The organism is Myxococcus eversor (assembly GCF_010894455.1).
Classification (GTDB): domain Bacteria; phylum Myxococcota; class Myxococcia; order Myxococcales; family Myxococcaceae; genus Myxococcus; species Myxococcus eversor.
This window is the reverse complement of the sequence record NZ_JAAIXY010000034.1, coordinates 57,672-108,090: the sequence shown is the minus strand read 5'-3', so window position 1 is coordinate 108,090 and position 50,419 is coordinate 57,672. Positions and strand designations below refer to the sequence as shown.

General features: G+C 68.7%; 42 protein-coding genes (1 of these 42 running past the window's edge). 18 read left to right on the top strand and 24 right to left on the bottom strand.

Annotation, left to right across the window (positions count from 1 at the left end; all coding sequences use genetic code 11):
* Positions 1-802: 802 nt before the first annotated feature.
* A complete protein-coding gene (locus G4D83_RS43320; protein ID WP_163870819.1) occupies positions 803-1,270 on the top strand; it encodes a macro domain-containing protein in 468 nt (155 codons plus the stop codon).
* A gap of 13 nt (positions 1,271-1,283) precedes the next feature.
* On the opposite strand, the gene G4D83_RS43315 is transcribed toward G4D83_RS43320, so the two are convergent.
* The 3 genes from G4D83_RS43315 to G4D83_RS43305 all read right to left on the bottom strand — a co-directional run bounded on the left by G4D83_RS43315 (position 1,284) and on the right by G4D83_RS43305 (position 4,073).
* Positions 1,284-2,300 carry an ABC transporter substrate-binding protein gene (locus tag G4D83_RS43315; protein ID WP_163870818.1) on the bottom strand — a complete coding sequence of 339 codons (1,017 nt, stop codon included), beginning with the start codon at positions 2,298-2,300 and terminating at the stop codon, positions 1,284-1,286.
* Between the two features lie 81 nt (positions 2,301-2,381).
* On the bottom strand, positions 2,382-3,143 hold the full coding sequence (locus tag G4D83_RS43310; protein ID WP_163870827.1) for an ABC transporter permease: 762 nt from the start codon (positions 3,141-3,143) through the stop codon (positions 2,382-2,384).
* 21 nt (positions 3,144-3,164) lie between these two features.
* Positions 3,165-4,073 (bottom strand): ABC transporter ATP-binding protein, encoded by a 909-nt coding sequence (locus G4D83_RS43305; RefSeq protein WP_163870817.1) that lies wholly within the window; start codon positions 4,071-4,073, stop codon positions 3,165-3,167.
* Between the two features lie 256 nt (positions 4,074-4,329).
* On the opposite strand from G4D83_RS43305, the gene G4D83_RS43300 reads away from it, so the two are divergent.
* Entirely contained in the window at positions 4,330-6,126 is a 1,797-nt protein-coding gene (locus G4D83_RS43300; RefSeq protein ID WP_163870816.1) for a serine/threonine protein kinase, read from the top strand.
* Positions 6,127-6,135: 9 nt separating this feature from the next.
* On the opposite strand, the gene G4D83_RS43295 is transcribed toward G4D83_RS43300, so the two are convergent.
* Complete coding sequence (locus G4D83_RS43295; RefSeq protein ID WP_163870815.1) at positions 6,136-6,819, bottom strand: hypothetical protein; 684 nt, start codon at positions 6,817-6,819, stop codon at positions 6,136-6,138.
* 89 nt (positions 6,820-6,908) lie between these two features.
* Positions 6,909-7,478 carry a hypothetical protein gene (locus G4D83_RS43290; protein WP_163870814.1) on the bottom strand — a complete coding sequence of 190 codons (570 nt, stop codon included), beginning with the start codon at positions 7,476-7,478 and terminating at the stop codon, positions 6,909-6,911.
* Between the two features lie 179 nt (positions 7,479-7,657).
* Here G4D83_RS43290 and G4D83_RS43285 point away from each other — a divergent pair, with 179 nt between their 5' ends.
* Complete coding sequence (locus G4D83_RS43285; protein WP_163870813.1) at positions 7,658-8,746, top strand: glucose 1-dehydrogenase; 1,089 nt, start codon at positions 7,658-7,660, stop codon at positions 8,744-8,746.
* Between the two features lie 12 nt (positions 8,747-8,758).
* Positions 8,759-10,615, top strand: a complete 1,857-nt coding sequence (locus tag G4D83_RS43280) for a glycoside hydrolase family 15 protein (protein ID WP_163870812.1) — start codon at positions 8,759-8,761, stop codon at positions 10,613-10,615.
* 23 nt (positions 10,616-10,638) lie between these two features.
* Here the strand turns inward: G4D83_RS43280 and G4D83_RS43275 are convergent, their stop codons facing one another.
* The gene (locus G4D83_RS43275; protein ID WP_163870811.1) at positions 10,639-12,681 is read right to left on the bottom strand and encodes a hypothetical protein; all 2,043 of its coding nucleotides are present in this window, start codon (positions 12,679-12,681) and stop codon (positions 10,639-10,641) included.
* A 191-nt stretch (positions 12,682-12,872) separates the two neighbouring features.
* Here G4D83_RS43275 and G4D83_RS43270 point away from each other — a divergent pair, with 191 nt between their 5' ends.
* Positions 12,873-14,060 carry an L-dopachrome tautomerase-related protein gene (locus tag G4D83_RS43270; RefSeq protein ID WP_163870810.1) on the top strand — a complete coding sequence of 396 codons (1,188 nt, stop codon included), beginning with the start codon at positions 12,873-12,875 and terminating at the stop codon, positions 14,058-14,060.
* Positions 14,061-14,104: 44 nt separating this feature from the next.
* Here G4D83_RS43270 and G4D83_RS43265 read toward each other — a convergent pair whose 3' ends face one another.
* The gene (locus G4D83_RS43265) at positions 14,105-14,536 is read right to left on the bottom strand and encodes a DUF6209 family protein (protein ID WP_163870809.1); all 432 of its coding nucleotides are present in this window, start codon (positions 14,534-14,536) and stop codon (positions 14,105-14,107) included.
* 156 nt (positions 14,537-14,692) lie between these two features.
* Here G4D83_RS43265 and G4D83_RS43260 point away from each other — a divergent pair, with 156 nt between their 5' ends.
* The gene (locus G4D83_RS43260) at positions 14,693-15,826 is read left to right on the top strand and encodes an App1 family protein (protein ID WP_163870808.1); all 1,134 of its coding nucleotides are present in this window, start codon (positions 14,693-14,695) and stop codon (positions 15,824-15,826) included.
* Positions 15,827-16,182: 356 nt separating this feature from the next.
* Here G4D83_RS43260 and ppk1 read toward each other — a convergent pair whose 3' ends face one another.
* Positions 16,183-18,345, bottom strand: a complete 2,163-nt coding sequence (gene ppk1, locus G4D83_RS43255) for a polyphosphate kinase 1 (protein WP_163870807.1) — start codon at positions 18,343-18,345, stop codon at positions 16,183-16,185.
* Positions 18,346-18,527: 182 nt separating this feature from the next.
* Between ppk1 and G4D83_RS43250 the strand changes: the two genes are divergently transcribed.
* Both G4D83_RS43250 and G4D83_RS43245 read left to right on the top strand, forming a co-directional pair.
* The gene (locus tag G4D83_RS43250; RefSeq protein ID WP_163870806.1) at positions 18,528-19,073 is read left to right on the top strand and encodes a hypothetical protein; all 546 of its coding nucleotides are present in this window, start codon (positions 18,528-18,530) and stop codon (positions 19,071-19,073) included.
* Between the two features lie 131 nt (positions 19,074-19,204).
* Complete coding sequence (locus G4D83_RS43245; RefSeq protein WP_240357146.1) at positions 19,205-21,517, top strand: sensor histidine kinase; 2,313 nt, start codon at positions 19,205-19,207, stop codon at positions 21,515-21,517.
* On the opposite strand, the gene G4D83_RS43240 is transcribed toward G4D83_RS43245, so the two are convergent.
* The 3 genes from G4D83_RS43240 to G4D83_RS43230 all read right to left on the bottom strand — a co-directional run bounded on the left by G4D83_RS43240 (position 21,514) and on the right by G4D83_RS43230 (position 24,485).
* Positions 21,514-22,005 carry a cupin domain-containing protein gene (locus G4D83_RS43240; RefSeq protein ID WP_163870805.1) on the bottom strand — a complete coding sequence of 164 codons (492 nt, stop codon included), beginning with the start codon at positions 22,003-22,005 and terminating at the stop codon, positions 21,514-21,516. The genes G4D83_RS43245 and G4D83_RS43240 overlap by 4 nt on opposite strands.
* Before the next feature lie 149 nt (positions 22,006-22,154).
* Positions 22,155-23,063: a TIGR02266 family protein gene (locus G4D83_RS43235; RefSeq protein ID WP_163870804.1), complete on the bottom strand. Its 909-nt coding sequence runs from the start codon at positions 23,061-23,063 to the stop codon at positions 22,155-22,157.
* 69 nt (positions 23,064-23,132) lie between these two features.
* Positions 23,133-24,485, bottom strand: coding sequence for an RtcB family protein (locus tag G4D83_RS43230; RefSeq protein WP_163870803.1), 1,353 nt, complete (start codon positions 24,483-24,485; stop codon positions 23,133-23,135).
* 419 nt (positions 24,486-24,904) lie between these two features.
* On the opposite strand from G4D83_RS43230, the gene G4D83_RS45735 reads away from it, so the two are divergent.
* Positions 24,905-25,246: a hypothetical protein gene (locus G4D83_RS45735; RefSeq protein WP_205522855.1), complete on the top strand. Its 342-nt coding sequence runs from the start codon at positions 24,905-24,907 to the stop codon at positions 25,244-25,246.
* A 334-nt stretch (positions 25,247-25,580) separates the two neighbouring features.
* Here the strand turns inward: G4D83_RS45735 and G4D83_RS43220 are convergent, their stop codons facing one another.
* On the bottom strand, positions 25,581-26,663 hold the full coding sequence (locus tag G4D83_RS43220; protein WP_163870802.1) for a tetratricopeptide repeat protein: 1,083 nt from the start codon (positions 26,661-26,663) through the stop codon (positions 25,581-25,583).
* Positions 26,664-27,017: 354 nt separating this feature from the next.
* On the opposite strand from G4D83_RS43220, the gene G4D83_RS43215 reads away from it, so the two are divergent.
* Positions 27,018-27,314 (top strand): pilus assembly protein N-terminal domain-containing protein, encoded by a 297-nt coding sequence (locus G4D83_RS43215; RefSeq protein WP_163870801.1) that lies wholly within the window; start codon positions 27,018-27,020, stop codon positions 27,312-27,314.
* 72 nt (positions 27,315-27,386) lie between these two features.
* Here G4D83_RS43215 and G4D83_RS43210 read toward each other — a convergent pair whose 3' ends face one another.
* The 4 genes from G4D83_RS43210 to G4D83_RS43195 form a co-directional block, all read right to left on the bottom strand.
* Positions 27,387-29,333 (bottom strand): sulfatase-like hydrolase/transferase, encoded by a 1,947-nt coding sequence (locus G4D83_RS43210; protein WP_163870800.1) that lies wholly within the window; start codon positions 29,331-29,333, stop codon positions 27,387-27,389.
* Between the two features lie 161 nt (positions 29,334-29,494).
* Positions 29,495-30,268, bottom strand: coding sequence for a DUF4142 domain-containing protein (locus tag G4D83_RS43205; RefSeq protein WP_163870799.1), 774 nt, complete (start codon positions 30,266-30,268; stop codon positions 29,495-29,497).
* Positions 30,269-30,392: 124 nt separating this feature from the next.
* Entirely contained in the window at positions 30,393-30,851 is a 459-nt protein-coding gene (locus G4D83_RS43200; RefSeq protein WP_163870798.1) for a PaaI family thioesterase, read from the bottom strand.
* Between the two features lies 1 nt (position 30,852).
* Positions 30,853-31,302: a PaaI family thioesterase gene (locus G4D83_RS43195; protein WP_163870797.1), complete on the bottom strand. Its 450-nt coding sequence runs from the start codon at positions 31,300-31,302 to the stop codon at positions 30,853-30,855.
* Between the two features lie 189 nt (positions 31,303-31,491).
* Between G4D83_RS43195 and G4D83_RS43190 the strand changes: the two genes are divergently transcribed.
* The 3 genes from G4D83_RS43190 to G4D83_RS43180 all read left to right on the top strand — a co-directional run bounded on the left by G4D83_RS43190 (position 31,492) and on the right by G4D83_RS43180 (position 36,425).
* Positions 31,492-34,887, top strand: a complete 3,396-nt coding sequence (locus tag G4D83_RS43190; protein WP_163870796.1) for an amidohydrolase family protein — start codon at positions 31,492-31,494, stop codon at positions 34,885-34,887.
* A gap of 192 nt (positions 34,888-35,079) precedes the next feature.
* Positions 35,080-35,844, top strand: coding sequence for a hypothetical protein (locus tag G4D83_RS43185; protein WP_163870795.1), 765 nt, complete (start codon positions 35,080-35,082; stop codon positions 35,842-35,844).
* On the top strand, positions 35,841-36,425 hold the full coding sequence (locus G4D83_RS43180; RefSeq protein WP_163870794.1) for a hypothetical protein: 585 nt from the start codon (positions 35,841-35,843) through the stop codon (positions 36,423-36,425). Before G4D83_RS43185 ends, G4D83_RS43180 begins: the two co-directional genes overlap by 4 nt.
* 75 nt (positions 36,426-36,500) lie before the next feature.
* Here G4D83_RS43180 and G4D83_RS43175 read toward each other — a convergent pair whose 3' ends face one another.
* From G4D83_RS43175 to G4D83_RS43165, 3 genes are all read right to left on the bottom strand, one after another.
* Positions 36,501-37,088: a hypothetical protein gene (locus G4D83_RS43175; protein ID WP_163870793.1), complete on the bottom strand. Its 588-nt coding sequence runs from the start codon at positions 37,086-37,088 to the stop codon at positions 36,501-36,503.
* Positions 37,089-37,233: 145 nt separating this feature from the next.
* A complete protein-coding gene (locus tag G4D83_RS43170; protein WP_163870792.1) occupies positions 37,234-37,776 on the bottom strand; it encodes a DoxX family protein in 543 nt (180 codons plus the stop codon).
* Positions 37,773-38,378 (bottom strand): TetR/AcrR family transcriptional regulator, encoded by a 606-nt coding sequence (locus tag G4D83_RS43165; protein ID WP_163870791.1) that lies wholly within the window; start codon positions 38,376-38,378, stop codon positions 37,773-37,775. Before G4D83_RS43165 ends, G4D83_RS43170 begins: the two co-directional genes overlap by 4 nt.
* 162 nt (positions 38,379-38,540) lie before the next feature.
* Here G4D83_RS43165 and G4D83_RS43160 point away from each other — a divergent pair, with 162 nt between their 5' ends.
* Positions 38,541-39,224, top strand: a complete 684-nt coding sequence (locus G4D83_RS43160; protein ID WP_163870790.1) for a hypothetical protein — start codon at positions 38,541-38,543, stop codon at positions 39,222-39,224.
* A 304-nt stretch (positions 39,225-39,528) separates the two neighbouring features.
* On the opposite strand, the gene G4D83_RS43155 is transcribed toward G4D83_RS43160, so the two are convergent.
* Both G4D83_RS43155 and G4D83_RS43150 read right to left on the bottom strand, forming a co-directional pair.
* The gene (locus G4D83_RS43155; RefSeq protein WP_163870789.1) at positions 39,529-40,407 is read right to left on the bottom strand and encodes an SDR family oxidoreductase; all 879 of its coding nucleotides are present in this window, start codon (positions 40,405-40,407) and stop codon (positions 39,529-39,531) included.
* Between the two features lie 66 nt (positions 40,408-40,473).
* Entirely contained in the window at positions 40,474-41,106 is a 633-nt protein-coding gene (locus G4D83_RS43150; RefSeq protein WP_163870788.1) for a TetR/AcrR family transcriptional regulator, read from the bottom strand.
* Positions 41,107-41,206: 100 nt separating this feature from the next.
* On the opposite strand from G4D83_RS43150, the gene G4D83_RS43145 reads away from it, so the two are divergent.
* The 3 genes from G4D83_RS43145 to G4D83_RS43135 are packed head-to-tail and all read left to right on the top strand — an operon-like array spanning position 41,207 to position 46,561.
* The gene (locus G4D83_RS43145) at positions 41,207-42,916 is read left to right on the top strand and encodes an acyclic terpene utilization AtuA family protein (protein ID WP_163870787.1); all 1,710 of its coding nucleotides are present in this window, start codon (positions 41,207-41,209) and stop codon (positions 42,914-42,916) included.
* A gap of 4 nt (positions 42,917-42,920) precedes the next feature.
* A complete protein-coding gene (locus G4D83_RS43140) occupies positions 42,921-44,537 on the top strand; it encodes an acyl-CoA carboxylase subunit beta (protein ID WP_163870786.1) in 1,617 nt (538 codons plus the stop codon).
* Between the two features lie 14 nt (positions 44,538-44,551).
* Positions 44,552-46,561 carry an acetyl-CoA carboxylase biotin carboxylase subunit gene (locus tag G4D83_RS43135; RefSeq protein WP_163870785.1) on the top strand — a complete coding sequence of 670 codons (2,010 nt, stop codon included), beginning with the start codon at positions 44,552-44,554 and terminating at the stop codon, positions 46,559-46,561.
* A 60-nt stretch (positions 46,562-46,621) separates the two neighbouring features.
* On the opposite strand, the gene G4D83_RS43130 is transcribed toward G4D83_RS43135, so the two are convergent.
* The gene (locus tag G4D83_RS43130; protein ID WP_163870784.1) at positions 46,622-47,845 is read right to left on the bottom strand and encodes an MFS transporter; all 1,224 of its coding nucleotides are present in this window, start codon (positions 47,843-47,845) and stop codon (positions 46,622-46,624) included.
* Positions 47,846-48,168: 323 nt separating this feature from the next.
* Here G4D83_RS43130 and G4D83_RS43125 point away from each other — a divergent pair, with 323 nt between their 5' ends.
* A complete protein-coding gene (locus G4D83_RS43125; protein ID WP_163870783.1) occupies positions 48,169-49,191 on the top strand; it encodes an isopenicillin N synthase family dioxygenase in 1,023 nt (340 codons plus the stop codon).
* 1 nt (position 49,192) lies between these two features.
* Here the strand turns inward: G4D83_RS43125 and G4D83_RS43120 are convergent, their stop codons facing one another.
* Both G4D83_RS43120 and G4D83_RS43115 read right to left on the bottom strand, forming a co-directional pair.
* Positions 49,193-49,978 (bottom strand): immunity 52 family protein, encoded by a 786-nt coding sequence (locus tag G4D83_RS43120; protein WP_240357144.1) that lies wholly within the window; start codon positions 49,976-49,978, stop codon positions 49,193-49,195.
* A gap of 12 nt (positions 49,979-49,990) precedes the next feature.
* Positions 49,991-50,419: the final stretch of a Tox-REase-5 domain-containing protein gene (locus G4D83_RS43115; RefSeq protein ID WP_163870782.1), read on the bottom strand. The gene runs 1,056 nt beyond the window's last position; 429 of the gene's 1,485 nt are visible here — the last part of the coding sequence; the start codon falls outside the window, past its right edge — the gene reads right to left on this strand; it ends in the stop codon at positions 49,991-49,993.

Genomic DNA, 50,419 nt, shown 5'->3' with positions numbered 1-50,419 from the left:
CCTCACGCAGCGTGGCGCGCCAGAATCCGGCTCGCTGCTGGACTCCGCGCGACCTGCAACATCCCTTCCCGGCAACCAGCGCGCTCGTCGCGACCGCGATCTCCATCAACCACTTCGCTCAGCAACACCAGCACCACCGAAAAGCCCACCGCACCTCGCCGAGTTCCATCTGGTGCGGCGGGAGCGTTCGTGGAAGGGCGGAGCCGTCGCGTGTGCTTCCGCGCGCAAAGTAACTTAGCCATTGGCCTGCTGGAGAAGTTCCCAGTGACTAATGTCACGCAAACATCGGCGAAGGGGTCGGTTCGTTTGTGAGAAGAATGAGAGTCCGGTCGTGCGGGGGCTCGGCCCTATCAACTTCAAGGTCTTCTGGGAGCGATTGCTCCTTGATGCTGAAGCGTGTCGTCTCTTAGGAGCGCGGCTGGTGGCAGATAATGTCCCGCCCTCCCTGCACATCGACCTCAGTGTAGTGCAGTGGCCGCCCGCGAAGGGTGGGCGTGAAGTTCCTGGGAGGTCGGCTTCCTGTGGCCTGAAGGGCTGCTGGGCATGGAGTAGAAACAGGTCGCCCGTTACCTCTGGGTGGAAGGAAAGGTCTCTGTGTGGGTGAGCCCGATGGTCCGTAGCGTGGACGAGCACCACACGTGTATTGAAGTGCTCTTCAATGCCGACCGGCTCACCAACGACGACACACACCTGATGTGCCAGCAGGGAGGCTGCCCACCGTTCACCACGCGGGGACCGTCAGGGGCTACGCTCGAAAGAAAGGTGTCGCTTCCGCCACGTCAACTCATCAAGAGGAACACCGATGATTGAACTCGTCGAAGGCGATCTCCTCCAAGCGGATGTCGAGGCGCTCATCAACGCCGCCAACACGGAAGGCGTGATGGGCAAGGGTATCGCGCTTCAGTTCAAGCGAGCCTTCCCCGCGATGTTCAAGGAGTACAAACGCGAGGCGAAGGCGGGCCGCCTCGAGATGGGCCGCGTCCACGTCTTTGACGTGGGTTCATCGAAGGGCCCGCGGTGGGTCATCAACTTCCCGACGAAGCGGAGCTGGCGCCAGCCTTCGCTCCTGGAGTGGATTCGCACCGGCCTGGCGTCCCTCGTCGAGGAGGTTCAACGTCGAGGGATTCAGTCGCTGGCCGTTCCCGCCCTGGGCTGCGGAAATGGTGGCTTGGCGTGGGAGGAGGTCTTCCCCTTCATCGAAGAGTCCTTCGCGCGAATCCCGTCCGTTCGAGTGCTCGTCTACCCTCCGCCCGACGCACCCATTTCCTGAGTCGCGGCCCTGCTCAGTTCTTCGCCCCGCCCCCACGCGCCTCATTCAGCGCGCTCAAGTCCACCAGCCCGCTGATGTCCGAGGTAGGGATGAAGCCCAGTTCCTGCGCATGCTTCGCGGCGGTGCTCAGCGCGCCAGGCACCGGGTCCAGGCTTGGCTCCAGTCGTGAGAACGCACCCTGCAGAATCGCCGGCTGCAACGGCTTCTGCGTCAGCTTCCCGAACGCCGAGTTCACCGCCGCGGTGAAGCCCGCCGGGTCCTTCTCCCACCGCTCCGTCAGCTTCACGTGCGCGCGCAGCAACGCGACGATTCGCGGCCGCTGCGTCTCCAACACCTTGCGAGTCGTCACGATGACCGTGGTGGGAAACCTCCCCTCCGGCCACAGCGTCTTCTCGTCCACGAGAATCTGCCCGCCACCCTCCGGCTCCAGCAGCATCCGCGTGCCCCACGGCTCCGGCACCCACGCGCCCTCGATTCCCCCGCGCAGGTACTGCACCAGGATGTCCGAGTTCGTCAGCGGCACAATCTGCACGTCGCCCTGCCCATCCAGGTTCGTGCTCAACCCCTGCTGCTTCAGCCAGTAGCGCAGCGCGATGTCCTGCGTGTTGCCAAGCTGGGGCGTGGCAACCTTCTTCCCCTTCAGCTCCGCCGCCGACTTCGCCGTGCGAGTCACCAGCACCGCCCCGCCGTTCACCGCGCCCGCGATGATGCGCAAGTCGCGCCCCGCCTTGAGGTACGTGTTGATGGCGGGCCCCGTGCCCACGTACGACACGTCCAACGAGCCGCCCACCAGCGCCTCCATGGCCGCGGGCCCCGCGTTGAACTGCTTCACCTCCAGCTTGCCCACGCCAGGCTCCGCCCCGAACGTCCCTTCCCCGTTGCCCACCAGCGCCTGCGCATGCGTGATGTTGGGGAAGAACCCCAGCCTCAACGGAGCGTCGGCACCACCAGACGCGTCACGCTTGCAACCCACGCCCAGCCCCGCGAGGCCGGCGAGTACGAGGACAGCCAGGAACCGAAAGGCGCGCATAGGCACCCAGAAGAGGGACGGCGGGTCAGGTTGGCAACGGGTGTCGACACCCAAGCGTCGGGCGCTTCACGTCCCCGCCCGTCACATCGCGCCTTCCAGCCCCCACCGACGCCGCAGCCGGCCCTCCACCGTCTGGAAGAGGACACGGTCCACGGTGATTCCGATGATGATGATGGCCACCATCACCGCCATCACTTGCGGCACGTCCATCAGCTCGCGCCCCACCGTGAGCAACTGTCCCAAGCCTCCCGAGACGAACAGCAGCTCTCCAGCCAGCAGCGCGCGCCACGCGAAGCTCCACCCGAGCTTGAGCCCCGTGACGATGCCCGGCAGCGCCGCCGGCAGCAGCACGCCGAACTGGAAGCGCAGGCCGCGCACCCCCAATGTGCTGGCCACTCGCAACAACTGCGGGTCCACGCCCTGCACGCTGTCCTCGGTGGCGATGGCGATGCCCAGCACGCTGCCCATCACCACGACGAAGAGGATGGAGGTATCCGTCAGCCCGAACCACAGCAACGCCAAGGGCAGCCAGCAGATGGACGGCAGCGCTTGCAGTCCCATCACCACCGGCTTCACCGCGTTGCGGAAGAAGGCCAGCCGCGCCATCAACAGGCCCAGGGGCACACCGATGGCCACCGACACCACGTAGGCACGGCCCAGTCGCCCCAGCGAGCGCAGCGTGGCATCCAACAGGCGCCCGTCGGATGCCATGCTCCAGAGGCTCTTGGACACCGTCACCGGGCCGGGGAAGAGGTACGGAGACCAGATGCCCAGGCGGGACAGGCCCTCCCAGAGGCCCAGCAGCACCACCACCAGGCCCAGCTTCTGCGCGTAGTTCTTCAAGGGGGCGTCGCGCTTCATGGCTCACCTCGCGGGCCGGGGCAGTCCCGACGCGGGCAGCGGGGGGCTCGACGCGGCGGGCGCCGTGGCTCGCGGCGGCGTGGCTTCCGGCAGCGTGTTGCGCTCCACCTCGCGCAAGAGGCCCTGGACGTGGCGCACCATCTCCGTGAGCGCCGCGTCCTCCGGGTGGCGCGGCATGGGCAGGTGGACCTCCAAATCCCTCACGATGCGCCCCGGACGCGGCGCCATCAGGACGACGCGGGTGCCCAGCATCAGCGCCTCGTGCACGTCGTGCGTGACGAACACAATCGTCTTGTGGGTGCGCATCCAGATGGATTGAAGGAGCTCCTGCATGTGGATGCGCGTCTGCGCGTCCAGCGAGCCGAAGGGCTCGTCCATGAGCAGCACCGTCGGGTCCACCGCGAGCGCCCTCGCCAGGCTGGCGCGCATCTTCATGCCGCCGGAGAGCTGGTGCGGCAGCGTCTCCTCGAAGCCCTGGAGCTGCACGCGGCGGATGTACTGGTCCGCGCGCTCCTTGCGCTCGGAGCGAGGCACGCCTCGGGCCGCGAGGGCGAAGGTGATGTTTCCGCGCACCGTCAGCCACGGGAAGAGGGCGGCCTCCTGGAACATCAGGAGCCGGTCCGGCCCGGGTCCGGAGATGCGCTGTCCATCAATGGACACCGTGCCGCCGGTGGGCTGCACGTGGCCCGCCAGCGCGTAGAGGAGCGTGGACTTGCCACAGCCCGATGGGCCCAACAGACAGACGAGCTCTCCGGAGCGGACGTTCAGGTCCACGTCCTGGAGCGCCACGACCTTGTTGCCGTAGCGGTGGCCCAACTGGGTGACGGAGATTTTCGCGTGGTCGGCCTCCACGTGCGCTGGCCGGAGCAGGCGCAGCGAGCTTCGCCATCGGCCAAGGAGGGCACGCAGCATCGGCCACAAGCTAGGCATATGTGGGCAGAGTGGAAGGGGTGGCGGGCTCACAGCGAGAGCGCACGCCGTCCTGCTTCCTCGCCCGGCGAGCGGGGAGGCCCCGCCCTTGGACGGGGGTACAAGCACTTCGTGACCTTGGCCTCTGAAACGTAGGGACTCCGGAGGCGCTTGCTTCCGGTGCTCGCCCGTCCGTCCCGGACTGGAGGGCAGGCTCCGGGGTTCCCTTGGACACAGAGGTGAGGGAACCTCCCGGGCAATGCAATTGGGGAAATATCAGCTCGTCCGCAAGCTGGCGACGGGTGGCATGGCGGAGGTGTTCCTGGCGAAGGCGGCCGGGCCGGGGGGCTTCGAGAAGACGCTGGTGCTCAAGCGCATCCTCCCGCACCTCGCGGAGGACCCGTCCTTCGTGGAGATGTTCCTCGGTGAAGCGCGGCTCGTCGCCGGGCTCAACCATCCCCACATCGTCCAGATTTTCGACTTCGGTGAGGCGGAGGGCAGCTACTTCCTCGCGATGGAGCTCATCGACGGCCCCAACCTGCGGCGCTGGCAGCGACAGGCCGCGTCGAAGGGACAGCCCTTGGCGCCCAACATCTGCGCGAAGGTGGTGGCGCAGGCGGCGGAGGGCCTGGCCTTCGCGCATGACTTCGCGGACCCGACGACGGGGCAGCCGCTCGGGTTGATTCACCGTGACGTGAGCCCGGACAACATCCTCGTGTCCCGGCAGGGCGCGGTGAAGGTGGTGGACTTCGGCATCGCCAAGGTGGCGGGACAGAAGCACCGCACCCAGACGGGCATCGTGAAGGGCAAGGTCGCGTACATGCCGCCCGAGCAGGTGCGGGCGGACCCGTTGGACCGGCGCGTGGATGTGTATGCGTTGGGCGTGGTGCTGTACGAACTGCTCACGGGAAAGCTGCCCATCGATGGGGCATCGGAGTTGGTGTTGATGCAGGCCATCGTCTCGCGCGAGCCGATGCCGGTGAGCCGCTATCGTCAGGATGTCCCCGCCGCGCTCCAGGACATCATCACCCGAGCGCTGCGGAAGGACCGCGAGGACCGCTACCCGGACTGTCGCGCGCTGCAGGTGGACCTGGAGCGCTTCGTGCTGTCGGTGGGCGAGCCGGTGGGCGCGTACCAGGTGGCCCAGGCCGTGGAGCAGGTGGTGGAGGAGCGAATCGTTCCGACGCCCGCGCCGATGCTTTCGCGGCCCGAGGCCCGGGAGGCTCGAGAGGAGACACCCGAGCGCACCGTGCCCTCGGGGCCTTCGCGCAAGCCGCTCGCGCGGACGGGAGAACGTGCCGAGGCGCCGGCCGTGTTCGAGCAGGAGACCGAGACGCGTCCCCGCGTGGACCCGAGGAACGCGAAGCGGAAGATGCTCGTGCCGGCGGCAATCACGGGCGCGGTGTTGCTCGTGGCGGGTGGGGGTTATGCGTTGCTCGGCCGAGGAACTTCGGCCCCCGTGCCCGAGACTCCGACAGGTGCGTCCACGAACGTGGCCGGTGCTCCCGAGGCTCCGATGGGCGCGCCTGCGCAGGTGGCGGGTTCGCCCGAGGTTCCGATAGGAACGTCCGCAACGGTGGCGGGTTCACCCGAGACTCAGACGGGCACCGCCACCGCGGCGCAAGGAGCCACGAAGACTCCTCCTCCCGCACAGGACGCCGAGGACCCGCAAGGCGAAGCCGCGCTGGAGGCGCAGCTCGCTGCGAAGCGGGCGCAGGGAGAGTTGGTCGTCGGGGCGGATGAGGACAGCGGCCTGCTCAGCTACGTGGCCTCACCCGCCAGTGACACACAGGCCCCGAGCGCGGAGCCGAAGAAGCCCGCGTCACGAGCGGTGAAGGGCGCGCTGGGCTCGGTGGCGTTCCGGATTCGCCCCTACGCCGTCGTGTATCTCGATGGCAAGAAGCTGGGCGAGACACCGCTCGCCACCATCGACGTCCCCGAGGGCATCTATGCCGTGACGGCCGTCAACACGCGCTTGGGGAAGAAGGTGACGCGCAGCTTCGAGGTGAAGGCCGGTACCGCCAACGTCTTCAAGCTCAACCTGTCGCAGGACTGAACCCGGCCCTCACGGCTTCTCGTTCGCGGCGTCGGATGCTGGCGGAGTCGCGGGCTTGTTTTTCGGGCCGATGACCGTGTCCAGCGCGGAGCCCAGCGCCGAGCCGACATTCTTCCCCAGCGACGAACCCGCTTCACTCAGTCGCGAGCGCAAGCCCGGCTTCGTCTCGGACTGTGGCGCGGGAGTCGCCTCCGCCTGCTTCTCCTCGGGCGCGGGCACGAGGGCCTTCGGCTCCTCGACGACGGGAACAGGCGTCTCCACGGGCGCGGCCTTCGCGGACGCGGTGCCTTGCTTGAGCTGCACCTGCTTGCGCACCGACTCGAAGTCCCGCTCCACCTTGGGGGCCGCGGCGACGGGCAGCTTCGCCTCGGGCCGCAGCGTCAGGCCGGTGCGGAACTCCTCCAGCGCCTGCTTCCTGCGGCCCAGGTCGGCGAGCACCAGCCCTCGGTAGAGCGCCACCTCCGACTGCTCGTCGATGGTGGACGCCACCTGCTTCGCCTGGGTCAGCCAATTGAGGGACTTCTCGTACTCCAGCGCCTCGTACAGCGTCCCCGCGCGCTCGATGCGATGGCGGAAGAGCCCCGCCGACTCCTCGGAGTCGGGCGTGTTCGCCAGGGCCAGTCCCGGAGCCAGGCAGGCCCACAGCACGACCAGCCAGACCCCCCAGCCTCTCGGGTTGATAGAAGCTTCCATGCTTCGCGAAGCTAGCATGGAGCCCCGGGACAGGAATCCACCCCCCGGGTGCGGGCCAGAGGCCCGCTGTCCCGGGTGCGGAGTGACTGTCAGGCCCCTGAAGCGGAGCGTTCGGCGCGGCGATGGGACCTGGTGCGCCACGCCAGCCACACGCTGAAGAGGAGCAGCGCCACGCCCACGCCGGTGTACGCGCCGCCCACGCGCAGGGACGCGCGCCGGTCATCCCGAATCACCTCCAGCGGCCCCGTGCCTGGCGAGGCGAGGTAGCGCTCCACCTGCTCCTTCACGGCGGTGGCCTCGCTCTCCTCGGTGGCCCACTGCGCGAAGAGGGGCAGCTTGCCCTGCGTCGTCTCGAGCCGCGGTCGGTAGATGGGCACGGACGTGCGGCGGGCGCTGCGGCTGTGCTCCACCGTGACGGCCTGAATCGCGTCCAGCGGCAGCGTGGCCACCGGCTCGCGCGTGAGCCACCCGGAGCGAGTCAGTGTGCACGGCCCTCCCGGCTCGCAACGGAAGTCCATCCGCGACTTTCCGTCCAGCAGCCACAGGCCGAGCACCAGGAAGGGCAGGGCGAGGAGGAGGCAGGCCACGGTGCCGATGGCGGTGGAGCGACTGGCGCGGGGCGTGTCGTCGGTGGGGGCGGCGGGGAGGGGTTCGCTCACGGGCTCCACTCATAGACCGGTCGCCTCCGGCTGGCAGCGGTTTCGTGCACTCGTCGACATCCGCCGCTGGTCAGCGGGCGACCGGGCGCTGTGTACCCCCCAACCCTTGACCCTGGTGTCCCGCCCTCACGGTGAACACCTCAACCAGGATTCGGCACTCGCAAGGGCAGGAGCCGCGCATGAAGGCCGTCGCCGTCTTTCCCGTGAAGAGAGAGGTGCGCGTCATCGACGCACCCGAGCCATGGCTCCAGTCCCCCACGCAGGTGAAGGTGCGCACCCTCGAAACAGGCGTGTGCGGCACGGACAAGGACATCGTCTCGTTCTCCTACGGCACGCCGCCGCCCGGCTCGGACTTCCTCATCCTCGGCCACGAGTGTCTGGGCGAGGTGGTGGAGGTGGGCTCGGCGGTGAAGGGACTCCAGGTCGGAGACCTCGTGGTGCCGCGCGTGCGCAGGCCGTGTCCCCATGCCACGTGCCCCGCGTGTCGCGGCGGCCATCCGGACTTCTGCATCACCGGGGACTACACCGAGCGAGGCATCAAGGAGGCCCATGGCTTCTGCTCGGAGCGCTTCGTGGAGGACGTGGCGTACGTGCACCGAGTCCCCAGGGAGCTGCGCGAGGTCGCCGTGCTCACCGAGCCGCTGACCATCGCCGAGAAGGGCCTGCGCGAGTGGGAGCGAATCCAGGAGCGGCTGCCATGGCGTCCCGCGCCGGGGCGCGCGGTGGTGCTGGGCGCGGGGCCGGTGGGACAGCTCGCGGTGCTGACGCTGCTGCGGCGGGGCTTCGCCACGACCGTGTATTCGCACAGCAGCAAGCCCAACCCGAAGGCCGAGGCGGCGGAGGCCGCGGGCGCGCCCTACCTCTCCACGAAGGACGTGTCCCCGGACGAACTGGTGCGCAGCGTGGGGGAGCCGGACCTCATCTATGAGGCCACTGGCGTGGTGAAGGCGGCGTTCGATGCGCTCAAGACGCTGGCGAACAACGGCGTCTTCATCTTCACGGGGGTGCCGTCGGACCAGCAGCCGCTGTCGCTCGCGGGCGAGGAGTTCCTCAAGCAGGTGGTGCTGCGCAACCAGGTGCTGCTGGGCACGGTGAACGCGGCGGCCACGGACTTCGACGCGGCGCTGGAGGACCTGGCGCGCTTCAGGGCCCGCTGGCCGGGCGGGCTGGAGCGGCTCATCACCTCGCGCCATCCGCCGGAGGACTTCCTCGACGTGGTGACGGGCAAGGCGGGCAAGGGAATCAAGCAGGTCATCACCTTCAGCTAGGGCGAGGTGCGTATGCGGGACGGCAGACAGACGACGGCGGGGGGCTCGGTGCCCATCGAGGACCACGGCGTCATTGGCGACCTGCGCACGGTGGCGTTGATTGGCAACGAGGGCACCATCGACTGGATGTGCTACCCGCACTTCGACAGCCCCAGCGTGTTCGCCGCGCTGCTGGACCCCCAGAAGGGGGGCCACTGGCGCATCCACCCCAAGCCGGACGGGGTGCTGTGCAAGCAATTCTACTGGCCTGACACCAACGTGCTGGTGACGCGCTTCTACACGCCGGACGGCGTGGGGGAGCTCATCGACTTCATGCCCATGGGGCGGGAGGACGAGGATGACGTGCGCGAGGTGCTCCGGCGCGTGCGCGTGGTGCGCGGGGAGATGGCGTTCGAGCTGGAGTGCTTCCCGGCCTTCAACTACGCCCGGGACACTCACACCACGCACCTCATCTCCGGTGGGGCCGCCTTCGAGTCGGAGAAGCTCCAGCTCACCCTGGCGAGCTCCGTGCCCATGCAGCGCACGGAGCGCGGTGTCACGGCGAGCTTCGTGCTGAAGGAGAACCAGTCCGCCGTCTTCTCGCTCAGGGATGGGATGCGGGTGTCGTGCGAGGAGCTGGTGCACAGCCATGAGTCGGCGGAGGCGCTCTTTCGCGGCACGGTGGAGTACTGGCGCCACTGGCTGTCGGGCTGTCAGTACACGGGGCGGTGGCGGGAGACGGTGCAGCGCTCGGCGCTGGCGTTGAAGCTGATGACGTTCGCTCCGACGGGCGCGATTGTCGCGGCGCCCACGTGCAGCCTGCCCGAGTCACCCGGTGGCACTCGCAACTGGGACTACCGTTACTGCTGGCTGCGGGACGCGGCCTTCACCGTCTACGCGTTCCTGCGCATCGGCTTCAAGAAGGAGGCGGCGGCCTTCATGCGGTGGGTGGAGGCGCGGTGCGCGGAGCAGGGGGACGGGCCGCTGCCGCTGATGTTCTCGTTGGACGGCAGCCGGGTGCCGGACGAGGTGGAGCTGACGCACCTGGAGGGCTACGGCGGCGCGAAGCCGGTGCGCATCGGCAACGGGGCGGCGGACCAGCTCCAGCTCGACATCTATGGCGAGCTGATGGACTCGGTGTACCTGTTCAACAAGCACGCGGCGCCCATCTCCTACGACTTCTGGCGGCACCTGCGGCGGCTGGTGGATTGGGTGTGCGAGCACTGGAACCAGCCGGACGAGGGCATCTGGGAGGTGCGCGGGGGACGGCGGCACTTCGTGTACTCGAAGCTGATGTGCTGGGTGGCGGTGGACCGGGCCATCCGCCTGGCGGACAAGCGCAGCTTCCCGGCGGACCGGCCGAAGTGGCTCGCGACGCGCGATGCCATCTTCGAGGACATCATGGCCCGGGGCTGGAGCGAGGAGCGCGGCTCCTTCATCCAGGCGTACGGGAAGGACACGCTGGACGCGGCGAATCTGCTGATGCCGCTGGTGTTCTTCCTGTCGCCGGTGGACCCGCGGATGATTTCGACGCTGGACCGCATGCGAAAGCCGCCGTCGCAGGGCGGCCTGACGTCGGACGGGCTGGTGTTCCGCTACGACGTGGCGGCCACGCTGGATGGCATCGCCGGGAGCGAAGGCACCTTCAACCTGTGCAGCTTCTGGCTGGTGGAGGCGATGACGCGGGCGAACCCGGTGCGGCCGGACTTGTTGGAGGAGGCGCGGCTCACCTTCGAGCGCATGCTGGGCTACGCCAACCACGTGGGGCTGTACGCGGAGCAGACGGGCATGTCGGGCGAGTCGCTCGGCAACTTCCCGCAGGCGCTCACCCACCTGTCGCTCATCAGCGCCGCGTACAACCTGGACCGGACGCTGGGGCGAAAGGACTGACCCCAGCAGGCCATCGACAGGCGCTACGCCCCGAAGAACTCCTTCCACGCCCCGGGCGTCACCACGCCGATGAGCTGGACACCCAGCTCGCCCTTGTGGCGTATCACCACGTCCAGTCCGGTGAGCAGGCGTGGGTCGTCCGCGAAGTCACGCTGCTTCTTGCGCGCCACCAGCAGCTCGAAGTCCTTCTCCATCAACTCGCCATCCTCGCGAGGCATGCGCCGCAAGGTGGCGCGAGCCCGCTCCACCCAGCCCTTCTCCGGCTCCCACTTGTCCTGCACGACGGCGTTCCACGCGCTGAGCGCCAGGGCGAGGACGGTGAACAGCTCTTCTTGGGGACTCTCCGAACTCTCGATGTCCTCGAGGAGGGGCCGCGCGAAGTCGAGCAGCGTCTCGGAGACCTTGCGCTGGGGCACCTTGCGCGTGGCCTTGCCCGAGGACTTGGGCGGCTGGAGCGGGATGCTCGCCAGGTCCACCTTGCCCACGTAGAAGCCCGTGAGCAGGGGCAGGGGCACCTCCAGCTTCACGCGCAGGTGGAAGTCCCCCAGGCGCAGCTCTGTTTCTGTTGTCGCGTCCTCGGGTCTCGCCTCCGCCAGCGCGAGCGCTATCGCCGTCGCGACCCGCATGTCCTCGACGTCGCCGGGAAGCAGCTTGTTCCTCTGGACCCGGAGCAGGTCGGGGACGAAGGGGACGCCGGTGTGCTGCTGAATCGCCTTGCTCGCCCAGGCGGGGGTGTCATCGAGCGTCAGTCCCAGGGCGTCCGGGATGAGCATGTCCACTCCCGGCACGGCGGGACTGGAGCGGGCCACCCGGTCCGCCGACCCCATCCGGTCGAAGAGCGAGAAGCCGAACTCCGCCTCGCCATTGCCCATCACGGACAGCTCACGCGTCCCCTTCACACGTCCCTCCAGGGTGACGGTGAACAGCTCCCCGTTGGTCCACAGCTCCCACGGGGCCGCGCGGATGAGGGCCGTGGTGGCCAGGAGAAAGGCCTCCATGTCATCCGGAGGCACCCTCGGCGCCTTGCGTGGCATCCAGTACGACTGCACGGCGAGGTGCGCACGGAGCGAGACGATGGAGAGCGGCGCGGGCCGCGAGACGAACCCGAAGGCCGCGCCCGCTCGAGCCAGCCGGCTCTCGCAGTAGACCTTCCGGCCCTTCAGGACTCTGGCCAGGGCCGCCAGTCCGTCCACGTCCCGCGCGACACACTCGGGAGGGAGCACGTAGCCGCCGGCCTCCACCGCCATGTAGAAGGACACCGGCCCGTCCTGGCCCGTGTCGATGGGGCCTAGCTTGAAGACATACGCCGAGCCCTCCTCGAGCTCGCCCTTCGACGCGGACTTCCTCTTGCGAGGCCGCTGTCCAGCGAAGTCCTGGAACGCACGGCGGCGGGGAGGAAGCAGCGACTCAGCGAAGGCCATGGCCTCTTCCTCGTCGAAGGAGGGCGCCTCCTCGGAGATCAGCTCCATCACGCGTCGGAACAGGAACGGCGCCCGGCGACGCACCTGGCGTCGTCGCCCCGCGAGGTCGTCCAGGGGCGGCAAGGTGCCCAGCTCACGGCGCACGGAGTCGAGGAGGAGCGGGTGCTGGGATGCGGCGACGACCACCGTGCCGCCCGTCAGCTCCAGGTGGTCTCCCGCGGGCATGGCCCAGGTCACGAAGACATCGCCCGGCACCACCTGAAAGGTCAGGCTCTGCTCGCGAAACTCCAGCACCTCGTCGAAGAGCAAGTCCCTCAGTCGGAGGCTCTTGCCCAACTGGACGTCCTGGACCTCGAATATCGAGCACCACGAAGCAGCCAGGGCCTGGAGGATGGAGCGCTCCGCGCGTGACAGGCGCGCGCCCGCTGTCAGCAACTGACGGTCCGCCGCGGTGCGGCCCTCCGCGTCCTCCCGGCCATGAAGCGTCCAGGCGAGCAGCGAGGTGTCCATCCAGGGGAAGCGGATGGGGTCCCAGTGCGCTGGAAAGTCGGCGCGGGCCAGACGGGTGTTTTCCGGCTCGGCCTGAGCGAATTGCCTCAGCGCGGCCAGTCCCCGCGCGAAGGCATGGGCGGTCCAGGTCGTCATGGGAGGACACTACCCACGAAGCCACTGCCAGGCCATGTCACTCGACAGGGGTGTTCAGGCCTCGGCGCTCCTCTGCTCCACCGAGCGACGTCACGGTGAAGCGGGCCGCAGAACCACTCGTCGGCGGCCTCCGTATTGAGGGAGAGTGAGGCCCCACCGCGTCAGGTGGGCTCACCTCCCCGGTTCCCTTCATGGCCGCTCCGCTTCCATCCCTCCCCGAGTCCTCTCCCGCCCCGGGCGCACGCGCCCTCCGGGTCTTCAAGGGTGTCCTCGCCGTCGTGGGGTTGCTGGTGCTCGCGACGGTGGGCGTGCGCCTGCGCTACGGCGGAGGCGAGCCGTACCCGGACGTCACGGGCATGCCCCTGCTCCCGGACAGCGCGCTGGAAGAGGTGGTGCGCAGCGCGGAGCCCATCGGCAACGTGGCGGTGTCGTCGACGGGGCGCCTGTTCTACACGCTCCACCCGGAGAGCCGCCCCGAGGGCGCGAAAATGTGGGAGTGGGTGGACGGCAAGGCCGTGCCGTTCCCCGCGGAGGCGCTCCAGAAGAAGCTCTTCGACACCGTGCTCGGCATCACCGTCGACCGGCGCGACTGGCTGTGGACCATCGACCATGGCAACCACGGCCTCGGCGTGCCGCGCCTCTTGGCCTTCGACCTGGCCAACGGACACCTCGCGCACGAGTTCGACTTCCCGCCGCAAATCGCCCCCCCGGGCTCCTTCCTCCAGGACCTGCGTGTGGATGCGAAGGGCGGGACGGTGTTCATCGCGGACGTGGGCTTCTGGCGCCGCTCGCCCGCGCTCGTCGTCTACGACGTGGCCGCGAAGCAGGCTCGCCGCGTGCTGGAGAAACACGCGTCCGTGTTCCCTCGCGACTTCGTCATCCGCAATCCCATCAAGGACATGGTGTTCTTCGGCGGAATCGCCGCGCTGAAGTGCGGGGTCGACGGCATCGCCCTGGACCCGAGCGACGAGTGGCTGTGGTTCGCCGCGATGAACCACGACACCATGTACCGCGTGCGCACCCAGGACCTGCGCGACGCCAGCCTGGATGACGAGGCGCTCGCCCAACGCCTCCAGGCCGTGGGCCGCAAGCCGCTCAACGACGGGCTGAGCGCGGACGCGGAAGGCAACGTGCTGATGACCGACGTGGAGCACGGCGCGGTGCTGCGCATGAGTCCGGACGGACGGCTGGAGACGCTGGTGAAGTCCCCTCGAATCCGTTGGGCGGACGCGCTCAACCACGGGCCGGACGGCTGGCTCTACGTGGCCGACAGCGCCATTCCCCACCACATGCTCCAGTCCAAGGCGCACATCGCCGCGAACGGGCCCTACTTCATCTGGCGCTTCAAGCCCGGCATCGGCGGCATCGCGGGCATGTGAGGAGCGCGCGAGGTCCGTGAAGCCCTCGCGCGCGCCCCGTCACGTCACTGCACGTTGAAGTGGTAGTTGTTGCCGAAGTTGGAGTCCCACGCCTGGCAGCCCCAGCGGCTGGTGTTCTCGAACCAGATGGCCAGGTCGCCCCGCGTGTTGAGCGGAATGGACGGCGCGGGCGGGTTGGGCGTGGAGGAGAAGCCCGCCACCCAGAAGCTCTGCACCGGCCCGTTGTTGAACTGGTAGTGGCCGGTAATCGTCCACCCCGGCGTGTTGGCGTTGATGTTGCCCCGGCACTGCGTCAGCCGTGAGGCGTCGAACACGATGCTCGCGGCGGCGCCGAAGGGCAGCGGGTTGGAGGAGGCGAAGACATTCCAGCCCTGGGACGGGGACTGGAAGGTGATGCTCGGTGCCGTCTGTGACACGGCCACCGAGGCGACGAGCAGCGAGACAGCGGCCAGCAACCAGCGGAAGTGACGCGGCATGGCGGGACTCCTTGTCGTGAGGGAGAAGAGAGTGCGGCTCTCGGGATACGAAACCCGAAGGCTTCACCGGCCGCGAAGACTTCCTCGCGGCTTTGCCCCGCGAGCCGCCCCGGAGTCTTCTACAGTCGGGCTCCCCCACTCCTTACGCTCCGCGCCATGGCCGACCCAAGACTCGCCTTCTACCGACTCGCCGTCCGCGTCGACGCCCGCTATGACGCGATGAGCCGGAGCCTGCGTCGCTCGCTGGGCATCGCCCCGCCGCTGCGCATCCTCCCCTACCGAGGCCATGGCACCTCCGAGCGCGCCGTCATCAAGGCCCGCGTCCTGGAGGACCGGCACATCCGCCCGCAGAAGCAGCGCCACACGCTGTGGAGCAGCGCCGTGGCCTCCTACAAGCGCTACATGACGCGCGAAATCGCGGGCGCCCACGTGGCGGTGCGCTGGGGCGACAAGCGCTGGGAGGGGACCACCGACGAGGAGGGCTTCCTCGAACTGTGGGTGGCTCCGCCGGAGGGCGTGCGCTCCGGGTGGCACATGGTGGAGCTGGAGCTGCTGTCGCCGGAGGCGGCGGGCGTGCCCCGCGTGGCGGCCCCGGTGCGAGTGGCCGGAGCGAGCGCGGGCTATGGCGTCATCAGCGACATCGACGACACCGTCATCGTCACCGGCGTGACGGACCCGCTCAAGCGCGCCTGGGCCCTGTTCCTCACCGAGCACCGCGTGCGCCTGCCCTTCCCGGGCGTGGATGCCTTCTACGCCGCGCTCCAGGCGGGCCCGGAGGGGACGGGGGACAACCCCATCTTCTACGTCTCCAGCAGCCCGTGGAACCTGTACGAGCACCTGGACGAGTTCCTCGCGCTGCACCACATCCCCACCGGCCCGCTGCTCTTGCGCGACTGGGGCCTGTCCAGCCAGGGCTTCGCGCCCGGCGGCGGCCACGGCCACAAGCTCGACAAGATGCGCGGGCTGTTCGCGGACCTGGCGCACCTGCCCTTCATCCTCATCGGAGACAGCGGCCAGGAGGACGCGGAGCACTACCGCACCATCGCCCGCGAGTTCCCCGGCCGAGTCCTCTGCGTCTACATCCGCAACGTGCCCGGCCACCCCCGCCGCGCGCGCGAGCTGGAGCTCATCGCCGCCGACATCCGCGACGCCGGCAGCCAGCTCGTCGTCGTGGATGACACGACGACGGCCGCCCGCCACGCCGCCCGCTCCGGGTGGATTCAGTGGAAGGAGGTCCTCGAGGTGGAGGCCCATCGCCGCGAGGAGGTCTCCAGGGACCTTGGAGGCTGACTTACGAAATTACAGCATCATCGCCATTTTATAGGTAATGCTTGAATTCCGACCTTCAGTTGTGGCACAGGCGCGCCTGATTATCCGGTCTGTCCTCTGTTTCCACACCCCTGAAGGAAGCGAGTCATGCGTGGCCACCTGGTGCATTCGTTTCGCTGGACGCTCTCCGCGCTGGGCGCAAGCGCGAGGCGTATGGCGCGGTCCGTCATCGTCCAATCAGGTCTGCGAGCCCAGGGCGCGCCCGCGTCCTCCGCTTCGCACCCCGCGCCGTAAGGCGAAGTGCTCGTGGTGGACGACGCGTCGGCCCTCGTCGGCGCGTTGAGGAGGGTGGGGCCCCAGGGGTTCGGGGCCCTCCTTCAAGGCAGGGGGCGGCCGCCCTGGAACTGGGCCAGGCGGGTGGCGCGCTCCATGACTTCGCCCTGGGCCCAGCGCTTGTCCGCGCCCGCGGGAGGCGTCAGGCGGCGCCAGTTGCCATCGGGTTGCAGCTCCCACGCGTGGGTGTTGTCCACGAGGCTGCGCTCCAGCGAGTCCTTCACCTGCGCGGCCAGCGTCGGGTCCTCCACCGGCGCGAGGATTTCCACGCGGTGGTCCAGGTTGCGAGGCATCAGGTCCGCGGAGCCGATGTAGCAGCGCAGCTCCGTGCCGCGCTCGAAGATGTAGACGCGCGCGTGCTCCAGGAAGCGGCCCAGCGTGGACACCACGCGGATGTTCTCGGACATGCCGGGCACGCCGGGACGCAGGCAGCAGATGCCGCGCACGTTGAGCTCCACCTTCACTCCGGCGCGCGACGCGTCGTAGAGGGCGCGGATGATGCCCGGGTCCACCAGCGCGTTCATCTTCATCTGGATGCGCGAGGGGCGCTCCAGCGTGTGCGCGACGACGGTGCGCTTGATGTGCTCCAGCAGGCCCTCGCGCATGGTGAGGGGCGCCACCAGCAGCTTGCGGAAGCTCTTGGGCCGGCCGAAGCCGGTGAGGTAGTTGAACAGGTCCGCCACGTCCGCGCCGATGTCCGGGTCCGTGGTGAACAGGCCCATGTCCGTGTAGAGGCGCGCCGTCTTCGGATTGTAATTGCCGGTGCCGATGTGCACGTAGTGCCGCACCCGCTCGCCTTCGCGCCGGACGATGAGGATGGCCTTCGCGTGTGTCTTGAGGGAGGGGATGCCGTAGACGACGTGCACGCCCGCCTCTTCCAGCGCGTTGGCCCACTTGATGTTGGTGCGCTCGTCGAAGCGGGCCTTCAGCTCCACCATGCACACGGCCTGCTTGCCGTTCTCCGTGGCCGTAATCAGCGCGGGCACCAGCGGTGAGCTGTCGGAGGTGCGATAGACGGTCTGTTTGATGGCGAGGACATCCGGGTCCGCCACCGCCTCCGTGACGAAGCGCTCCACCGACGTGGCGAACGAGTCATAGGGATGGTGGACGAGCAAATCCCCCCGCCGCATCGCCGCCATCACCGTGACGCCCTCGGGCGTGTCCGTGTCCGGGCGCAGCCGGGGCTGGGTGACGGATACCCACGGCGCGTCCTTCAGCTCCGGGAAGCCGGGGGCGAAGGCGATGGCCTGCACGTCGCCCAGACCCAACAGGCCCTGCTCCTCGTACACCTGGCGGGACTCCAGCCCGAGCGCCTCCACCAGCGGCTCCAGCAGCTTGGGGCTCATGCCCGCCTGCACCTCCAGGCGGATGACGTCTCCGAACCGGCGCTGCCGCAGCTCCGTCTCCACCGCCTTGAGCAAATCCTCCGCGTCCTCGGACACGGTGAAGTCCGCGTCGCGGGTGACTCGGAACAGGCTCCAGCTCAGCACCTCCATGCCGGGGAACAAGTCCCCCAGGTGCTGGGCGATGACCTCCTCCAGCGGCACGAAGACGTTGTTCTTCAGGGGCAGGAAGCGGGGCAGCAGCTCCTTGGGCACCTTCACCCGGGCCACGCTCTCCTCGCCCGCCTCCGGGTCCCTCAGCAGCACCGCGAGGCTGAGCGACAGGTTGGAGATGTACGGGAAGTGCCGCCCCAGGCCGATGGCCAGCGGGGTGAGCACCGGGAAGATCTGCTCGCGGAAGCGCTGGTCCACCTGGGCGCGCTGGTCGGCGTCCAGCTCCTTCGCGGTGAGGATGCGCAGGCCCTTCTCCGCGAGCGCGGGCCGCAGGAGCTTCTCGAAGATGGCGCTGTGGCGCTTGCTCTGCTCGAAGATGCCCTCGTGCAGCTTGTCGAGCGTGGCGCCCGGGGACGCGCCGTCCGGCACCAGCCGCGCCACGTTGGCGCGCACCTGCTCGTGCAGGCGCGCGACGCGAATCATGAAGAACTCATCCAGGTTGCGCGCGTAGATGGCCACGAACTTGAGGCGCTCCAGGAGCGGCTCGTCCGCGGACTCGGCGAGCTGGAGGACCCTGTCGTTGAAGGCCAGCCAGGACAGCTCCCGGTTGAAGAACATCCCCTCGTCCGGCTCCGCCCCCGCGGGCAGGGCATCGCGCTCCAGGGGCTTCTGGGGGGTGACGCTGCGTCCGGCGGCGCCTCGCTTCGCCATCTTTTGGAATCTCCCGGTTCCCACCTTGGCGGGGGATGTAGCAGGCTGGGCTCTCACCGATTGTGAACTCCGTTGTCACGAAAGGAAGCCCTCCAGCGCCAGGCACCGGCTCGGGAAGTTGCCGGGCGGGCGTTACCGGGGGTGCGGCGTGGAGTTTCTTGCATCCGCGCTGTTGGAACGGCATGTCAGTCGACGTGAGCCCGACAGAGAACCTCCCGCACGCCTCCCTGGCCGCCGAGCAGACGGACGCTGGCAACCTCTTCTCGGCCTATGACAAGGAAGACCAGAAGGCCTCCCGGGGGCGTTGGGCGCTGGCGCTCCTGGCCGCCCTGGTGCCGGTGGTGCTCGCGGGGGTGTTCTGGACCTTCGTGCGCGAGCAGCGTCCCACATTCCAGGTCATCACCGACCACGGCTTCAAGTCCATGCATGGGGGGATGACGACGGACCAGGTGATGGCGCTGCTCGGCCGCCCCATGGCGCGTGAGAAGGATGCGACGGGCGCGGACTGCTACCGCCACGGCGCGCCGTCGGTGGAGAAGGAGTTCTTCCTCGTCTATTCGGTCTGTTACGAGGACGGGAAGCTGCGGGACGTGACGCAGCGGAAGTTCTCCGCCTGGGCCGTGGAGCCTGAGACGGGCACCTTCCAGGCCCCGGCCGGAGATTCGGCGCCGGTGCCCGCGGGTGCTCCGGAAGCGGCGGCCCCGTCGTCCACGGCGGGCTCGCGCTAGCCGCTTCAGCCTTGTCCCGAGGAGTGCCCGGCACCTGACGCCAAGCCGTCCCATGGGCGGGGGTGTGGGTGCATGGCCAGCGGGGCCACCTTCTGGGCTGTGCCAGGCGTCGGGCAGGAGGCCGGGTCCTGGTGCGCAAGGGGGGTGGCGTGGGGCGGCCGTGGACGTACTCCCAGCGTGTCGGCGCTGGCTTCATCGCGTCCCTGGTGGTGGCGCTGGCGCTGGCGGTGACGTCGGCGGTGTCGCTGTTGTCGGTGCGCTCCACCCACAAGGCGAGCCTGCTCGAGCTGTCCATGGACCTGCTGGAGGTGGAGCGCCTGCGCCGGGCCTTCAGCGACAAGGTGTCCAGCGAGCGGGGCTATGCGCTGTCGGGCGACGCGCTCTTCGCCGAGGAGATGGTGGCGTCGCGCGAGCGCTTCATCGCCATCCATGAGCGGCTGAAGTCCCGGCTGGACACGGAGCCCGCGGAGTCGCTCCTGGAGTCCGCGATGCGCGCGGAGCAGGAGCACGAGCAGGCCGTGCGGGAGATGGTGGTGGCGCATTCCAACCGCGTTCCCCGCGAGCGACTGGAGGTGCTCTTCGAGGAGCGGGTGGGGGACACGCGCCTGCGTGCCTATGAAGCGCTCCAGCAGCTGTGCGCGAGCGTGGAGGAGCGGCTCGCGCTGGGCATCCAGTCGGCGGTGGAGGTGGACGAGCGCGTCCTGGTGCTCACGTTGATCGCGGCGAGCCTGGGGCTGGCGCTGGCCGGGGTGCTGGCGTGGGTGTTGTTGCGGCGGCTGGGCCCCTTGCGCGAGGAGGCCGAGGCCAGCACGAAGCGCTTCCAGTTGCTCGTCGAGGGCGTGCAGGACTACGCGCTCCTGCTCCTGGACGAGCGGGGCCGGGTGGCGAGCTGGAACCCGGGGGCCACGCGCATCACCGGCTATCAAGCGGCGGAAGTGGTGGGCGAGCCGGTGGACCGCTTCTACCCGCCGGAGGCGGTGGAGCTGGGGTTGCCGGAGAAGGAACTGGCGCGCGCGCGGCGGGACGGGCGGCTGCGCACGGAGGGGTGGCGCACGCGCAAGGACGGCACGCACTTCTTCGCGGAGGCGCTCATCAACACGCTGCTGGATGACGACGGCGAGGTGCGGGGCTACGCGGCGGTGACGCGCGACATCACCGAGCGGCAGCGCGCCGAGCGCACGCAGCGGTTGTTCGCGGAGGCGGGCCGGATGTTCCAGCAGTACCTGGACCCGGACGAGATGGTGGCGGAGCTGGCGCGGATGATGGTGCCGGAGGTGGCGGATGGGTGCCTCCTGTACATGCTCACGCCGTCCGGGCAGTTGAGGCCCCGGGCGGTGAAGCACGCGGAGGCACGGAAGGAGGCGTGGCTGTGGGAGTCGGTGCGGCGCTACACGCCCCCGACGGACGCGCCCCAGGGGCTCTGGCAGGTGATGCGCACGGGGCGCTCCCAGTGGGTGGAGGACGTGTCGCCGGAGATGCTGGCGCAGGCGGCGGCGGACGCGGAGCACTTGCGGCTGATGGAGCAGGTGGGGGTGCGCTCGTCCTTGTCGGTGCCGCTGCGCGCGGGGGGGCGGACGCAGGGGGTGCTGGTGCTGCTGATGTCGCTGCCGGAGCGGCGGCTGACGCTCGCGGACCAGGTCTTCATGGAGGAGCTGGCGGGGCGCGCGGCGCTGGCGCTGGACAACGCGCGGCTCTTGCGCGAGGCGCGCGAGGCGGTGGAGCTCATCGGCGTGGCGGCGCATGACCTGGGCAATCCGCTCAACACGCTCCAGTTGCTGCTGCGCAAGCTCTTGCGCACGGACCTCTCGGTGGAGCGGGAGAAGGTGCGGGACGGGCTGGGCACGGCGCTGAAGCAGACGCAGCGGTTGGGGCAGTTGCTGCTCAACCTGCTGGATTTGTCACGGCTGTCCGCGGGGCGCCTGGTGCTGGACGTGGCGCCGGTGGACCTGGCGGACCTGGCGCACGAGGTGGTGGAGCGCTTCGCCGCGCACGCGACGGAGGTGGGCAGCAAGCTCGTCTTCGACGCGGAGCTGGGGCTGGTGGGGCAGTGGGACCGGCTGCGGTTGGACCGGGTGGTGACGAACCTGGTGTCCAACGCGCTGAAGTTCGGCGCGGGCCGGCCGGTGATTGTGCGGGTGGAGCGCGCGGGCCTGGCGCGGGCGCGGCTGGTGGTGCGGGACTTCGGCGAGGGCATTGCTCCGGAGGCGCAGCGGCTCATCTTCGACCGCTTCGCGCGGGTGCCCTCGGCGGGCCGGCATGCGGGCTTCGGGCTGGGGCTCTACATCGTCCGCCAGCTGGTGGACGCGCACGCGGGCTCCGTCCGAGTGGACAGCACGCCGGGCGAAGGCTCCACCTTCACGGTGGAGCTGCCCTTGATGGAGCTGGGCGCGGAGCGGGAGGACGACACGGGCGAGCCGGCGCCTGCCCCTGCTGACGGGGGCTAGAGTTTCTCCATCGTATCGGCCGTGCGCTCTTCGCGGACGTTGCCGGTGTTGAGGGTGGCGGCTGGCTCGAAGAGGAGGACATGGACCTCCTCCTCCGCGACGGGCCGGTGCTCCACGCCTCGGGGGATGATGATGAACTCCCCGGGCTCCACGTCCACGGTGCGCTCGCGCATCTCCATGCGCAGCCGGCCGTGCAGGACGAGGAACATCTCGTCCTCGTTCTCGTGGTGGTGCCAGGTGAAGGGGCCCAGGAGCTTCGCCAGCCGGACGTGCTGGCCGTTCAGCTCACCCACGACTTTCGGAGACCAGTGCTCGGAGAACAGGGCCAGCTTCTGGGCCAGGTTGACCTTGTCCACGGAGGGCGGCGCCACGTCGGTGCTCACCTCGTTGGTGGAGGCCTCTCCGGTGGGGGAATCGTCGCGGCGGCCGGAGTCCCAGCGGGGAGGACGGGCACTGCTGGCGGTGGGGCTTCGGGTGGGCGCACTCATACCGTGGAGTTCTCCTGTGGGGACGCGAAGTCCGCGAGCCACCATGCCCGAGCCCCGGTCCGGATGTCTGTCTTTTTGAGTCCGCCAACGCCGCTCATGGACAACCGGGCGCGAGGTTGGGTCGACTACCCGACGAAGCGCGTCAGGCTTCAGTCTGGATAGAACATGGGGTCTCTCGTGGTGACGAACGAGGAGATGACGGAGGCCACCTCATGCGGCAGTCCGGTGAACTGCACGCCCACGCCTGGCATCAGGTCCGGCATGCGGGGATTGGACTCGCGCACCCAGCGCACCACGCCCGTCACCTTGATGGGCCGGCCGCCCGGCAGCGTGAAGTCCAGCTCCACCTGCGTGCCGCGTGGCACCGCGTCCACCGTGGCGATGAAGACGCCGCCCTCGCTGATGTCCATCGAGAAGCCGGTGAAGAAGTTGGAGTCGCTGCGCATGTCGATGGACGTGTGCATCCGCACCCGCCCGTTGCGCCGGGCCTCCGCGCTGTCCGAGGCGCGCGAGGGGGCCTCGTGCGGCTGTCCCTGCGTCTTCACCGTGGCGGCGGCCTGCGCCAGCTCCGCCTGACGCGCGCGAGCGGCGGCTTCCTGGCGGGCCCGCGTCCTGGCCGCGGAGGACTCCACCTGCTGCTTCAGCGCGGCCTCCGCGTCCGCCACCGCGCGAGCCACCTGCGCCGTCTGTTCCTGCTGGATGCGCAGCGCGGCCTGCACCTCCGTCCCCATCCGCTTGCGTGCTTCCAACGCCTTCTCGCGTGCCTCCAGCGCCTTCTCGCGCGCGGCCTCCACGTCCAACGAGGGCACGCGAGCGGCCTGGAGCCTGGATGCCTGCTCACCCACCTGCGGGTCGGCGTCGGGTTCCTGGTGGGCCCGGGCCAGCGCGGCGCGCACGCCATCCAGCCGGGAGGCGAGGGCGGCGGTGTCGGCGAGGGCGCGCGTCACCTGCTCCGCGAGGCGGGACTCCTGGGCGGACAGCTCGCTCTCGGCGCGAGCCAGCTCGGCCTCACGGGGGCCCGACGGGGGGACGCGGGCGGCAGGGGGCGGCGAGGTCATTCTTGGGACTCCAGAGGGGCGCCACTGTAGCAGGCTCCCCGGGAAGTCCACGTCCCACTCGCGTGTGGGTCAATCCGCGCCCTTGATGCAGGCCACGGGCTTGAGGCGCTTGGCGATGCGGGCGAGCCCCGCCATCTCCACCGTCTCCAGCACGTCATCCAGGTTCTTGTAGCAGGGGCCGGACTCGTCGAGCGGCGTCTGCCGGGTGTTGAGGATGATGCCGGACTCCGCCATCCGCGCGTCGGTGGCGCCCTGGTTCAGCACGCGCCGGGCCTCGCCTCGGGACAGGCGCCGGCCGGAGCCGTGGTTCACCGAGTAGATGGACTTGGACGCGCCCTCCTCGGCGAACAGGATGGCGCTGCCGGTCTCCATGGAGCCCGGAATCAGGATGGGGTGACCGGTGCCCTCCCACGTGGTGCGCTTGAGCGCGGGGTGGCCCGCGGGGAACGCGCGCGTGGCGCCCTTGCGGGCGACGAACTTCCCGGCCTCCTTCTGGATGAGGTTGTGGGAAATCTCGTAATAGACGCTCGCGGTGCCGCCGAAGACGTCCTCCAGCGCGGCGCACACGGCCTCACCGATGATGAGCCGGTTGGCCACGGCGAAGTTGGCCGCCATGTTGTGCAGGTTCCAGTACTCGCGGCCCATCGGGCTGTCGGCGTCGAGCCAGACGAAGTCCTCGCTGCGGCTCTTGAGTCCCAACTGGGCGGCGCCCTTGACGAAGAACGTCTTGGCGATGTTCCACCCGAAGCCCCGGCTGCCGGTGTGGAGCATCACCCAGACGCGGCCCTCTTCATCCACCTGCATCTCGGTGAAGTGGTTGCCGCCGCCCAGGCTGCCCAACTGGCCGCGCTTCTCATAGGCCCGCTCGGGGATGTCCACCCGGTCGTCCTCCACGGGGATGAAGTCGCGCTCGGTGACGGCGGAGCCGCGGCCCAGGGCCTTGGCGCCGTGGCGGACGACTTCCGCGAAAGCGCGGTCGGACACCTTGCGCTGCGCCTGCACGCGACTGGCGCCCACGCCCACGGCGATGCGGCGAGTCACTTGCTCAATCCACTGGCGACGCTTCGCGGGGTCCGCCACGTCCTCGGCGTTGAGGGACGTCTGCAACTGCACCATGCCGCAGCCGATGTCGTAGCCGGCGGCGGTGGGGAGGAGGATGCCGTCGGTCTCCACCACGGTGCCGATGGGGACGCCGTAGCCCACGTGACAGTCCGGGGTGACGGCGACGCGGGTGACGCCGGGGAAGGACGCGGCGTTGACCACCTGATCGAAAACGGCGTCCTCCAGGCCGGGCATCTCGGGGCCCTCGCCCCACAGGAGCTTGTCGGACAGGAAGAGGTCCGCGTCGACCTTCATGCTCTTGGTCTTCGGAAGGACGTAGTGACCTTCGGCCGTCTTCTCCAACCGCTGCTTCCAGCTCATGGCATTGCCTCCCCTGACGCCCCTGGACAGGGGTGAACACGCGCGAGGGACGGGAGCGTCCGAAAGAAGCTGACCGTCGCGCCCGGGTTCGCCCGAGGCTCCGAGGATGCTGGGAGAGCGGGCGGGAAAGCGAGCGAATTCCCGAGGTTTTCCCTCGGAGAACGGGCGTTTGCGCAAGGGCGCGACGCGGTGCGTGGGTGGCGGCCGCCCCGGACCTGGGGACGAGGGTGGAGGGTGGGTGCTGTTGCCGTCCCGACGTCGGCAACGCATTCTCGTGGGGGCCCCGAGGCCTGGCGCGCACACCCGGACGGTCGACCGAAAGTCGGCTCGCGTGCGAAGCGCGGGAATTGGATCTGCGAAGGACTTGCCGCATTCCGGCTCCAGGCCCATCCATCTCCTATCCAGGCAGGGGGTGGGCGATGGGTTTCCTCGGTGGGATGTTCCTGGCGGTGGCGTTGCAGGCGGTGCCGGCGGATTCGTTGGCGGGGCCGGTGTTCAATCCGTCGATCTGCGCGAAGAAGCGCGTCGACGCGTGCGGTTGTCACCACGTGTATGGGATTCGGCACTGCCATCCCAACCGCAAGGGTGGGCACTGCGAGGCGCCGGTGAAGGCGCAGATGCCGGAGGAGAAGGTGGAGGCCCCGGTGCTGGAGAGCCGCGAGCCGGAGCCGGCGAAGACGGCGGAGCAGGAGAAGGCCGCACAGCCTCCGGCGACGCACGAGAAGAAGCGCTTCGACCCGAAGAAGTCCGTGCCGATGTAGTCCGCGCGCGGCGCGAGTCCTGGAGTGAAGACTGAAGGCTGGAGGCGCCTCCGTGTCGTGGAGGCGCTCCGCCAGGCGGTACGTGTCAGCGACGGTGGGCGAGGATGCGCGGGCCCATGGGTTGGAGCGCGTTCTCTTTCACCCGGCGTTGTTCGACGGTGAGCAGAGGTGCTCGGCCACACGCTCACCGGAGACGGTGTCGTCGTGGGACTCGGTGACGCCTCACGCCAGATACCGGAACAGAGTGGGCCTCGAGTCACCTCGGAGACCTCGAAGCCGCCGTGAGAGACGCGGACGCATGGCCCGCGCCCCGGAGGATGGAGGCGCGTGTTCCTCAGTGCGCGATGAGGGGTGGGCTGTCCTCGATGGCGGCGACGGGCGCTGGTGAGGGCACGTCGCGAGCGGGCACGGGCAGTGACTCCATGCGGCTCAAGGACAAGGGCCCGTCCGCGCGGATGATGACCCAGTGAGACTGGGGCGAGGCCCTCAGGGCCACGGTGTTGGGGTTCAGCCACCGAAGCTCGGGCCGATAGTTCGTCACCGGCGTCACCGTCACGGCAGCCCCCGTGGTCCAGAGACTCGCGCTCACCTCCACCTTGGGCAGCTCGCGAGGCGCGGGTGCGGTCGTGCTCGCCGTGGCATGGAGTGCCTGGGCCGGAGACAAGGTCGCGGTCGTGCGCGGTGCCTGAGAAGGAGCCACGGACACACTCGGACGTGGAGCCGCGGGGGTCTGCTCCAGAACCAGCGTCCCCTTCACCACGGGAAGGGCCACTTCACGCGGCGCTTCCACCTGGCGTGGCGCGACAGCACCGCGAGGCGGGAACGAGCTCGGCATCGACGGTGAGTCGGGCACGGGCGCCCGGGTCACGGGCCCCGGTGGCTTCACCTTCACCGGAGCAATGGCCGGCGCCGAGGGCAATGGCCCCGGTGCACGCGTCTCTTCCGCGGCACGCAGCACGAACGGTGGAGGCGGCGGAGGCGGCGTCTTCACGCGAGCTTCCGTGCGCGGAGCCACCACCACCGGAGCCTCGCTCACCGTGACGTGACTGTAGAGCCGCTCGTCCTCCAACGCGGTCGACGGTGGCCGCGCCGCCTGCCCCATGCGAGTGAAGTCCGAGATGAGCACCGGGTCCCTCGGGTCCAACTCCAGCGCCGCACTCAAGGAAGCGCGGGCCCGAGCCTCACAGCCCTGCGCGAGCAGCAGCTCCGCCGCCGTGCGATACGACGCGATGGCGGCCTGTCGGTCCCCCGCGCGACGACAGATTTCCGCGTGACGCACTCGCGCGTTCGGGTCCTTGGGCACCATGCGGAGGATGCGCGAATGGACCTCCGCGCATTCGGCGTATCGCCCCTGGGAGAACAGCAACTGCGCGGCTTCCTTCAACGCTCTCAACTGGGCCTGGGCGCGCTCGCTCATCGTCCTGTCCTCCGGAACGGATGCCCTGCGGGGGAAAGCAGGGGACATGCCGAGGCGCGCGCATCCGTGTGAACAGTCCACCGTCCACCGGGGACACTGGCCCATGGCGCGAAAGCGCGTCTTCGGGCGAGCATCCACCGCGCACTCCAGGGTGAAGCGAGCCGCGCACCCAGACTCGCGACGTAAGGGAGACCCTGTAGAAAAGGAGCCCCGCGCTGTAACAATGAAAGCCTTCCGTGCACCGGCGGGGAGGCGATTGAGGGGTGCGCGTGCGACATGGGGTGGCGCCGGGTGTCACTGAAGTGAGGCGTAGCGAACACGCGCCTCGACTCACCCAAGGAAGGGACACACCGCATGCGGAACGGACTGGTGGGACTCTCGCTGATGGCGCTGGCGTTGGTGGGCACGAGCGCGGCGGCGGAGGAGCGCATCGAACTCAAGGCGGGCGAGCAGCGCGTGCTCGACATGGAGGGCCTGTCGCGGCTGGCGCTGGGAGACCCCGAGACAGCGGAAGTGAAGACCCTGGGCAAGGGGAAGATTGAAGTCACCGGCAAGGTGGCGGGCACCACGACGATGCTGGTGTGGAAGCGCAACGGCGAGCGACTCGCGTACACCGTCGTGGTGACGGAAGGCGCGGCGAAGAAGAAGTAGACCGCGCTCACGCAAGAAAGCCCGCATGTCCTCGGTGGACATGCGGGCTTCACCGTCACCACGGCCTCGCGACTACGCGGGCCAGGGAGACAGCTTCTCCGTCTCGTACTTCCCGAGCAGGGCGTGCGTCTCGCGCGCGGCGGTTTCGACCTCGTCGTGGGTCAGTCCCTTGGGCAGCGTGGAGATGACCGTGGGGAACGCCCCGTCGAACACGAGCAGGTTCTCCAGCTCCAGTGCGTCGTTCTGGAGGTCGTAGAGCTCCCACTGGTCGGCGTACTCGCCCGACGGGTCCCACGTCCTCGACAGCTTCCAGCGCGGCGTGCGCACGCACCGGACATGGTTCGGCTGGCACACCGCGCCGGGCCTGAGCTCCGGCACCTTCCCCGCCTTCGTGGTGCCTTCGCGCAGGGCGTCGACGGCGCGCGAGAACACGTTGAACAGCGCATCGTCGTGCGCCTGGTGCGGGTCGCCGGTGTGAGGCAGCGTCTCCGTAATCTCGTCGTCGGTGATGAAGAGCACTCCGGCGCGGGGTGTGCCGTCCGGCTCCGTCACGGTGGTGGTCTCTCCGCGCGCCAGCGGGCTCAAGTCCGCGCCGACGAAAGGAGGTACCGGGCGGTGCAGCCGCAAGTCCGTGCGAATCGCGTCGAGCTCCACGCCCTTGATGTCCGCGAGTCCCAGGAGCGTGGGCAGCACGTCCACGTGGCTGCTGAGCGCTTCAATCTGCCGAGTCGTCGGCGCGACGTCCTTCTTCGGAGGGAACTGGACGACGAGCGGCACGTGCAGCGCCTCCTGATAGGCGGTGTGCCACTTCTCCATCAGGTAGCCATGCGCGCCGGCGTACTCACCGTGGTCGGAGAGGAACATCACGAGGGTGCTCTCGCGCAGGCCGCTCTCGTCCAGCGTCTTCAGCACCTGGGCGATGTGCGCGTCCACCACGTGGATGAGCCACGTGTAGTACTGCACGAAGCGCAGCGTGGACACATCCGGGGCCGCCGTGAGCTGGAAGGGGATGCCCGAGTTGAGGGTGACGGAGACGGCGTCGATGTTCTCGTTCGCCTGATGCAGGACGAGCCCCGTCTTGGCCGCGAGCGCCAGGCCCATCTTGTACGCGTAGTCGCGCTGGCAGCTCGGCTTGTTGACGAGCGAGTCGTGCACGTTGGGAGGCAGGTGCGCGTTCTCCTGCGGAAAGTCCTGGGGGTTGAGGAGGATGGAGAGGCTGCCCGCGACGGGAGTCACGGAGCGCGCTGTCTGTGACGGCACGTGCAGCGGACCCAGCGGGCGGGATTCGGAGTCCATCTGCCGGGGCAGGATGGGATACGTCGCGATGTCGTGGGGGTTGGTGAAGGACGCGACGGCGAGCCACGGCTGCGGCGTGGTGGAGGGCCCAGCGGCGAGCGGCGCCGAATAGGACTGCTGGGCGAGCGCGCGGTTGTAGGGCTGACCCAGCGCCATCCTGCGCAGGAAGGTACAGGCCAGGTCCGCGAAGCCCATGTCGCGGAACGTCCCCAGGTTGTTGACGGAGGAGCCGTGCGGCTCCGGATAGGACAGCTCCCAGTCATCGAAGCCGTACTCCTTCAGCGAGTGGTCCGGTGGATTGCTGACGTGCCACTTGCCGAAGTAGTGCGTGTGGTAGCCGGCCTTCTGGAACCAGTGGCCGATGGTGGGAATCCCGTCGGGCTCCAGCCAGGGGAACGCCGCGGCGTCGCCGCTCTTGAACAGGCCATCCGTCTGCGTGACGCCGGTGCGCGTGCCGTATTGGCCCGTGTAGATGGCGGCGCGGCTGGGGATGCAGGCCGAGGTGGCGATGGTGTGGTTGCGGAAGATGGCGGCGTTCTTCCGCAGCGCGGTGAAGCCGGGGAAGAACTTCTGGTAGGGGTTGTCGTCCCCGCCCTCGTCGATGAAGCCGAGGATGTCCTTGATGCCCGGCAGGAACCCTCCCTCGGGGCCGTAGGCGAACCGGGGGAACATGAGTTGATCCACCGTCAGCAGGAGGATGTTGGGACGCGACGTTTCGGACATGGGGCCAGGGCTCCGGAATGAAACGGGGAGAGGGGCCGGAGTTTGCACTCGCCATGCCCACAATCCCCATCCACCCGATGTCCCGCGTCTCTCGGTACATCCCCGATGTCCCGCGTAGCAGGGGAACGCGGGTGCGTTCACCCCGGACGCGCTTTGGGAGCTCAGCGACCGCCGCGCGGAGCCTGTCGAGCCTGTCGAGGCGTCTCCTGGCCCAGCAGCCGATACGCGCTCAGCCGGTGCTGCTGGAGCTGGGGCAGGAGGTTGTCGAGCATCGCCTTCAGCGCGGTGTTGTCGGCGAACTGCTGTTGCCCGGCCATCACCTTGGCGATGTCCACGTCATGGTCGCCCACCATGGCGGCCAGATAGGCGCGGTCGAACGCGGGGCCCTGGAGCGCCTGCAGCTTCTCCATCGTCGCGCTCTCCGCGCTCTGCATCGTCTTGGCGAGTGACGAGTCCGCCTTCGGCTCACCGAGCTGGAGCTTCTTCGTCTTCGCGTACGCGAGCAGGTTCTCATCCGCCTTGCCGTGCTCGCGCTCCATGCGGGCGCCGAAGTCCTTCACGGCCTGGGAGGTGCCGTTCTTCTGCGCCAGCTTCCCCATCTGCACCTCCATCTGGTTGGCGTGGTGCAGCTCCTCCAGGAAGGCCTTCTCCTCGGTAGGGATGGGCATCAGGCCCTCGCGCATCCACTTCGCGGCCTGCGCGTCGGGCTGGCCCGCGCCGCCGGTGCCGGGCCAGGCGCTCGGGTCCTTCTGGATGTCCTCGGCGTGGTCGATGGCATCTCCCTCGCCCATGCGAATCATGCCCTGACTGTCGCCGGTGCCGTCGCTCTGTGTCGTCGGCGTGTTGGAGTTCTTCGCGCCCTGGTTGTCCTGCGCTCCCGCGGCGCCGCCCAGCACGAGCGCGCCCACCAGCATCCAACCGTTCCATCGCATCATCGCCAGCCTCCTGGATGTGGACATCCCGGTGGCAAGGTGGCGATGACGAAGCACCGGTGGCCAGGGAGCACCAGGGGAGCGGACAGGGGCTCCGTCCCCGGTGGGTCCCTCCCCGCCGTCGGTGTCAGGGCTCCGCGAGCAGGAACAGGGCGTGCGCGCTGGCGATGGGACGGGTGCGGTCGTCCTGCCAGGCCTCGACGCGGACGTTGGCCACGCGACGTCCCTGGCGGGTGATGAAGGCGCGCGCGAAGGTGTCCTGCGCCTTGCCCGAGCGCAGGAAGTCCACGGTGACGGAGATGACCTTGGGCACGCGCGGCGTCTCCGTCTGGAGCAGCAGCTCGAAGATGGCGGAGGACTCCAGCAGCGCGCCCAGCGTGCCACCGTGCAGCGCGGGGATGAAGCTGTTGCCGATGAGCTTGGGCGTGTAGCGCATCCGGCAGAGCATCTCCCCGGCCAGGTTCTCCACGCCGATGCCCATGAAGCGCGTGTAGGGGATGGCGTCGGTGAGCCGGCCGTAGTCGCGCGTCTTGCGCACCTGGTGCACCAACTCGGCGAGGACGGAGGGGGACTTGGCGTCGCTCATGTCATTCCTCCAGCCGCATGAAGGTGCCCTGCGCGGAGGCCACCGGGTTGCTCTTGTCACCCTGGTGCACGAGCGCGCGGACGAAGGCGACCTGACGCGTGCTGCGGTAGCACTCGGCCACGGCGATGAGGGGGACGTGGGGGCGGGCGGGGCGCAGGTAGTCGATGCGCAAGTCCAGCGTGACGAGCGGCTGGATGCGGCCCAGCTTGAGGATGACGGCGGAGCCGCAGGCCGCGTCGATGAGCGTCGTCACGGCGCCGCCGGCGATGACGCCCGTCTCCGGGTTGCCGACGAGGAAGTCCGCGTAGGGCAGCTCGACGGTGGCTTCGGCGGGGCCGATGTCCAGGAGCTTCAGGCCCAGGGCGTGATTGTGGGGGACGATGTCCGAGTAGAACAGGGCGCAGCGTTCCAGCCGCCCGGCCTTGTCTTCGGGAAGGGTGAAGTCCGACATGGGAAGCGGATAACAGAATCACGTCCGGATGGCGCGTGACGTTTCGCGTCGAGCCTTTGTCGGCCGCTCAGGAAGAGGCCTGCCCGCTCCCCTGTTCACGCGCGCCGAGCCTGTCGTCCCCGGGCCGGGTAGTGTCGCCCCGCCCCGCACGGCCGTATCTCGCGCAGTCCCCCATCACGAGGACCTCCGGTGAAACGACTGACTTCAGCCCTCTGCGTCGCCCTGCTGGTACCGGGCACGCTCTTCGCCGCGCAGCCCGCGGCGACTCCTCCCTCCGCTCGGCAGGACCCGCTGCCTGCTCCCCAGAAGAAGGACGAGGCCGCGCGCGAAGCCGGCCGCGCCGTGGAGGTGGACCCCAACGCCCCGTCCGCCGAAGCGGGCGCCAAGGAGGACAAGGAGAAGGACGCCTGGAAGGTGGACGCTCCAGGGTTCCCCGCGAAGCAGGTGGACATCGACGTCACCGAGGGGACGTGGATGAACGTGGATGTGAGCCCGAGCGGGGACGAGCTCGTCTTCGACCTGTTGGGCGACATCTACGTGTTGCCGCTGGCGGGAGGCGAGGCGCGCGCGCTGACCTCCGGTGTCGCATGGGACATGCAACCGCGCTTCAGTCCGGACGGCAGGTCCATCGCCTTCACCAGTGACAGGGGTGGCGGCGACAACATCTGGGTGATGAAGCGGGATGGCTCGGACGCGAAGGCGGTGACGCAGGAGAAGTTCCGCCTGCTCAACAGCCCCGCGTGGAGTCCGGACGGACAGTTCCTGCTCGCACGCAAGCACTTCACCTCGCGGCGCTCGCTGGGCGCGGGTGAGGTGTGGATGTATCACCGCTCCGGCGGCGAGGGCGTGCAGCTCACCGAGCGCGCCAACGAGCAGAAGGATTTGGGCGAGCCGGTCTTCTCTCCCGACGGCCGTTACATCTACTTCAGCCAGGACGTCACGCCGGGCAAGACGTTCGAATACAACAAGGACCCCAACGGAGAGATTTACGCCATCCAGCGGTTGGATGTGGAGACGAAGGAGATCGACCCCTTCGTCACCGGGCCGGGTGGCTCCATCCGCCCTACGCCGTCGCGGGACGGCAAGCAGCTGGCGTTCATCCGCCGGGTGCGGACGAAGTCGGTGCTCTACGTCACGGACGTGGCCTCTGGCGCGGAGCGCCCGCTGTATGACGGGCTGGACAGGGACATGCAGGAGACGTGGGCCATCCACGGCGTGTACCCGACGCTGGCGTGGACCCGGGACGACAAGGCGATTGTCTTCTGGGCGGGCGGCAAGCTCCAGCGCATCGACGTGGCGACGAAGCAGGTGACGCCCATCCCCTTCCACGTGAAGGGCACGCGGACGATTGCCGAGGCGGTGCGCTCGCCGCAGGTGGTGGCGCCGGAGCGCTTCGCCACGAAGATGCTGCGCTGGGTGCAGGTGTCGCCGAAGGGCGACCGCGTGGTGTACCAGTCGCTGGGCAAGCTCTACGTGAAGGAGCTGCCGGGTGGCGCGCCGAAGCGGCTGACGAAGCAGGAGGACCACCTGGAGTTCTACCCGTCGTTCTCGCGGGACGGGCGCTCCATCGTCTACACGACGTGGGATGACGAGAAGCTGGGCGCCATCCGCGCGGTGTCCGCGACGGGCGGCGAGGGCAAGGTGCTGACGTCGAAGCCGGGCTACTACGTGGAGCCCGCGCTGAGTCCGGATGGGAAGTCGCTGGTGTACCGCGCGACGGGGGATGGCTACCTGATGCCGGGGCAGTGGAGTCGGGAGACGGGCCTCTTCGTGCAGCCCGCGTCGGGAGGCACGCCGCGCAGGCTGGCGCGCGACGGTGAGCAGCCGCACTTCGGGGCGCGCTCGGACCGCGTGTACTTCCTGCATGTGGAGCACAAGGAGAAGGAGGACGTGCGCTCGCTGAAGAGCGTGGGTCTGGATGGGGGCGAGGAGCGCTCGCACCTGTCGAGCGCGGAGGCGACGGAGCTGCGCGTGTCACCGGACGAGCGGTGGGTGGCGTTCCGCGAGAACTTCAACGCCTTCATCACGCCGTTCCCGAAGGGCGCGAAGGCGGCGACGGTGGGCCCCGAGGCGAAGGCGCTGCCGGTGGCGAAGGTGAGCCGCGACGCGGGCGAATACCTGCACTGGGCTGGAGACAGCAAGAGCCTGCACTGGGCGCTGGGGCCCGAGCTCTTCACTCGGGCGCTGAACCAGTCCTTCGCCTTCGTGGAGGGTGCGCCGGAGAAGCTGCCGGCGGTGCCGGAGAAGGGCGTGGACCTGTCGTTCCAGGTGAAGGCGGACGTGCCGGAGGGCACGGTGGCGCTGGTGGGCGGGCGGGTCATCACGATGAAGGGTGACGAAGTCCTGGAGCAGGGCGTGGTGGTGGTGCGGGGCAATCGCATCGTCGCGGTGGGGCCGGTGGGCAAGGTGCAGGTGCCCGCGGGAGCGAAGGTCATCGACGTGAAGGGCAAGACGCTGATGCCGGGCCTGGTGGATGTGCACTGGCACGGGGCCATGGGCGTGGAAGGGCTGATGCCGGAGCAGAGCTGGGTGCAGGCGGCGTCGCTGGCGTTCGGAGTGACGACGCTGCATGACCCGTCGAACTCGTCGGAAGAGGTGTTCGCGGCGAGCGAGCTGGGCAAGTCAGGCGCGCTGTTGTCTCCGCGCATCTTCTCCACGGGGACGATTCTGTATGGCGCGGCGGGCGTGGGATATCGGACGCCGATTGAGACGCTGGACGATGCGCGCTCGCACCTGCGGCGGATGAAGGCGATGGGGGCCTTCAGCGTGAAGAGCTACAACCAGCCTCGCAGGGACCAGCGGCAGAAGGTGCTCCAGGCGGCGCGAGAGCTGAACATGCTGGTGGTGCCGGAGGGCGGCTCGCTGCTCCAGCACAACCTGTCGATGGTGGTGGACGGGCACACGGGCGTGGAGCACGCGATTCCGGTGGCGCGCATCTACGCGGACGTGAAGCAGCTCTGGGGCAAGAGCGGCACGGGCTACACGCCGACGCTGGGCGTGGCGTACGGCGGCAACTGGGGCGAGAACTACTGGTACCAGAAGACGAACGTCTGGCAGGACGAGCGGCTGTTGTCCTTCGTGCCTCGGCGGGTGGTGGACTCGCGCAGCCGTCGGCGGACGATGGTGCCGGACGACGAGCTGAACCACCTGGACGCGGCGAGGACGGCGCGCGAGCTGAACGACGCGGGCGTCAACGTGCAGCTCGGCGCGCATGGACAGCGCGAGGGCCTGGCGGCGCACTGGGAGCTGTCGATGTTCGGTCAGGGCGGGATGAAGCCGCTGCAGGCGCTGCGCGCGGGGACGCTGGGCGGAGCGCGCTACCTGGGCATGGATGGAGAGATTGGCTCGCTGGAGGAGGGGAAGCTGGCGGACCTCATCGTGCTGGACAAGAACCCGCTGGAGGACCTGATGAACAGCCGCGGGGTGCGCTTCACCATGGTGAACGGGCGGCTGTTCGACGCGGCCACGCTCAACGAGGTGGGGACGCGGCAGCGCCAGCGCGCGAAGTTCTTCTTCGAGAAGGACGGCAACGAGGGCTGGAGTCCCAAGGCGACCGCGCACACGCATACGCACGAGTGCGATTGAGCGTCAGGTGACGTGACGCGGGCTCCGGGGGCGTGCTTCCCGGAGCCCGTGGCCGCTCCCATTGGAAAAGGCCACCTCGAAGCCGTCCCGCATTTTCCGCTTATTCATTGATTGTCTGCTTTGTCTTGAATGTAGGTGTAGTCCCTCCTAAACTGCCTGGGCGCCGTGGGCAGCAGCGGGAGGCCGAGGAAGATGTCGGTGAAAGTTCAAGGGCTTGGGAAGGCCCTGGCCTGTGCGCTGCTGGTGGGCGGTTGCTCATCGCCCCAGGTCGCGGACCCCGACATCGTGCGTCCCGCGCCGGGTGCGCCGTTCCTGGACAAGCTTCCGGGGCCGATGCTGGGGCCATTCAGCTCGCCCTCGAGCGCCCTGCTCGCGGCGTGTCGGAAGATCCTCACCAAGCCGAACTCGAGCGCGGGTGGGCGGGACCACCAGGACTTCGATGTCCGGTGGCGTGTCTCCAGTGAGTACTGCGCCTGGATGTATTACACGCCGGACCAGCAGTACGTCGTGAGCAAGCTGACGGACCAGTCGCGAGTCGACCCGTTGCAGCGGAGCAAGAGCTGTCTGCTCCCCTCCTGGGTGGATGACCCGCGCTATCCGCCCGACGCCATCCGATACATCTACGCCCTGCACAACCATCCCTATGGCAGCAGCCTGACGGAGAACGACATCCGGTTCATTGTCTCGGAGGGGCTCGCGCATGGCTTCGAGAGCGAGACGAAGGATGGGCGCTTGAGGCTCTCCGTCGTCGCCTTCTTCTCTCGAAGCGCGTCGGAGCCGTCGTGTGACGGCTTCCACCAGTACATCCCGCTGACCGGGCAGTTGTTGAAGTGGACGCGCGGTGGGGCGAATTGGCAGTGCGAGCAGACGGGCTCGGTGCGCTGGTCGGATGCTGATACACGAAAGTTCACCGTCCAGAAGGGAAGCTCGCCGTGCGAGGGGAGCAAGACGCCATGAAACATCTGCTCCTTCCACTGCTGCTGCTCGTGTCGAGCTGTGTCCGGCACGCGGGCGCCCGCACCGCGACTCTTCCGGAGGACCCGTCCATCCAGTTCCCGGAGGCACTGGGGCAGGAGGCCCTCTCCCTGGCCGCGGAGGGACGAGCGTATGTCCTGGATGGCGCGATGCTCGGCGCGCTCTCGATTGCCGCCAATGACTTCCTGCCGTTGGAGTCGCGCGAGCGCTCGTGCTGGAACCGGCAGGAGTCGTACCTGTATCGCGTGCTCCGACAGGGGGCCGTGTTCTTCGTGAGCATCTCCGCGAACCCCACTGCGTGTGGAGCCGAACCACGCATGTTGGATGGTGGCGGCGCGTACGCCATCGGGATGGATGGGCGCATCCTCCGGCGTCGCTTCGATGGAGAGCCGGAGGCGTTGGTGCCGGAAGGGGCCGCGCCGGATGCGGGCACGGAGCTCGACTCGGGGACGTCCCCGGACGCGGGCATCCCCGTCGGGGATACGACGTGGGGCAAGCCGCTCCAGCCGGTGCCCTCCTGGTGGACGGATGGCGGTACGGATGCGGGAGCGGCGCCCCACTGAAGTCAGGCGCGAGTCACGTGTCGTCGACGGCTCCAGGGACACATGGGGCCCCTGGCGCCGCTTCGCTGACACGATTCAGATGCCGGTCAGCACCAGTGTCTGGAGGGCCGTGTACTGAGGAAGCCCCTCGGGGGAGGCGCAGGCATTCTCCAGGTCGGCGGTGACGAAGGTCAGGGTGCGCACGGCGGTGGCTCCCGCGTACTTCCCGGAGACGACCGTGCCAATCTGGGCCGTCTCCTTGACGGAAGAACCTCCGCTGATGATGACCTGGGTGAGCGAGAGCTGAGACGTCTCCCCGGTGTTCCAGGTGATGTTCACCGTGGCCCCACGGATGCCGACCAGCTCATCGCAGGTGAGTGCGGGGCGAAGCACGGTCGGGAAGCCCGTGGTGCCGGACGTCACCGGAGGGGCCAGCAGCGCCGTGCAGTTGGTGAGGCTGCCGGCACCCGAGGTGTACGTGTCCTGGGGTGTATTGGTGAGGGGCGGCGAGAAGGAGATGGTCGTCGTCCCGAGCGGACACACCACCGTCCCGAGTCCCAGCGGCGCCTCGCTGGACTGAAACGAGGACTCGGGTGGAGGTGTGCCCTCGGTGCCACAAGCGAAGAGGGTGCTGGAGGCCAGGAAGAACGTCGTGAGCCACAGCCAGGGTCGTCGGGTGTGCATGTCCGCCTCGGGGTTGGAGGTGGAGACACCGTAACGATGCCTCGCACGGCGGGCGCACGCGGCGCGGGGACCTTATCGGCTGTGAGTCATTGCCTTTGTACCCGAGTCCAATGCGGGTGGCCCGCGGTCTTCCCCGCAGCGTGTTCTACGCGGTGGCGCGAGCGGAGAGCTTCCGCGACAGCAGCGCATCGAGCGAGAAGCGCCCGGGCCCCGCGGTGAGCAGCAGCACGGAGACGGCGATGTACAGCGTCGCCAGCTCAGAGGAGCCGGAGCCACCCGCGCTGCGTCCTCCCGCGCGGACGAGCCAGGTGGGCAGACCACCAAACGACTCTCCGGGACCGGAGGTGACGCCCATCACGCTGAGCCGGATGAACGGGTCACCCAGTGGGATGTGCGCGATGGCGATTCCCACGAGCATCGTCACGGCGACGCCGAGCGCGGCCAGTGGTGTCGCGACTCCCACCATCCACGCGAGCCCTCCGAAGAACTCGGCGGCGGCGCCGAGGAACTGGAGCACGCCGGGCACGGGAGAGCTTTCTCCCATCCAGGTGAAGGGCATCACCATCTTCCCCGCGCCATGCAGGGCCATCAGTCCACCGGTGAGGACCCGCAGCACGAGCAGTCCCGTGGACAGCGAGCGATTGGCGGGGCGAGGGTCGACGAGGAAGGGGGACAGTTGAAGCGTCATCGGGCTTTCTCCGGGGCGTCGTTCTCCAACAGCGACAGGGCGAAGCGCAGGGAGGAGCGGACGAGCGCGGAGTCTGGCTCCGTCTTGCCCACCACGCTCATGCCCTGCACGAGCACGACGAGGTGCGCGGCCAGCTCGTGCGCGTCGTGTCGTCGGCTGAGGAGTCCCTGCTCCTGGGCCTCCACGATTGCGGGCTCCAGGGCGGCGGCGAGCTTCGCGAAGGATTGTCCGACCACGGCACGCACCTCGGGGTCATGCGGCGCGACCTCCGCCGCGGTGTTGGCGAGCAGGCAGCCCCGCGTCCGTCCCGGCCCCGTGCAGCCCTTGCCGCGCACGCGCAGGTAGTGCTCCAGGCCAGCGCGGGGATTGGCGCCATGGGACAACAGCTCTCGAATCTGCACGGCGCTCTGGTCCGCGTAGCGGCGCAGCGAGGCGAGGAACAGCGCGCGCTTGTCACCGAAGGCGGCATACAGGCTGCCCTTCAGGACGCCCGTTCCCGTCTCCAAATCCCGGACCGACACGGCGTGGTAGCCGGTCGTCCAGAATTGCTCGATGGCGCGGTCCAGCACCGCGTCCTCATCGAAAGTCTTCGGTCGCCCCATGCGCACTCCTCGCGAGACCCCTGGGGGCGCGCGTTCTTGGACGCTCGTTCAAATAACGATTGTTGGACGATTGGTCAAGTTCGAGTGAAGGGAACGGCCTCACGGGCAGGGGTGTCGAAGGAACCCACGCTGGATGTGGGCATGGCCGACAGGAGGCGACACATGTGGGTGGGACCGGGCCGGCGCTGGGGGCTGATATCCCTGGTGATGGGAGTGGCCCTGTCGATGGACTCCGACATGGAGCGCCCTGTCTTTGGAGACCCGCTGCTGGAGACGTTTCCGGGGCCGGGGATTGGTCCCTACAAGGACTACGTGGATGCGTTGGTCGAGTCCTGCCAGTACGTGCAGGCGAGGCCCGCTGAGCGCGAGGGTCCGTCGTGTCTCTGGCTGTACTACAGCATGGAGCAGCCGTACTTCATTGGCAGGCTGTCGAAGCCATTGAGGGTGGACCCGGAGCGGGACAGCACGAGCTGCCTGCTGCCGTGGAGGATGGATGACCCGCGCTATCCGCCAGGGTCATCCAGGAGCACGACGGTCCTGTACAGCGGTGTCCATGGAAGTGAGCTGTCGGACGACGAGCTCTACTTCATGGTGTTGGAAGGGGAGCGCCACAGCATCGAGAACGAGCCAGGTCGTGCGCGTGCTTGGGTCTCCATCGCGCTCACCATCGCGAATGCCAGGACGCCCCCGTGTGATGGGTTCCACGAATACATCCCCATCACCGGGCAGTTTTTCAGGCGGATGCGCTCGGACGAGGGCTGGCGGTGCGAGGTGACCGGGGAGGTGAGTTGGGTGGATTCAAAGCTCACCGTGAAGCGCATTCGGCGTCCCTGTCAGACGCCATGAATCATGGGGCGGAGTGCTTCGTACAGCTCAGTCATGCGCTGTAACTGCTCGATGCGTTCCGTCGGAGTGAGCTCAAGATTCTGTAGAAGAAGGGACACGTCCACGCCCGCCTCGATGGCGACGTCCCAGTGAGGGCCATCGCTGGGAAAAGACTGCCGGAGCAGGTCCCTCATATCCATGGCCCTACTCCAGGTCGGGAGCGCCTTGTCCGCAGCACTCCTCGACAAATTGCCGACCACGTGACAGGCGCACTTGGCGGCTTTTGCAGCAGGTGGCCTCTTCACTCCTCGCCGTCCAAGGCACGTCAGGACTTGTCGTCGCCCGCCAGGATGCGAGGCGCCGCCGCGCGGTGGAAGCCCTCGTAGGGCTTGGACGCGGAGGTCTCCTCCAGGGGGAAGATCTTGGTGTTGCACGACGCGCCACCGTCAATCTTGATGACCTCGCCGGTGATGAACGCCGCCACGTCCGTGAGCAGGAACACGATGGCGCCGCTCACCTCCGCCTCCGTGGCCAGCCGCTGCAACGGCACTTCCTTCTTCAACAGGGGGATGAGCGCCTTGACGCCCTCGTCCTGGTAGCTGTCCATGCCGCTCGACGCCACCCAGCCCGGCGCCACCGCGTTGACGCGCACGCCCGTCGCCGCCCACTCCACCGCCGCCGTCTGCGTCAGGTTGAGCATGCCCATGCGCGCCGCGCCCGAGTGCCCCATTCCCGGCATCCCGCCCCACGCGTCCGCGAGCATGTTGACGATGGACCCGCCGTGGTTGCTCATCGACTGGAGGTAGACTTCACGCGCCATCAGGAAGCCGCCCGTGAGGTTGGTGGCCACCACCGCCTCGAAGCCCTTCTTGGAGATGGCCGCGAGCGGTGACGGGAACTGTCCACCCGCGTTGTTCACCAGGCCGTGGATGCGCCCGCGCGCCGCGACGATGCGCGCCACCGTGGCCTTCACGCCTTCTTCATCGCGGATGTCCACCGTCTCCAGCGAGCACTCGCCGCCGTCCTCGCGCAGCTCCGCGGCGACCTTCTCCAGCTTGTCCAGCTTGCGGCCCACCAGGACGACGTGCGCGCCGAGCGCCGCCAGCTCGTGCGCGGTACAGCGCCCGATTCCGCTGCCGCCTCCCGTCACGACGATGTTCTGTCCCTTGAAACAACCCGGTGCGAATACAGAGCGGTAACCCATGTCGTCTCCCGAAGTGGCCCCGTGCGTGGCGCGAGGGCCCGTGATGTCCGTGGTCGCCTCGCGGCGTCAGTCTCCCGCTTTCCGGCCGCGCCGGGAACGCAGCGCGTCCTCGAGCGTGAGCGACCAACGGTGGAGAATCTTCTTCCTGCGCGCGCTGTCGTCCCGCAGCAGGTTGGCGAGCCCCAGGCCCCGGATGAGGTCCAGCGTCGCCTGTATCAGCTCACGCGTCTCCGGCTCGCGGTCGTCCACGTCGAGCAGCGCCACCGTGAGCCGGTGCACCTCCCGCCCCACCTTCGCCTCCACTGGCAGGAGTTGCGCGCGCAGCTCCGCGTCCGCGCTCGCCGCCACCCAGAGCTGCGCCACCGCCGCGAAGAGGGGCTGCGTGTAGAAGCCCGCCAGCATGTGCAGGATGCTCTCCGTCCGCCGCGCTTCGGCTGGCTGCCGGGCCGCTCTCCGACTGAGCTCCTCCACCTGCTGGTGCCCCACGTACTCCACCGCCGCCGCGACCAGGTCGCCTCGCGTGGGGAAGTGGTGCTGGCACGCGCCGCGAGACACGCCCGCTCGCTCGGCGATGACCGTCATCGTGGAGCCTGCCCACCCCAGCTCGGACAGGGCGCCGATGGCGGCCTCCATCAAGCGCTGCCGGGTCACCCGGCTGCGCTCCTGTTCCTGTCTGCCCGGGGGCGGTGATTCGCTCACGAAGCCAGCTTGAAAGGCACCCTCGAAAAAAGCAAGCGCGCTTGCTTTTTTAAGGACGCCCTCCCACACTGCCCGCATTCAGGCTGGACGTGGAGAGCGCATGAGCGAGTCCCCCCTCCGTATCGGCAATGCCTCGGGCTTCTATGGAGACCGCTTCTCGGCCGTCCGGGAGATGCTCGAAGGCGGCCAGTTGGACGTCCTCACGGGCGACTACCTGGCGGAGCTGACGATGTTGATTCTCGGCCGCGACAGGATGAAGGACCCGTCCACCGGCTACGCCAAGACGTTCCTCCGGCAGATGGAGCAGTGCCTGGGGCTCGCGCTGGACAAGAAGGTGAAGGTCGTCGTGAACGCGGGCGGGTTGAATCCGTCCGGCCTCGCCACGGCGCTGCGCGAGCTGAATGACAAGCTGGGCCTCAAGGCGCGCATCGCGCACGTGGAGGGGGATGACCTCTCCGGCAGCGCGGACGAGCTGGGCCTCGGCTCGCCCATCACCGCGAATGCGTACCTGGGCGGCTGGGGCATCGCCGAGAGCCTGCGCGCGGGCGCGGACGTCGTCGTCACCGGTCGCGTGACGGATGCCTCGCTGGTGGTGGGCCCCGCCGCCGCGCACTTCGGCTGGAAGCGCGACGACTGGGACAAGCTCGCGGGCGCCATGGTGGCCGGCCACGTCCTGGAGTGCGGCACGCAGGCGACGGGTGGCAACTACTCCTTCTTCAAGGAGCTGGATGTCCGCCGGCCCGGCTTCCCCCTGGCGGAGCTGCACGCGGATGGCTCGTCCGTCATCTCCAAGCACGCGGGCACGGGTGGCGCGGTGACGGTGGACACGGTGCTCGCGCAGCTCCTCTACGAGATCACCGGGGCCCGGTACGCGGGGCCCGACGCGACGGCGCGGTTCGACTCCATCTCCCTGGCGGATGACGGCAAGGACCGTGTGCGCATCTCCGGGGTGAAGGGCGAGCCGCCTCCGCCCACCGTGAAGGTGTGTCTCAACCACCTGGGTGGCTACAAGAACGAGGCGACGTTCATCCTCGTGGGGCTCGACATCGAGGAGAAGGCGGCGCTCATCCGAGGGCAGATGGAGGCGGCGCTCACGCGCAAGCCCAAGGAGTCCCACTGGACGCTGGTGCGCACGGACCGCGAGGACGCCGCCACGGAGGAGCAGGCCGCGGCCTTCCTGCGGGTCGTGGTGAAGGACGCGGACCAGAAGCTCGTGGGTCGCTCCTTCAGTGGTGCCGCCGTCGAGCTGGCGCTGGGGACCTACCCCGGCTTCACCATGACGGCGCCGCCGTCGGATGGCGCACCGTATGGCGTCTACACGCCGGCCTATGTCGACGCGAAGCGTGTGGAGCACGTCGCAGTGCTGCCGGATGGCGCGCGCACCCTCATCCCGCCCACGGAGCAATCCCTGAAGCTTGGGCCCGTGGAGACGCCCGCGTTGCCGGAGGCGCCGCCTTCGGGCCCCACGCGGCGAGCACCGCTGGGGCGAATCATCGCGGCGCGCAGTGGTGACAAGGGCGGTACGGCGAACATCGGCGTGTGGGCGCGGACGGACGCGGCCTGGCGCTGGCTTGCGCACTTCCTCACGGCGGAGAAGCTGCGCGAGCTGCTGCCGGAGACGGCGGCCTATCCGATTGAACGGCACGACTTCCCCCGGCTCCGAGGGGTGAACTTCGTGGTCGACGGGATTCTGGGCGAGGGTGTGTCGTCATCGACGCGCTTCGACCCGCAGGGCAAGGCGCTGGGGGAGTGGCTCCGCTCGCGCCATGTGGACATCCCCGAGTCGCTGCTTCGTGAAGGAGAGGGTTGAGCCGATGCCAAGAATCACATCGCGGGTGAACACGGGCTCGGAGTCGTTCCAGGCACAGCGCGCGGACATGCTGGCGCGCCTCGCGGAGCTGCGGGGCGTGGAGGCGAAGGTCCGCGCCACCGAGAACAAGGCGACCGAGAAGTTCCACAAGCGCGGCCAGTTGCTGCCCCGCGAGCGGCTGATGATGCTGTTGGACAGGGGCTCGCCCTTCCTGGAGCTGTCCACGCTGTGCGGGTACGGCTACCACGACGACAGTGACGGCTCGCTGGCGGGCGGCAACAGCATCGCTGGCATCGGCTACGTGTCGGGCGTCCGGTGCTTCGTCTTCGTCAACAACTCCGCCATCAAGGGCGGCACAGCGTCGCCCTGGGGCGTGCAGAAGGCGCTGCGCGGACAGGCCATCGCGCTGCAGAACAAGCTGCCCATGGTGTCGCTGGTGGAGAGCGGCGGCGCCAATCTCATGTACCAGCAGGAGATTTTCATCCCGGGCGGGGAGACCTTCTACAACCAGGCGCGGATGTCCGCTGCGGGCATCCCGCAAATCACCGTGGTCCACGGCTCCAGCACCGCGGGTGGCGCGTACCTGCCCGGCCTGTCCGACTACGTGGTGATGGTGAAGAAAAAGGCGAAGGTGTTCCTCGCCGGCCCGCCGCTGCTCAAGGCCGCGACGGGCGAGGTCGCCACCGACGAGGACCTGGGCGGCGCGGAGATGCACGCCACCGTCGCGGGCACCGCGGACTACCTGGCCGAGGACGACGCCGACGCCATCCGCATGGCGCGCGAAATCGTGTCCAAGCTTGGCTGGAACGAGCGACTGGCGGCCGCTCCCCCCACGCTCTACGAGGAGCCGCGCTACTCGCCTGACGAGCTGTGCGGCGCCATTCCGGCGGACTACCGCAAGCCCTACGACTGTCGCGAAATCATCGCGCGCTTCGTGGACGGCTCCGACTTCACGGGCTTCAAGGACGCCTACGACACGCACACCGTCTGCGGGTGGGCGAACCTCTTCGGCGCGTCCATCGGCATCATCGGCAACAACGGCCCCATCAGTCCGAAGGGCGCGACGAAGGCGGCGCAGTTCATCCAGCTCTGCTGCCAGTCGGGAACGCCCATCGTCTACCTCCAGAACACCACGGGGTACCTGGTGGGGACGCAGCCGGAGCAGGGCGGCATCGTCAAGCACGGCTCGAAGATGATTCAGGCGGTGGCGAACGCCACGGTGCCGCAGGTGACGCTGCTGGTGGGTGGCTCGTTCGGCGCGGGCAACTATGGAATGTGCGGCAGGCCGTTCCATCCGCGCTTCATCTTCGCGTGGCCCAACGCGCGCACGGCCGTCATGGGCGGCGAGCAGGCGGCGAAGGTGATGTCGATTGTCTTCGGCGAGAAGCTCGCGCGCGGCGGCGAGGTGGTGGACGAGGAGGCCATCCGCGCCTTCACGCAGCCCATCGTCGACCAGTTCGACAAGGAGTCGCATCCCTTCAACGCCTCGGCGCGGTTGTTCGACGACGGCATCATCGACCCGCGCGACACGCGGCGGGTGCTCGGCTTCGTCCTGTCCATCTGCCGCGAGGCGGGTCGACGCGAGGTCAATCCCAACAGCTTCGGAGTCGCACGCCTGTGAGAGGAGCGAACGGGATGGAGCGTTTCAGCAAGGTCCTCATCGCGAACCGGGGTGAGATTGCCGTGCGGGTGATTCGCACGTGCAGGCGGTTGGGCTATCGGACGGTGGCGGTGTTCTCCGAGGCGGACCAGGGCGCGCCACACGTGCTCGCGGCGGACGAGGCGGTGCCGATTGGAGCGTCGCCCGCGAGGGAGTCGTACCTGGTCATCGACAAGCTCATCGGCGCGGCGAAGGCGTCGGGAGCCCAGGCGATTCATCCGGGCTACGGCTTCCTCTCCGAGAACGCGGCCTTCTCGCGCGCGTGCAAGGAGGCGGGGCTCATCTTCATCGGCCCCGACGCCGAGGCCATCACCCTGATGGGCAACAAGCGTCAGGCGAAGCTGCGGATGATTGCGGCGGGTGTCCCGTGCATTCCCGGCTACGAGGCCTCGGACGCGGACGATGAAGCGCTGGCGGTGGAGGGCGAGCGCATCGGCTTCCCGCTGATGGTGAAGGCGGCGGCCGGTGGTGGTGGACGCGGCATGCGACTGGTGCACGAGGCGTCACAGCTCCGCGCCGCGCTGCGTGGAGCGCGCTCGGAGTCCACCAATGCCTTTGGCAGCGGCGAGCTCATCCTGGAGCGGGCGGTCATCGACGCGCGGCACGTGGAGATTCAGGTCTTCGCGGACGAGCACGGCAACGTCGTGCACCTGGGGGAGCGCGACTGCTCGGTCCAGCGGCGTCACCAGAAGATTGTCGAGGAGAGCCCGTCTCCCGCCGTCAGCGCGGAGCTGCGCGAGCGGATGGGACAGGTAGCGGTCACCGCGGCCAGGGCGATTGCCTACAAGGGCGCGGGCACCATCGAGTTCCTTCTGGCGCCGAGCGGCGAGTTCTACTTCATGGAGATGAACACCCGTCTCCAGGTGGAGCACCCCGTCACGGAGGAGATTACCGGCCTGGACCTGGTGGAGTGGCAGCTGCGCGTGGCCTCGGGCGAGGTGCTGCCGCGCGCGCAGAAAGACATCACCTGGACGGGGCACGCCATCGAGGTGCGCCTGTGCGCGGAGGACCCGGCGAAGCAGTACGCACCTCAGGCGGGGCGGCTCTTGACGTGGCGGCTGCCCTCGCGTGAGGGCGTGCGAGTCGACCATGGCGTGCGTGAGGGGCAGGACATCCCGCCCTTCTACGACTCCATGCAGGCGAAGGTGATTGCGTACGGCTCGGACCGGGAGCAGGCGCGGCGCCGGCTGGTGGAGGCCCTGCACGAGCTCACCGTCTTCGGCGTCACCACGAACAAGGCGCTGCTGCTCCATGTGCTGGAGGACGGCACGTTCCGCTCCGGCGTCTACGACACGGGCTTCATCGGCAAGCACGCGGATAGCGCGACGCTGACGCGGCTGTACGAGACGACTCCACGTGAGCGGGCGCTGGCGGCGACGGCGCTCTTCCACGACGAGGCGCAGGTGCTCGCGAGGAGGAGCGGGCTGGACGGCTCGCTGGTGAACTGGAACACGGCGTACACGCATCCAGTGGCGATAACGCTGGAGGACCGGAACGGTCAGTCGAAGGTCACCGTGCGGCCGGTGTCTCCCACGCTGTACGAGGTGAGCGCTGACGGCGAGTCGCTCGAGGTCGGCGTGCTGGGCCTGGCGGACAGCGTGTTCGACTACTCCATCGCCGGGGCGCGAGGCCGTGCGCGCTATCTCCGGAGCGGGGACTCGCTCTGGTTGGATTCGGGAGTCGGGGCACGCCGCCTCACGGATGTGACGTTCCGTCCGCCGAAGTCGACGGAAGGGGCGGGCACGGGCCGTCTGCTCGCGCCGATGGACGGGCGCATCCTGCGCGTGGATGCGAAGCCGGGTGACAAGGTGAAGCCGGGTGACGTCCTCCTCGTGCTGGAGGCGATGAAGATGGAGTTCCAGCTCGCGGCGGACATTTCTGGTGTCGTCGAGGCGGTGAATGCCTCGGTGGGTGGCCAGGTGTCAGCGAAGCAGTTGCTCGTGGTGCTCACGCCGGAGTCGAAGCCGAAGGAGCCGCCGGCCTGAGTCGAGCGAGGGGGGGGCGGGCAAACCGGGCTCCGGATGTCCGTTGCCCATCCCCTCGATTCAGTGGTGGTGGACCTGTCTGTCGTCGCCGGGCTGAGCGCGCTGTCGGCTCAGTCCGAGCACGGCGAGACCGGTGAGGCACAGGGCGGCGCCGGAGGCACAGACACCCGCCCAGCCGAAGTGGGTCCACAGGGTGGTTCCCAGCCAGGAGCCACCCGCGCCGCCCGCGAAGTACGTCACCATGTAGAGGGTGTTGAGGCGGCTGCGCGCCTCCGGACGCAGGGCGTAGACGCGCGTCTGGTTGGAGATGTGGTTGCCCTGGGCGCCCAGGTCGAGCAGCACGACGCCGAGGGCGATGCCCCACAGCCAGCGGCCCAGTGGCCACATCAACACGAAGGACAGGAGCAGCACGCCGATGGCCAGCATGTTGATGCGCCGGCCGCCGTGTGAGTCCGCATAGCGGCCCACGAGTGGGGCAATCATCGCGCCCACGACGCCGACGACACCGAAGAGGCCGGCGGTCTGGGGGCCGTAGTGCTGGGGGAGGCTCTGGAGGTACAGGGCGAGCGTGGACCAGAAGACGCTGAAGGCGCCGAAGGTGAGCGCGCCGAGCACGGAGTGCAGACGCAGGATGGGCTCGGTGCGCGCCAGGTGGATGAGTGAGCGCATCAGCTCCGGGTAGGGCATGGCGGCCACGGCCGGCTGCGAGGGCAGGGTGAAGCGCAGCACCAGTGCGAGCAGGAGCATCAACCCGGCGGCCATCCAGAACATGGAGCGCCAGCCCAGGTGCGTGCCCACGAAGCCGGCGGCGGTGCGCGACAGGAGGATGCCGATGAGCAGGCCGCTCATGACGGTTCCGACGACGCGTCCGCGCTGGGCGGCGGGGGCCAGGTGCGCGGCGAAGGGCACGAGGAGCTGGGGGACGATGGTGGTGGCGCCCACGATGAAGCTGGCGAGGACGAGCCACGGAAGGGTGGGCGCGAGCGCGACGCCGACGAGGGCCAGGCTCACCAGCGCGGACATGGTGACGATGACGCGCCGTCGCTCCAGGCTGTCGCCGAGCGGGACGATGAGCAGCATGCCCGCCGCGTAGCCGACCTGGGTCAGCGTGGGCACGAGGCCGAGCGAGCTGCCCGAGGCGTTCAGCTCCCGGCCGATGTCTCCGAGCAGGGGCTGGTTGTAATAGAGGTTCGCGGCGGTGGCGCCGGAGGCGGCGGCCATGAGCCCCACCAGCCCGGTGCTGAGCGTGGAGTGAGACGGTTCCGAGGGGGCGGGTGTCGACATGGGAGGCGCGGCGCACTCTCTGCCTGGAGTGCGCCCGGGTCCAGTGGCTCGTGGGTCGCGTCACGCCTGCTTGCTGGTGGGCACGGGGTGAGTGGGAGTACCCGAGCGTGTGGTGGGGTCCGTGAGTTCGCCCAGGTCCAATGACACGCGAGGTGTGTCGCGCCTGCTGGTGGGTGAGCACGGGGTGAGCGGGGCCCACGAGCGTGGTGGTCGGGTGCGAGGGGAGTAACGCCGACCCTGAGAGTGCGCAGGACTACTCGTTAGAGGCGGGCCTGCGTGTGAGGTCGGGCGCCCCGCGTGCGGCTCGGTGTAGGCTTCCTGGCATGGCTGGAGTCACCACCGCGCCGGAGCGCCTGCCCGTCATCGACATGTCCCCGCTGTTCGACGCGTCTCCTTCCGAGGCTCGGAAGCAGGTGGCGCGTGAAATCGAGCAGGCGTGTCGCGACACGGGCTTCTTCTATGTCTCCGGGCATGGGGTTTCGGACGCGGTGCTCGCGCGGATGGAGGAGGAGAGTCACCGCTTCTTCGCGTTGCCGCGTGAGGCGAAGGAGGCCATCGCCATGGCGCACGGTGGGCCCGCGTGGCGTGGCTGGTTCCCGCTGGGGGGCGAGCTGACGTCGGGGAAGCCGGACCGCAAGGAGGGGCTCTATCTGGGCACGGAGCTGGGGCCCGAGCATCCGCGAGTGAAGGCGGGCTGGCCGCTGCACGGGGCGAACCTGTGGCCGCCGGAGGTGCCGGGGCTGCGCGCGGTGGTGCTCGACTACATGGCCGGGGTGACTCGCGCGGCGCATGCGTTGATGGAAGGTGTGGCGGAGAGTCTGGGGTTGGAGCGGGACTATTTCCACCGGACGTATACGGCGGACCCCACGGTGTTGTTCCGCGTCTTCCACTACCCCGCGGAGCCCGAGCCCGCGGATGGCGAGGAGCACTGGGGCGTGGGGGAGCACACGGACTACGGGCTGCTGACGCTGCTCGCGCAGGACTCGAATGGTGGGCTGCAGGTGAAGTCGCGACGCGGGTGGGTGGACGCGCCGCCGCTGCGGGGGACGCTGGTGTGCAACATCGGCGACATGCTCGACCGGCTGACGGGCGGTTGGTATCGCTCCACGCCGCATCGGGTGAAGAACGTGAGTGGGAGGGACAGGCTCTCGTTCCCGCTCTTCTTCGACCCGGATTTCGCGGCGGAAGTCTTACCGCTGCCGGATGTGGCTTCGGCGGATGTGGATGAGGACCGTGCTCGCCGGTGGGACGGGGCGAGCGTCCACGCGTTCGAGGGCACCTACGGGGACTATCTGCTGGGGAAGGTGTCGAAGGTGTTCCCGCAGCTCGTGCGGCGGGTGCTGTAGTTCACGCGGGTCTTCGCACGATGGGCTCCATGAGGCCGGCCTTCACCAGCAGCTCGTGGACGCGCCGAGCGAGGGCGACGTGCTCGGCGTTTTCGTAGGTGAAACGCTCGGGGGTGAGGATGATGAGGGTGCCCTGGTCCCCGACGTGCTCGATGCGGACGGGCGCGGGGAGTGGAGGCACGGTGCCTCGGTGCCTGGCGAAGTAGGATATCCAGCCGGGTCTGTCGTTGGCTTGACCGTCGCGCTCATCCTCCGTAGCTCGATACGCGTGTGACATGGCGATGGCCCAATCGGGTTCCCATGCCAGTGCCATGCAGCGCACCACACTCGTGAGGACGGACGCGGTGATGATGCGGTCCGCGTTCTTGCTGCGACCGAGCGAGGGCAACGACAGCACGCACGCATTGGAATTTCCCTCCCCGTAGCTTCCGGAATGGATGCGGAGGCCTGCTCTGTCGTAATTGCCCCCTCCATTTCCGAACCAGAAGCTGAAGCCCAGCTCTTCAATGACGGGCCCTTTTCCTTCCCGATTGACGCCCTTGCGAAAGAGCTCGGTGAGGGTGGGGAGATCGGGCGGCATCAATGGGTATTTGTTGCGCGCCTCCTTGCGCGATCGAGTGGGTTTGTACCAATGGGCCAGGAACGGGTCGCATGGTGCCAGGTGGTTGAGAAAGGTCGCAGTGCGGTGAGCGCACTGCTCCGGTGACTCGCGGCGCGGTCCCCAATAGGCGCCTGCGTAATAGGTCTCCGGGTATGAGTAAGGCTCGAATTCTGGTTGGAGGGGCACGGAGTTGTTTCCTTAGCGCACCGGAGTGTGGAACACCCTGATATCTTTGACACCATTGGCACGGAGCAGCTTCTCAATGGCCTTTGCCGACTTCATCTCTGCGACGTGCCATTCAATGGGAATGCCCAGACCGCGAACCGACCGTTCTTGTCGTTGGGCTTGATCGATGATCTTTTGAGCCCCCGTGGGCTCGAACCAGTCTTCGGGGTCGAACTGGTCCGTGAACTTGTTGTCGTAGTTGGGGCCCTTGGCCTCCAAGAGTTTCTCGTCCTTGTATCCGTCGAACTTCACGTCGCCCACCCAGTAGGCGTCGTCGGCGGTGTGTCCCGAGATTTGCTCCTGGTATCGGCGAGCCGCTGGTTTCATGGACTCGTTCGCGGGCTTCCACTGTCCAGGCCCTCGGGAGGGGGCTGGGCTCTGCCCTGCTGATTTTGCACGCTG

What these genes read in the sequence shown, in the direction of transcription:
- G4D83_RS43320 (WP_163870819.1), top strand. Translation starts at nt 803, where the DNA reads ATGATTGAACTCGTCGAAGGCGATCTCCTCCAAGCGGATGTCGAGGCG.
- G4D83_RS43315 (WP_163870818.1), bottom strand. Translation starts at nt 2,300, where the DNA reads ATGCGCGCCTTTCGGTTCCTGGCTGTCCTCGTACTCGCCGGCCTCGCG.
- G4D83_RS43305 (WP_163870817.1), bottom strand. Translation starts at nt 4,073, where the DNA reads ATGCTGCGTGCCCTCCTTGGCCGATGGCGAAGCTCGCTGCGCCTGCTC.
- G4D83_RS43300 (WP_163870816.1), top strand. Translation starts at nt 4,330, where the DNA reads ATGCAATTGGGGAAATATCAGCTCGTCCGCAAGCTGGCGACGGGTGGC.
- G4D83_RS43295 (WP_163870815.1), bottom strand. Translation starts at nt 6,819, where the DNA reads ATGGAAGCTTCTATCAACCCGAGAGGCTGGGGGGTCTGGCTGGTCGTG.
- G4D83_RS43285 (WP_163870813.1), top strand. Translation starts at nt 7,658, where the DNA reads ATGAAGGCCGTCGCCGTCTTTCCCGTGAAGAGAGAGGTGCGCGTCATC.
- G4D83_RS43280 (WP_163870812.1), top strand. Translation starts at nt 8,759, where the DNA reads ATGCGGGACGGCAGACAGACGACGGCGGGGGGCTCGGTGCCCATCGAG.
- G4D83_RS43275 (WP_163870811.1), bottom strand. Translation starts at nt 12,681, where the DNA reads ATGACGACCTGGACCGCCCATGCCTTCGCGCGGGGACTGGCCGCGCTG.
- G4D83_RS43270 (WP_163870810.1), top strand. Translation starts at nt 12,873, where the DNA reads ATGGCCGCTCCGCTTCCATCCCTCCCCGAGTCCTCTCCCGCCCCGGGC.
- G4D83_RS43265 (WP_163870809.1), bottom strand. Translation starts at nt 14,536, where the DNA reads ATGCCGCGTCACTTCCGCTGGTTGCTGGCCGCTGTCTCGCTGCTCGTC.
- G4D83_RS43260 (WP_163870808.1), top strand. Translation starts at nt 14,693, where the DNA reads ATGGCCGACCCAAGACTCGCCTTCTACCGACTCGCCGTCCGCGTCGAC.
- ppk1 (WP_163870807.1), bottom strand. Translation starts at nt 18,345, where the DNA reads ATGGCGAAGCGAGGCGCCGCCGGACGCAGCGTCACCCCCCAGAAGCCC.
- G4D83_RS43250 (WP_163870806.1), top strand. Translation starts at nt 18,528, where the DNA reads ATGTCAGTCGACGTGAGCCCGACAGAGAACCTCCCGCACGCCTCCCTG.
- G4D83_RS43240 (WP_163870805.1), bottom strand. Translation starts at nt 22,005, where the DNA reads ATGAGTGCGCCCACCCGAAGCCCCACCGCCAGCAGTGCCCGTCCTCCC.
- G4D83_RS43235 (WP_163870804.1), bottom strand. Translation starts at nt 23,063, where the DNA reads ATGACCTCGCCGCCCCCTGCCGCCCGCGTCCCCCCGTCGGGCCCCCGT.
- G4D83_RS43230 (WP_163870803.1), bottom strand. Translation starts at nt 24,485, where the DNA reads ATGAGCTGGAAGCAGCGGTTGGAGAAGACGGCCGAAGGTCACTACGTC.
- G4D83_RS45735 (WP_205522855.1), top strand. Translation starts at nt 24,905, where the DNA reads ATGGGTTTCCTCGGTGGGATGTTCCTGGCGGTGGCGTTGCAGGCGGTG.
- G4D83_RS43220 (WP_163870802.1), bottom strand. Translation starts at nt 26,663, where the DNA reads ATGAGCGAGCGCGCCCAGGCCCAGTTGAGAGCGTTGAAGGAAGCCGCG.
- G4D83_RS43215 (WP_163870801.1), top strand. Translation starts at nt 27,018, where the DNA reads ATGCGGAACGGACTGGTGGGACTCTCGCTGATGGCGCTGGCGTTGGTG.
- G4D83_RS43210 (WP_163870800.1), bottom strand. Translation starts at nt 29,333, where the DNA reads ATGTCCGAAACGTCGCGTCCCAACATCCTCCTGCTGACGGTGGATCAA.
- G4D83_RS43205 (WP_163870799.1), bottom strand. Translation starts at nt 30,268, where the DNA reads ATGATGCGATGGAACGGTTGGATGCTGGTGGGCGCGCTCGTGCTGGGC.
- G4D83_RS43200 (WP_163870798.1), bottom strand. Translation starts at nt 30,851, where the DNA reads ATGAGCGACGCCAAGTCCCCCTCCGTCCTCGCCGAGTTGGTGCACCAG.
- G4D83_RS43195 (WP_163870797.1), bottom strand. Translation starts at nt 31,302, where the DNA reads ATGTCGGACTTCACCCTTCCCGAAGACAAGGCCGGGCGGCTGGAACGC.
- G4D83_RS43185 (WP_163870795.1), top strand. Translation starts at nt 35,080, where the DNA reads ATGTCGGTGAAAGTTCAAGGGCTTGGGAAGGCCCTGGCCTGTGCGCTG.
- G4D83_RS43180 (WP_163870794.1), top strand. Translation starts at nt 35,841, where the DNA reads ATGAAACATCTGCTCCTTCCACTGCTGCTGCTCGTGTCGAGCTGTGTC.
- G4D83_RS43175 (WP_163870793.1), bottom strand. Translation starts at nt 37,088, where the DNA reads ATGCACACCCGACGACCCTGGCTGTGGCTCACGACGTTCTTCCTGGCC.
- G4D83_RS43170 (WP_163870792.1), bottom strand. Translation starts at nt 37,776, where the DNA reads ATGACGCTTCAACTGTCCCCCTTCCTCGTCGACCCTCGCCCCGCCAAT.
- G4D83_RS43165 (WP_163870791.1), bottom strand. Translation starts at nt 38,378, where the DNA reads ATGGGGCGACCGAAGACTTTCGATGAGGACGCGGTGCTGGACCGCGCC.
- G4D83_RS43160 (WP_163870790.1), top strand. Translation starts at nt 38,541, where the DNA reads ATGTGGGTGGGACCGGGCCGGCGCTGGGGGCTGATATCCCTGGTGATG.
- G4D83_RS43155 (WP_163870789.1), bottom strand. Translation starts at nt 40,407, where the DNA reads ATGGGTTACCGCTCTGTATTCGCACCGGGTTGTTTCAAGGGACAGAAC.
- G4D83_RS43145 (WP_163870787.1), top strand. Translation starts at nt 41,207, where the DNA reads ATGAGCGAGTCCCCCCTCCGTATCGGCAATGCCTCGGGCTTCTATGGA.
- G4D83_RS43140 (WP_163870786.1), top strand. Translation starts at nt 42,921, where the DNA reads ATGCCAAGAATCACATCGCGGGTGAACACGGGCTCGGAGTCGTTCCAG.
- G4D83_RS43135 (WP_163870785.1), top strand. Translation starts at nt 44,552, where the DNA reads ATGGAGCGTTTCAGCAAGGTCCTCATCGCGAACCGGGGTGAGATTGCC.
- G4D83_RS43130 (WP_163870784.1), bottom strand. Translation starts at nt 47,845, where the DNA reads ATGTCGACACCCGCCCCCTCGGAACCGTCTCACTCCACGCTCAGCACC.
- G4D83_RS43125 (WP_163870783.1), top strand. Translation starts at nt 48,169, where the DNA reads ATGGCTGGAGTCACCACCGCGCCGGAGCGCCTGCCCGTCATCGACATG.